The sequence below is a fragment of the Aeromonas sp. Prich7-2 genome, from assembly GCF_017939255.1.
Lineage (GTDB): Bacteria > Pseudomonadota > Gammaproteobacteria > Enterobacterales > Aeromonadaceae > Aeromonas > Aeromonas caviae.
The window spans coordinates 1-50,924 of the sequence record NZ_JAGKRI010000014.1; the positions used below are offsets into that span (position 1 = coordinate 1).

Here is a 50,924-nt window from a genome sequence, read left to right on the forward strand (position 1 = left end):
GAAAACCGCATTATCGGTATCGAGAAATGGAAACCAAGCTGCTGGTTGGCAGCGATTGTCAGCTGACAACGAGGTGATCTGCGCCTCAGTAGCCGCTGAAAACCGCATTATCGGTATCGAGAAATGGAAACCAAGCTGCTGGTTGGCACCGATTGTCAGCTGACAATGGGGTGATCTGCGCATCAGTAGCCGCTGGAAACCGCATTATCGGTATCGAGAAATGGAAACTAGGCTACTGGCTGGCAGCGATTGTCAGCTGACAACGGGGTGATCTGCACCTCAGTAGTCGCTGGCGACCCCATTATCGGTATCGTGAAATGAAATCCTGGCTGCTTGCTGGCCGATCTTCGGCTCGGTGCTTTCTGGCAGATGGATTATCGGTAGTATGAGATGGAACTCGTCCTGTCCAGCGATGGCGATTGTCAGCTGACAACGGAGTGATCAGTACATCAATGCCCGCAGGCATTTGCATTATAAGTATCGTGAAATGCTTACAGTACATCAATCTCGGTATCAGCGATTTTTTCAGAATATCTCCCAGGCACAGGGTTGTTGTTTTCAACGGTTTTGTTGTAGTCACAACGAGAGGATTGAGATACCTGCTGGCTTCTGCTTCCTAATCGGCTGTCTGGGCGATGCGTTTGTGAGTTGTGACACCGACGATTTCCTAAACAAGATCTCCTTTCCCGACTGGCCTCATGAGAGGACTGCCTAGTATCATCGCTACTCTGTGAGGGTCGACGGAGCAACGGATGTAGCGTTTGTGGGCAAACTTCTGGCCGAATGTGACGCATCTCCCTGATGCGTCCGATGACAACGAGTGTGGTTTCGCCTGGCACTGGCTGGAGCTGAAACTGTACCAAACCAGCTCAGGGCGGTTTGTATGCAGTGATAAGGTGAGGTGTTTGGCGTGTTCGAGTTTATTGCAAATCCAGGGCGGGCCATTGGGTAAGAGCAACAGCCATGCTATGGCTATGGCAGCAATGATGCAGGCGAGACCCCAAGGGCCTTTGCGATCAAATAAACTTTTTCAAGGGTTACCCTAGTCTCCCCACGTTCGATTTTTCCCATATGACCACGGTCTATACCAGCAATTAGCGCTAGTTTTTCCTGTTGCATACCTCGTGCAGACCGCAGTTCTCGTACATTTTTACCGAATGCAGTTGCGAGCATCGTCAGCTCAAACTCGTCAGAATCCATGTTATCTCCTCACAAGAGGAGCTATGGTCTACATTATACGGCGCACTGTACACGCCTATTAGTACACTTGTATAATGACACGGCATATAAGCATCATTTGAGGGTGGATAATGTCCAATCAACAGATCATCCTGAGCCAGGATCAAAAAAGTGGCACAGTGACATTAATTTTTCACAATGCGGATTTCCTAGCCGCAGTAGGAGATTCGCTGAGAGTGGATTCACTCTTACATGTCACTATCAATCAATCCATATATGATGAATTTGTTAAGAGTGTGATGGGTTCGTTTGTTGCTGAGTTTATGGATTTTAAGAAAAATTGGCCGATACCTCAGGAGCTAAGGAAGTGAACAAGTCTCTGATATGAGATGTTTACACTCATATGGAGCTGTATCTTAGAGGGCCATCATTAGTCATGCCTGGTATTCCAGCCAGTCTACAGCCCTTGGGTGAATCACATAGAGCGGCAGTGGCACAAGTTAGAGAGACCATGCTCATCCCCAAAATATGTACTTTAACGAGGTAAACAACACGATTGCGCCCTCCAAAAAGAGGCTGTGTTTGAGACAAGTTGCGTCAGCCCTGATGTCTGCCAACGGAAGATCACCGCTCTTCGCTCATCGTGGTTTGCCACAGCGGCGGGCGCATTTGTCGCTGGACCTAGTAAAGTAATGCCAACACTGCCTCAGCTTGTTTTGGATTATAACTGGCGTCAATCAGCGTTTTAATCCCCCTATGAGTCTCCATGGGGGCGGGCTTCATTAAGCACCTCTTCAATGTCGGTCAACCCAACATAACATCCTAGCCTAGGCGTTAAGCCAGGATTCCATGCTCGATGCGGCTGATGCGGTCGAGCAGAGCTTGAGCGTGTTCGGGCGTATCCTGATGGTTGATCGGACGAACACCTCCTAGGTAACGGGAGACATGACCCTGTGTGAAGCGACATATCAGTACTACAACTTTCAGCACCAGCACAGTGATGGGATACCGCCAGCACAAGCCTGACTGACTGTATTAGCTATGGATTGGTCTTGTGCTCTTAGGACAACCCAAGGAGACGAATCCTACTTTGGGGGCCTGTTTTGTGTTGGACATCGCTCAATCACTCTTAGGTGGCTCTTATTCAAGGGCGCGGATTTTACCGGAATGGCTAACCAAAAACTATACAGCCGACACGTCGGAAGCGAACAATCTCTTTGCCCGGGGACGCGGGGTGGGGCGGGCGTGACATGACCACGGGCAGGGAGGGGGCCGTCGCCAGTGCGGGCGGGATCACGATCCCTGTGCGCCGTCACCATTTGGCAGGAGGGGCAAAACGGGTGTCACTATACTCCCAACAGGCCTATCAGAAGGATGTGCGGGATGGAGAGTTCATTTGGTGAGAAAGTGCAGAACGTGCACGCCACCCTCAGGCAGCGCTTTGACAAGTTGAGCCGGGTGGCGATCGCCATCTACGACCCGCAGACGGACCAGCTCAAGACCTTTGCCCACAGCACGGACGGGGGCTCGCCGCTGTTGCAGTACGAGGTCAGGCTGAGCGAGGTGCCTTCCCTGCGCTACCTGGCCGAACATCAGCAGCCCAGGGTGCTCGACACCCTGGATTCCCTGCTTGGCTCCCCCTCCGAGCACAGCCGCAAAGTGCTGGCGGCCGGGTACGCGTCGAGCTATACCGAGCCGCTGCTGCTCAACAGTCGCTTGTTCGGCTTTCTGTTTTGCGATGCCAAAGAGCCCGGTTACTTCGATGGCGCCATTTGCGGTGAGCTGGCGGCCTATGCCCAGATCCTGGCGGCCATCATCGCGGTGGAGTTCTTTTCCATCCAGACCCTGAACGGGGCCCTGACCACGGTGCGGGAGTTCAGCCGCTACCGGGACGAGGAGACCGCCAATCACCTGCACCGGATGTCGGCCTATTCGCGGCTCATCGCCCGGGAGGTGGCGGCCCATTACCCCTTGAGTGACGAGGAGGTGGAGTTCATTCACCTCTTCTCCGAGCTGCACGATATCGGCAAGATTGCGGTGCCCGACGCCATCCTGCTCAAGCCGGGCAAGCTCACGGCCGAGGAGTACGGGGTGATGAAGACCCACCCCTTCAAGGGGCGGGAGATGATCGCCCTGATGATCCGCAAGTTCGGCCTGGACGGCATCCATCACACCGACATGCTGAAGAACATCATCGCCTACCACCACGAGCGTTTCGACGGTCAGGGGTATCCGGAAGGATTGGCGGGGGAGGCGATCCCCCTGGAAGCCCGCATCGTTGCGGTGGCAGATGTGTTTGACGCCCTTACCAGCGAGCGACCCTACAAGCAGGCCTGGCCCCTCGAAACGGCTTTTGAATACCTCAAGACCCATGCCGGCAGCCAGTTCGACCCTGTCTGCGTCGCGGCGGCGCTGCAAAGCCGGGAGGCGTTTTGTGCCATCCACCGGCAATATCGGGATCCCGTGATCACCTGATTGCGCCCCTCTCTCCTCCCTGGTTTCTCCCGGATTCCCCAGGCCCCGTCATCTGATGGCGGGGCCTGGGGCCATTTCTCGTTTCATCGCCTTTTGGTGCATCCGGCGCCGGGGGTTGTTCTGCGGCATTGCGGCTTTGCGGCGGGGCAGGGCGCCGCGGTGAGCGGGGCGGCCAACGGGAGGATTGTCCGGGGTAAGGTCATAAGAGTGCCTTATAAAGAGAGGTCAGACATTAGCCATATGACTGACATGAGGCCGCTGGCGGGCACGACATGGCCGGGGCGGCGCTTCTGGCGGCCCGTCCCGTCGCGATGTCGGCTCGGTGGTGACACTTTGATCATTTCAATAATTCTTGTATAGTTGAAATGAAGCATCCAAGGGGGGAGACCCATGAACAAAGAGACGGCCACCAAGGTCTTTGAATCACTGGCTTCCGGGATCCGGCTCGAGGTGTGGCGGCTGCTGGTCAAGGCCGGGCTGGAGGGGCGGGTCGCGGGGGAGCTGGCCGGCGAGCTCGACATCGCCCCCAATACCCTCTCGTTTCACCTCAAGGGGATGCTCAACGCCGGGTTGCTGTCGGTGGAGCAGGAGGGGCGCTTTCTGCGCTATCGCGCCAACATCCCCCTGATGCTGGGGGTGATCGCCTACCTCACCGAGGAGTGCTGCGCCGGTCATCCCGAGGCGTGCGGCCTGCTGCCCGCCGGGCCCGGCAGCGCTTCCCGCGCCGAGGGGTCGTCGCCCTGCTGCGGCGAGTCGTAACGGGCCAGGGCTGTCGATGCCCATGTGCCGTGTCATTCATCTATTCAACCTGGGGTGCGAGCGTGGATCGCACCGGGAGTCATCATGTCTGCAAGCTGTGAGGCCAAGGCAGCCCCTGCCATCGGCTTTTTTGAACGTTATCTGACCGCCTGGGTCGCCCTCTGCATCCTGGTGGGCATTGGTCTGGGGCAGGGGTTGCCGAGCCTCTTCAAGGCCATCGGCGCCATGGAGGTGGCCAGGGTCAACCTGCCGGTGGGGCTGCTTATCTGGGTGATGATCATCCCCATGCTGCTCAAGATAGATTTTGGCGCCCTGCACCAGGTGAAGGGGCACCTCAAGGGAATCGGGGTCACCCTCTTCATCAACTGGCTGGTCAAGCCCTTCTCCATGGCCTTCCTCGGCTGGCTCTTCATCCGCGTGCTGTTTGCCGACTGGCTGCCGGCGGATCAGCTGGACAGCTACGTGGCGGGTCTCATCCTGCTGGCGGCGGCCCCCTGCACCGCCATGGTGTTTGTCTGGAGTCGCCTCACCAACGGCGATCCCTACTTCACCCTGTCGCAGGTGGCGGTGAACGACCTCATCATGGTGTTTGCCTTTGCCCCGCTGGTGGCGCTGCTGCTCGGGGTCTCCAGCATAGTCGTGCCCTGGGATACCCTGCTCACCTCGGTGGTGCTCTACATCGTCATCCCTGTCATCCTCGCCCAGCTGCTGCGCAAGGCCTTGCTGAGAAAGGGGCAGGCCCATTTTGACGGCGTCATGACCCGCATCCAGCCCTGGTCGGTGGCGGCCCTGCTGCTCACCCTGGTGCTGCTGTTCGCCTTCCAGGGCAACGCCATCATGGAGCAGCCGCTGGTCATCGCCCTCCTGGCGGTGCCCATCCTGATCCAGGTGCTGTTCAACTCCGGGCTCGCCTACTGGCTCAACCGCAAGGTGGGGGAGAAGCACTCGGTGGCCTGCCCTTCCGCTCTGATCGGGGCCTCCAACTTCTTCGAGCTGGCGGTGGCCGCCGCCATCAGCCTGTTCGGCTTTCATTCCGGCGCGGCGCTCGCCACCGTGGTCGGGGTGCTCATCGAGGTGCCGGTCATGCTGCTGGTGGTGCGCGTGGTCAACGCCAGCAAACCCTGGTACGAGGCGGGGCTGAGCCGCTAACCCATTTCTATTCACTTGAGTCATGAGAGACAGGCAAATGAGTGCAATCACTATCTATCACAACCCGGAGTGCGGCACCTCCCGCAACACCCTCGCGCTGATTCGCAACAGCGGTGTGGAGCCCACCATCATTCACTATCTGGAGACGCCCCCCTCCCGCGACGAGCTGGTGGCCCTGATCGCCGCCATGGGCATGCCGGTGCGCGATCTGCTGCGCAAGAACGTGCCCCCCTACGAGGCGCTGGGGCTGGCAGAAGATCGCTTCAGCGATGACGAACTGATCGATGCCATGCTGGCCCACCCCATCCTCATCAACCGGCCCATCGTGGTCACCCCCCTCGGCACCCGGCTGTGCCGCCCGTCGGAGGTGGTGCTCGATATCCTGCCCGACCCGCAGCAAGGGGCCTTTGCCAAGGAGGATGGCGAGCAGGTGGTGGACGGCCAGGGCAAACGGCTTCGTTGAGCCCCTGCGCGTCAGCGTCTGACCCGCGCCGGGGGGATGCCCTTAACGGGCAGGCGCCAGATCTGCTACTGTGACCTTCGACTCATCACAGAGGGTGGAAACAATGAAGATTCGATTCCTGGTGATAGCCACGGCACTGGCGCTGGCCTCGACCCCCGGTCTGGCCGACTGGGCAAAGCTGAAGGAGGCCGCCTCCGAACTCGGTACCGCGGTGAGCGATACCAGCAAGGAGGCGTGGAAGGGGATCACCGATTTTTCCAAGGAGACCTGGGAGTCGGTGTCCAGCTGGGGGGCCGAAGCCTACAACAAGGCGGGGGCCTGGACGGCAGAGAGCGCGGCCACCGGCAAGGAGTGGCTGACCGCCGCCGAGAAGAAGCTCGACACCATGCTCGAGCCCAAGACCCCGGAGGAGGCGAGAACCGCCCTCGATACCATGGCCGATACCGCCCTGGTGCGGCTGTTCAACGAACAGCCCTCGGCCAAGTTGCTGTTTGACAAGGCTTATGGCTATGCGGTGTTCGACTCGCGCAAGTTCTCCCTGATGATCCACACCAATCAGGGGGCCGGGGTGGCCGTCAATCGCACCAGTGGCAAGCACACCTACATGAAGATGTTCGGTGCCGGTCTTGCGGCCGGGATCGGCGGCAAGTTCTACCAGCAGGTGATCCTGTTCGAAGACAAGGCGAGGTTCGATGCCTTCGTCAGCAAGGGGTGGGAAGCCACCTCCGAGGTGGGCGCCGTGGCGGGCAAGGAGAGCGCCGAGCTCACCGCCAAATACAATGGCGGCATGGCCATCTACCAGATTGGCGAGAAGGGGCTGTTGCTTGACGCCAACATCTCGGGCTCCAAGTATTGGCTGGATGATGACCTGAACAAGTGATCCCTGCCGATCTGACTCGTTTTTTCTTGGAGGAGATCGAGGTGCACTCTGTTTAATTGTCGGGACTTGCAGTAAAAAGAGGGCCTTGGGCCCTCTTTTTCATGGGGGCCGCACAGAGTCCGGCGACCAGGAGAGCAAGATGACCCATGAGGCCGAACAGGATCGGATGGCTGCCCACCGCCGGGAGTGGGACAAGCAGAGCATCTATCTGCGACTGCAGGAGGGGAGCCCGGCCGCGTTCTGGGTCTGGGGGGATCTGGTGGCACCGCTCGAACCCTGCCTGACACAGGGTGATCAGGAGGCATCCTTCGGTTGGGGGGAGGCCGGCGAGGCCAGCCTGGCGCTTTCCCATGCCATCATCGCCAGGCTGGTGAGCGTGGGGCTGGTGGCCCCCGAGCAGGCGGGGGAGAAGGCCCGCTACCTGCGCGACGAGGTGCTGGCCAAGCTGCCTGCAGGCGAGCACTACGATCTGCACCTGAGTTACCTGCGGCTGCTGCTGGGCGATCCCCCCGGCTCTGCGGCCTGATCCCCGGATGGCCGGTGCCCGCCGGCCTGATCGCGCCCCGCTTTTATCCCTGATCTCGAGATCTCGCTCTGGTTGGCACCTTTATTGCTTCAAGCCAGTCAGTGTCAATGATTTGTCTGGGAAGGGAAGATGGAAATTAGCGCAAGCAGCCTGATGCAAGAGATGCAGGCCCTCAAGGTGGAAGCCGGTGCCACGCCGTTGACCCAGCCCGGTCGTCCGGTCAGCTCGGATTTCGGCCAGATGCTGCAACAGGCCCTGGACAACGTCAACGAGTTGCAGGGCACCGCCAACGATCTGCGTACCCGCTTCGATCTCGGCGACAAGTCGGTGGATCTCTCCCAGGTGATGATCGCCGGCCAGAAATCCTCCATCGCCTTCGAGGCGACGGTGCAGGTGCGCAACAAGATGGTCGATGCCTACAAGACCATTATGAACATGCCGGTGTAACTCGGGCCCATGGCGACCGAGCATCATGAAGATGTCAGCAACAAGGACATAAACCGTGGCAACTGATCAAAACGGCGATCTGCTGATCAACAACGAGGGGGCGGCCGCCCTCGACGAGCACGAGCAGAAGAGCTCGGCGCTGGGCTTCCTGTCCAACACCGATGTGTTGCGCCAGATCACCCTGATCCTGGGGCTGACCATCTGTCTGGCCATCGCCGTCTTCATCCTCTTGTGGGGCAAGGAGCCGGAGATGCGTCCCCTCGGCACCTTCACCACCCAGGAGCTGGTCTCCACCCTGGATTACCTGGATCAGCAGAAGATCCCCTATCAGGTGGACGGCAAGAGCGTGCTGGTCAGTGCTGAAAACTATGCGGACATCCGGTTGCGCCTGACCCGCGCCGGTCTGGCCAACAACAGCGACGCCAGCAACGACGGCGAAGCCATCCTGCTCAAGGACTCCAGCTTCGGCGTCAGCCAGCGCATGGAGAGCGAGCGCCTGAAACTGAGCCGTGAGCGCCAGTTGGCGAGCGCCATCGAGCAGTTCCAGAACGTCGCCAAGGCCCAGGTGCTGCTGGCTATCCCGAAAGACAACGTGTTTGCCCGCAACGAACGCAAGCCCAGCGCGACTGTGGTCCTGAGCCTCAAGGGCAACGCCCTGGGCCAGGGTGAGGTGGACTCTATCGTCGACATGGTCGCCTCCGCCGTTCACGGTCTGGAGCCGACCCGCGTCACCGTGACCGACCAGAACGGTCGCCTGCTCAACTCCGGCTCCCAGGATCCCCTCTCTGCCCAGACCCGCAAGGAGTTTGCGATGCAGCAGAAGCAGGAGCTCGAATACAAACAAAAAATTGACGCCATCCTGATCCCGGTGCTGGGGGCCGACAACTATACGGCAGAGGTGGATCTCTCCCTCGACTTCTCCCAGCAGGAACAGACCCGCAAGACCTACAACCCGGACCTGCCGGCGGTGCGCTCCGAAATGACCATGGAAGAGAACAGCGCCAGCGGCAGCAACGGCGGGGTGCCCGGTGCCCTCTCCAACCAGCCGCCCGCTGCGTCCAACATTCCCGAGCAGGCAGCCGGCGCAGAAGGAACCGCCTCTTCCGGCCGTTCCCGCAAGGAAGCGACCCGCAACTTCGAACTGGACACCACCGTCAGCCACATCCGGCGCCAGCAGGGCGGCATTCGCCGCATGACGGTGTCGGTGGCGGTAGATTACAAGGCCATCCCCGGCGCCGACGGTGCCGTGACCCGGGAAGCCCGCAGCCAGGCCGAACTCGATACCCTGCGCCGTCTGCTGAGCGGCGGTCTGGGCTTTGACGTGACCCGGGGGGATACCCTGGAGGTGGTCGCCATTCCGTTCAACCGCCCGGAACTCGAGACCGTGGCCGACATCCCTCTCTACGAGCAGCCCTGGTTCTGGCGCGCGGTGCGCATCGCCGCCTCCGTGCTGGTTATCATAGTGCTCATCGTCACCGTGGTGCGGCCCATGCTCAAGCGCCTGCTCTACCCGGACGCCAAGCCGGAAGGGGAGCTGGACTTCGACAACCACACCGTGCTGGGTGGCGACGACGAACTGAGCCTGCTGGCCGCCCAGGCCGAGGCCGAACCGGTATTCGGTCTGCGGGATGGTCAGCTCAAGCTGCCTGACCTGCACCGTGACGAGGATCTGCTCAAGGCCGTGCGCGCCCTGGTAGCGAACGAACCTGACCTGGCCGCCCAGGTCATCAAAGAATGGGTAACCAAAGATGCCTGAAGAGAATAAAAGCCAGGTCACCGGCAACGACATCACCGAAAGCCAGCGCCTGATCCTGGATCAGATGGGGGGCATGGAGATGGCGGCGGTGCTGATGCTGAGCCTCAACGAGGAGGACGCGGCCCAGATCTTCCGCCACCTCGAGCCCAAGCAGGTGCAGCGGCTCGGCATGTCCATGGCCTCCATGTCGGATTTCAGCCACGATCGGGTGGCGGCGGTGCATCGTCAATTTATCGACGACATCCAGAAGTACACCAACATCGGCATCGGCAGTGAAGACTTCGTGCGCAAAGCCCTGGTGGCGGCGCTCGGGGAGGACAAGGCCAGCAACCTGGTGGATCAGATCATCCTGGGGTCAGGCGCCCGCGGCCTCGACTCCCTCAAGTGGATGGATGCCCGCCAGGTGGCCAGCATCATCCAGAATGAGCACCCGCAGATCCAGACCATCGTCCTCTCCTATCTGGAGCCGGAGCAGTCCGCCGAGATCCTGAGCCAGTTCCCGGAGCAGGTGCGCCTGGATCTGGTGATGCGCATCGCCAACCTCGAAGAGGTGCAACCGGCGGCGCTGCAGGAGCTCAACGACATCATGGAGAAACAGTTCGCCGGTGCGGCCGGTGCCCAGGCGGCCAAGATGGGCGGCCTGAAGGCGGCGGCCAACATCATGAACTACCTGGACACCAACATCGAAGGGCAGCTGATGGACTCCATCCGCGAGTCGGACGAGGAGATGAGCCAGCAGATCCAGGATCTGATGTTCGTGTTCGAAAACCTCATCGACGTGGACGATCGGGGCATCCAGACCCTGCTGCGGGAAGTGCCCGGGGATCTGCTGCAACGGGCCCTCAAGGGGTCGGACGACCAGATGCGGGAAAAAGTATTCAAGAACATGTCCAAGCGGGCCGCCGAGATGCTGGCGGACGACCTCGAGGCTATGGGGCCGATCCGGGTCTCCGAGGTGGAAGCCGCCCAGAAGGAGATCCTCTCCACCGCGCGCCGCCTGGCGGATGCGGGCGAGATCATGCTGGGGGCGGGTGGTGGCGAAGAGTTCCTCTAAGCCATGGGCCATGGAATGTGCGATGATGTCGGCCCCTGTACCCGGCCCTCGATAGGAGTCTCTTCGGCACATGAATGACAAGAACAGCAAACTGCGCGGCTATCTGAGGCCCGAGTCCGACACGGCGCAGATTGAGACCTGGGGCTGGCCAGAGATGGAGACCGAAGCCGAGGTCGAGACCAATGCCCTGGGGCTGGCTCCTGACTGGTATCGTCAGGAGCAGGCCGATGCGGCCCTGCCGGAAGAACAACCCGAAGAGCCCGCCCCCAGCATCACCGCCGAAGAGGTGGAGGCGATTCGTCAGGCCGCCTGGGAAGAGGGGATGCGCGATGGGCGCGAGGCCGGTTTTGCCAAGGGGCTGGAAGAGGGCAAGCTCGAAGGCTTGCAGCAGGGCCACCAGGCCGGGCTGGAGCAGGGCAGGGAAGAGGGACTCGCCATGGGGCGGGAGCAGGTGGAGCTGGAGATAGCCCGCTGGCAAGCCCTGGTCTCACGTCTGGCCACTCCCCTTGGCGAGATGGACGAGGCGGTGGAGCAGCAGCTCATCGCCCTGGTGCAACAGCTCGCCCGCGCCCTCATCCGCCATGAGGCGCAAACCTCCCCCACGCTGCTGCTGGAGGCCCTCAAGCAGGGGTTGGCCCTGCTCCCTGCCGCCGAGCAGGGGGTCACCCTGATGCTGCACCCGGAGGATGTGACCCGGGTAGAGGCCGCCTTTGGCGCCGAGGAGTGCGCCAGGCGCCACTGGCGGCTGCAAAGCGAGCCCACCTTCTCCCCCGGCGATCTGCAACTGGCCACCGAGCTTTCCAGCATCGATCTCACCCTCTCCGGGCGCATCGATCAACTGCTGCGCAACTTCCTGCGTGACAACGCGAGCTGAGCCATGGCCCGGTTCGAACCCGTCGTGCAGCGCCCTGCTGACGGCATCATCAGGCACTCATCGTCGGAGGCGACATGACGGCACCCCTTCTTGATCGGCTTAAAGGCTACCGGGTTCGCGAGCAGGCCCCCATACCACCGGTGGCAGGCAAGCTCACCCGGGTGGTGGGGTTGACCCTGGAAGCTATTGGCTGCCGCGCCGCCATCGGCTCCCTGTGCCGCATCGATACCCAGGATGGGGCCCTGGAGGCCGAGGTGGTGGGGTTTGCCGGGGATCGCCTGTTCTTGATGCCGAGCGAGCAGCTCAAGGGGGTTATTCCCGGCGCCCGGGTGGTGCCCGTCACCGAAGATCACGGCATTCCGGTGGGCATGAGTCTGCTTGGCCGGGTCATCGATGGCATCGGCCAGCCCCTGGACGGGCTCGGCCCCATCCTCTCGTCCCAGACGGTGCAGTTCGCCCAGCACCGTATCAATCCCCTGGCCCGACGCCCCATCCATCAACCCATGGACGTGGGGGTACGGGCCATCAATGCCGTGCTCACCGTGGGCCGGGGTCAGCGCATGGGGTTGTTCGCCGGCTCCGGTGTCGGCAAATCCGTGCTGCTTGGCATGATGACCCGGGGCTCGGTGGCGGATGTCGTCGTGGTGGGCCTCATCGGCGAGCGGGGCCGGGAGGTGAAGGAGTTCATCGAGGAGATCCTCGGCGCCGAGGGGCGCGAGCGCGCCGTGGTGGTGGCCGCCCCTGCCGATGCCTCGCCGCTGATGCGCCTCAAGGGGTGCGAGACGGCGCTCGCCATTGCCGAGTATTTCCGCGAGCAGGGGCTCAACGTGCTGCTGCTGATGGACTCCCTCACCCGCTACGCCCAGGCACAGCGGGAAATTGCACTGGCGGTGGGGGAGCCGCCGGCCACCAAGGGCTATCCCCCCTCGGTGTTTGCCAAATTGCCGGCGCTGGTGGAGCGGGCCGGCAACGGCAGCGACGGCCAGGGCTCCATCACCGCCTTTTTCACCGTGCTGACGGAGGGGGACGATCTGCAGGATCCCATCGCCGACGCGGCCCGGGCCATCCTCGATGGCCACATCGTGCTGGCGCGGGAGCTGGCGGATGCGGGCCACTACCCGGCCATCGACATCGAAAAATCCATCAGCCGGGTCATGCCCATGGTGACCTCACCGGAGCACATGGAGCTGGCGCGCACCTTCAAGCAGTTCTACTCCCTCTACCAGCAGAACCGGGATCTCATCACCATCGGCGCCTACAGCCAGGGATCGGATCCGCGCATCGACCGGGCCATCATCCAGAAACCCTATCTGGATCAGTTCTTGCAGCAGAAAATGCGCGAGGTCATTCACTACGATGAAGGCCTGCAATCCCTGCAACTGGTGGCCATGCCCCTGATGCGTTGACCGGTGGAGAGCCCTTATGAGTAAAGGATTGACGTTGCTGGCGAGCCGGCTGGAGGAGGCCGAACAGCAGGCCGCCATGGCGCTGGCCAAGGCCCAGCAGGATCTCAAGCTGTTCATGGATCAGCAAAACGCCCTCAACCAGTACCGCCAGATCTACCACCAGCAGTGGACGGAGCGCGGTCTGCAGGGGATCAGCCCCCAGCAGAACAGCCAGTATCACGCCTTCATCAACAAGCTCGAAAACGCGGCGACCCAGCAGTACCAAGGGGTGTTGCAGGTGCGCGAGGCACTGGCCGAGTGCCGCACCCAGTGGCTCGAAGCCCAGCAGCGGCGCAAGGCGGTCGAGCTGCTGCTGGAGAAGAAGGCGGACAAGGTGCGCCAGAAGGCCCAGCGCCAGGAGCAGAAGATGCTGGATGACTACGCCATCCTGCGTCGTTATCACCAATCTGGCCTGTAATTTGCTTTCTTCCGGTCATGCGAGGCCGATGAGCCAAGCCATGACCGCACGTGCGGCCGTCACCGAATCGTCGTCAGGGATCCCAGCATGATACAGACCCCCTTGATTAGCACTCTCCCCCAGGCGCCTTCTGCCGATGGCAGCGCCACCCTGCTGGCTCCCACCGTCGGGGGCGAAGGGGGCGTGCAGCCGTCAGGCGAGGGCAAGGCCGCCTTCTCGCAAGCCATGGCCATGGCCCAGCTGATGGGCAAGGCGCCAGCCAGTCAGGGCAATCCAGCGCTCCAGGGCTCCGCCGAGGGCGCCGGAGAAGGGTTTGCCCCGGCTGCCAAATCTTTGGCGTCTGACGAGCCCGCCACCGAGTCCGCGTCTTCCTCGAAGGGGGCGGACGACGAGGGCGAGCTGCCTCCCGACGACTTCCTGCAACAGTTGCAAGCCTCCCTGCGCCAGGATGTGAGCCTGGTGGTGCCCCCGACATCGCCCGCCATGGCCGGTGAGGCGGCGGCGCCTGTGGACGGCAACCCCTTGCCGCCTGGCGCCGCTGCGCCTGGGATGGCAGAGGACGTGGGGTTGGCAGAGAGCGTGGAGGCGGCAGAGGGGAGCGCCTCCCTGCCGCAGATGACGCCAGAGCGTCAGCAGGAAGGGAACAAAACGAAAGCCATCCCCAGTGCGGCCCAAGGCGCCAGCGCCGTGCCGAGCGGTCAGGGTGCTCTGCCGCTGGGGGCGGAAGAGCACCCCTTGGCCGATGACACTGCCGTGGCCGACCAGGGAGGAACGACCCGCCAGCCCATGGCAGGCAAGGGAGCGGAGCCGGATGCCAAGGGGGCCGAGCCCCCTCTCTCGGGTCAGGAGCGTGCCGCCCTGCTCGCCAAGGCGGTGGCAGGAGAAAGCGCCCAGGCTCCCACTGTCACCCAAGCTGACTCATCGCAAGAGGCACAGGTGAGCGATCCCCTGGCGTCGGCCGGACAGGGGGCAACCGCTTCCCGTGCCGCCAGCGCCTATGGCGATGGCGTGATCCGGACGGTGGCGCAGGGGCCGGCCCCTGCGGCCACACCGGAGTCCGCCCCGCCTGCGACGGCGGCAGGGGCAGAGAAGGAGGCCCCTGTCGCCGGTGAGGCCAGACAGGCCGAGGCGGCGAGCAGGCAGGGAGCCCGTGCAGGGGCCGAGCCTGCGGTGAATGCAGGGAGCAGCCAGCCCGTGACGACGGAGGACCCGGCCCCAGTCCAGGCGGCGCCGCAGATCCTGGCCCGTCATGAATCCCAGGGGGCACAGGCCCCCCTGACGGCCCTCTCGGCGGGCCTGGACCAGATGGAGAGCGCCCCCGTGGTGGCCGCCGGCGCTGCCGTGTCGGTGAAGCCCGCGGTGGACAAGTCCCGGCTCGATGAGCTGGGCAAACAGTCGGGGATGGAGGTCAAGGGCAGTGAACCCGCCGAGGGGAGCCAGCCTTTGCATCAGGCCCAGAGCCAGGTCGGCGAGAACCGACCGCTGGCCGAGGCGACCGTCAGACGAGAGCCTCAGAGCCTGCCCCACCTCAAGCTGGCGACCCCTGAGGCCCCCGAGCAGCTTCACCACAAGGTGAACCTGATGCTGGCGGACAAGCTGCAACAGGCGGAGATCCAGCTAGACCCCCTGGGGCTTGGCAAGATGAAGATCCAAATCCAGATGGATGCCTCCAGCCAGGCCAGCGTGCACTTCGTGGTGCAGCATGGCCAGACCCGTGAGATGCTGGAGCAGGCCATGCCGCGCCTGCGCGACATGCTGGCAGGGCAGGGGATCCAGCTCGGCCAGACCGTGGTGCAGCAACAGGCGCAGCAGCAAGCCTTCCAGCAGCAGGGGCAGTCATCCTTCCAGGGTCAGTCCGGTTTCGGTGACCAGGGGCGACAGGGGGGAAATGGCGGCGGCAGCGATGGCAGAGAGGCCGAGGGGAGCGCTCGCAACCTCACGCTGCTGGTGGAATCGGCAAACGATGCCGGAATCGATTTCTATGCTTGATGCATTCTTAAGTAAGTTTATGATACCGAACAAGTTTGAGACTAGGGTGGACAAGGGATGGCAGACGATAACGAACTGACGCTGAAGGATCCGGCGGCAGGCAAGAAAAAGAAGCTGATCATGATAGTCGCCCTGGCCGTCGTGCTCCTTGGTGGGGGGGGCGCCGGCGCCTGGTTCATGCTCGCCGGTGGGGATGAGCCCGCTGCCGAAAAAAGCGAGGCCAAGCCGGAGGCGAACACGCCCCAGCCCTCGCTCTATGTGGGCATGCCCCGTCCCTTCGTGTTCAACGTGGCGGGAGGCCAGCGGGATCGGCTGGTGCAGATCAAGATCCAGCTGATGGTGCGTGGCACCGCCGACGAAACCCTGGCCAAACAGAACATTCCCCTGATCGAAGGCACCTTGCTGCGGGTCTTCAGCTCGGCGACCGCCGAACAGCTGATGACCTTCGAGGGCAAGGAGAAGCTGCGTCAGGATTCGCTGGAAGAGTGCCGCCGGGTGCTGAACGACCTAGTCTCTTCTCCCGTAATCGAACAAGTGCTGTTTACCGGCTTTGTCATGCAATGAAAGGTGAAGCGTGAGCGATCTGTTAAGTCAGGACGAGATTGATGCCCTGCTGCACGGCGTCGACGATGTCGAGGAGGAGGAGCTGGGATCAGCCGGGGATCCCGGCATCGCCCAGTTCGACTTCTCCTCCCAGGACCGCATCGTCCGCGGCCGCATGCCGACCCTGGAGCTGGTGAACGAACGGTTTGCCCGCCACATGCGCATCAGCCTGTTCAACATGATGCGACGCACCGCCGAGGTCTCCATCAACGGCGTGCAGATGCTCAAGTTTGGCGAATATGTCCACACCCTGTTCGTACCCACCAGCCTGAACATGGTGCGTTTCCGCCCCCTCAAGGGGACGGCGCTCATCACCATGGAGGCGCGGCTCGTCTTCATCCTGGTGGAGAACTTCTTTGGCGGTGATGGCCGCTACCACGCCAAGATCGAGGGGCGGGAATTCACCCCCACCGAGCGGCGCATCATCCAGATGCTGCTCAAGCTGGTGTTCGAGGACTACAAGGATGCCTGGGCGCCGGTGATGGACGTGGGCTTTGAATACCTCGACTCCGAAGTGAACCCGGCCATGGCGAACATCGTCAGCCCCACCGAGGTGATCGTGGTGAGCTCCTTCCACATCGAGCTGGACGGCGGCGGCGGTGACTTCCACGTGGCCATGCCCTACTCCATGCTGGAACCCATCCGCGAACTGCTGGATGCGGGGGTGCAGAGCGACAAGGGGGATACCGACGTGCGCTGGAGCAAGGCCCTGCGCGACGAGATCATGGACGTCAAGGTGGAGCTCAAGGCCAAGCTGCTGGAGACCGAGCTCTCCTTGCGTGAGCTGATGGAGCTCAGACCCGGGGACATCATCCCGGTGGAGATGCCGGAGAACCTGCTGGTCTTTGTGGAGGACTTGCCCACTTTCCACGCCAAGATGGGGCGCACCAAGGAGAACGTGGCGCTCAAGATCACCGACAAAATCAAGCGCCCTGACGGGGTCAAGACAGAGATGCATCTGGTGACCCGCGGGGGCGTGCGCATTGATGGCGAAGCCGAGCTGGAAGAGCTCGAGCGAAGCATCTCTGACAAACACCCTGACTGATCCTCCCCCCGGGGGAGGTGTTGCAACACTGAGGAATTGAAGATGAGCGGAACCGATGACGAGCAGGATTTGATGGCTGACGCCTGGGCGGCCGCACTGGAGGAGCAGGTCACGGCCGAAGCCAAGCCTGCCCCCTTGGAGGAGTTGAAGGACGAAGCCCCCATCAGCGCTGAAGAGCGGCGCAAGCTGGACACCATTCTGGACATCCCGGTGACCATCGCCATGGAAGTGGGCCGCAGCCAGATCAGCATTCGCAACCTGCTGCAACTGAACCAGGGCTCGGTGGTGGAGCTGGATCGGGTGGCGGGTGAGCCCCTGGATGTGCTGGTCAACGGCACCCTGATCGCCCACGGCGAGGTGGTGGTGGTGAACGACAAGTTCGGTATCCGCCTCACCGACGTCATCAGCCAGATTGAAAGGATCAAGAAGCTCAAATGATCCGTGTGCTCCCGTTGTGGCTGTTTTCCCTGCCAGCCCTGGCCAACCCGGGGGTAGGGGCCAATCCCCCCAGCCTCACCTCCTGGCTGCTCTCCAGCCTGATGGTGATCGGCCTCATTCTGGTGCTGGGCTTCCTGCTCAAGAAGAGCAAGCTCTCCCAGGTGATGGGAGGGGGCCAGATGAAGGTCATCGCCACCCTGCCCCTTGGCTACAAGGAGAAGCTGATGGTGGTCAAGGTGGGCGGCCAGCAACTGCTGGTCGGGGTGACGCCGCAGCAGGTCAACTTCCTCTATCGCCTGGAGGAGCCGCTGGACGAGAGCCAGCCCCAGGCGTTCTCCGAGCAACTGGGCAAACTGATGGGCAAGCATGAAAAACGTTAACTGGACCCGGTGGCTGGCACTGCTCTCCCTGGTGCTCTCGCCCCTGGCGATGGCCCAGGACGGCATGTCGGCACTCACCGTCAAGACCATGGCGGATGGCAGTCAGGAGTACAGCCTGACCCTGCAGGTGCTGGCGCTGATGACCGCGCTCTCCTTCCTGCCGGCCATGGTGATCATGATGACCTCCTTCACCCGGATCATCGTGGTGCTCGGCATCCTGCGCCAGGCCATCGGTCTGCAGCAGAGCCCCTCCAACCAGGTGCTGATCGGCATCGCCCTCTTCATGTCATTTTTCATCATGTCGCCGGTGCTGGATCGCATCAACAACGAGGCGTTGCAGCCCTATCTGGCCGAGACCATCGGGGCCAAGGAGGCCCTGGAGAAGGCGGAGCTGCCCATTCACCAGTTCATGCTGGCCCAGACCCGGGTCAAGGATCTCAATACTTTCATGGAGATAGCGAACGTGCAGGTGGCCGAGCCTGCGGACGTGCCGCTACGGGTGCTGATCCCGGCCTTTGTCACCAGCGAGCTCAAGACCGCTTTCCAGATAGGCTTCATGTTGTTTCTGCCTTTCCTGGTCATCGATCTGGTGGTCGCCAGTATCCTGATGGCCATGGGGATGATGATGCTCTCTCCCATGCTGGTCTCCCTGCCGTTCAAGCTGATGCTGTTCGTCATGGTGGATGGCTGGAACCTCATTCTGGGCTCCCTGGCCACCAGCTTCGGGCTGGGCTCGGGTGGTTAGGGGAGGGCAGATCCTCCCCCCGGCTCTCCCCTTCACTCGGGGAGGGCGCGAGGCCTCTCTTTCTCTCGAAGGAGGAGGCCAGGAGGATGTGGCCCTGGGCAAACCCATCAAAAGGAGCGAGCAATGAGTCCTGAAACCTTCGTCGACGTCTTTCGCGAGGCGCTTTGGCTGGTGACCATCATGGTGTGCGCCGTGATCCTGCCGAGCCTGATGGTGGGGTTGGTGGTCGCCATCTTCCAGGCCGCCACCTCCATCAACGAACAGACCTTGAGCTTCCTGCCCCGTCTGGTGGTCACCCTGCTGGCCCTGGGAGCGGGTGCTCACTGGGGATTGCAGAGTCTGATGGACTTCTTCCAGCTGATGGTGAGCCAGATCCCCGAGGTGGTGGGCTGATGCCAGCCAAGGGCAACCCTTTCGCTCTGGCCGAGGCAGACCGGGGCCTGCGTCCTCCCGTTGGCTTGCCCCTGCCGGGAGTGCCGCTGTCATGACCTACACCACGGCGCTCATCATGGAGTGGCTCTCCTCCATCCTCTGGCCCCTGGCCCGGGTGAGCAGTCTCCTGATGGTGATGGCGGTCTTCGGCAGCCGGCTCGCCCCCGCCCATATCCGTATCGGCCTGGCGCTGGCGATCACCCTCATCATCGCCCCCCTGCTGCCCCCGATGCCGAAGATCGAGCTCTTCTCTCTCGGCAGCTTCCTGGTGCTGGGGCAGCAACTGCTCATCGGCATTGCGCTCGGCCTCATGACCCAGTTCCTGCTGGAGACCTTCGTGATGGCGGGTCAGGTCATCGCCATGCAGACCAGCCTGGGCTTTGCCACCCTGGTGGATCCCATGAACGGCCAGTCGGCTCCCGTGGTGGGTCAGTTCTACCTGATGCTGGCGACCCTGGTGTTTCTCGCGGTGGACGGCCACCTGCTGATGCTGCGCATGGTGGTGCTGAGTTTCGAAACCCTGCCGGTATCTGACAGCGGGCTCACCCTGCCTGCCATCCGCAGCCTGGTGAGCTTTCTCGGGGTCATGTATCAGGCTTCTCTGGTGATGGCGCTCTCGGCCATCATCGCCCTGCTGCTGATCAACTTCGCGTTCGGGGTGATGACCCGTGCGGCCCCCCAGCTCAACATCTTCAGCATCGGCTTTGCGGTGAGCATGATGTCGGGCCTGTTCATCCTCTGGCTCACCATCGGTGGCTTCATGGGGCACTTCGACGCGCTCTGGGAGCGGGTGCAGGAGACCAGCTGCGAGCTCATCAACGTCCAGTGCTTCGGGGGCCAGCATGACTGAGGCCCTCCGGGTTGCGGCCCTTTTGCTGCCAGTCTGGCGGGCCGCCAGTCGGCTGATGCCGGCAGGAGGCCAGCATGGCTGATACCGATCAGGAACGCACAGAACAACCCACGGGCAAACGACTGCAACAAGCCCGGGAAAAAGGGCAGATTGCACGTTCCAAGGAGCTGGGTACCGCCAGCGTCCTGCTGGCGACCGTGTTCGGCCTCCTGATGATCAAGGAGAGTCTGGCAGGGGCCATGATCAAGGTACTCACCATGGGCTTTACCCTGGACCGGGATCAGGCGTTCGACCCCAATGCCATGGGGGCCATGGTGCCTGCCCTGCTGGGGGAGCTGATCCAGCCTCTGGGGCTGCTGTTCATGCTGGTGATCATCGCCGCCTTCGTCGGCAACACCCTGCTCGGCGGGATGAACTTCTCCTCCGAGGCCATGCTGCCCAAGTGGAGCAAGCTGAGCCCCCTGAGCGGCATCAAAAGGATGTTCGGGGTGCAATCCCTGGTGGAACTTGTCAAATCCATCGCGAAAGTGGTGTTTATCAGTCTGTTCGCCTGGTGGATGCTATCAAGCCAGTTCAACCATCTGCTGAATCTCTCTCTCGAGGGCTTTCCCGGCGGTATCGTCGATGCCCTGGACCTGCTGCTCTGGATGCTGATCATCCTCTGCTGCGCCCTGATCCCCATTGTCGCCATCGATGTGCCGTTCCAGAGCTGGAGCCACAATCGCCAACTCAAGATGACCAAGCAGGAGATCAAGGACGAGTTCAAGGACAGCGAAGGCAAGCCCGAGGTCAAGGGGCGGATACGCCAGTTGCAGATGCAGATGGCCATGCGCCGCATGATGGGGGATGTCCCCAAGGCCGATGTGATCATCACCAACCCGACCCACTACTCGGTGGCGATCAAATACGATGCGGGCAAGCCGGGGGCGGCGCCCAAGGTACTGGCCAAGGGGGTCGACGAGGTGGCGATGAAGATCCGGGAGATCGGGCGCGAATACGACATCCCCGTCATGTCCTCCCCGCCGCTCACCCGGGCCCTTTACCACGCCACCGAGATTGGCCAGGAGATCCCGGAGGGGCTCTTCGCCGCCGTCGCCCAGGTGCTGGCCTATGTCTATCAGCTCAAGAAGTTCCGCCGTGGCCGCGGCCGGCGCCCGACCCCCATCGCCAAGGATCTACCCATTCCCCCCGAGTTTCGCAAATAACGCAGTGGTGGCAGCCTGATCCCGGGTGCTCTCCCTTGTGCCCCCCGCGTTTCGCAAATAAAGCGGCCACCATCCGATCTCTCCCTTGTGTCGCAAACAAGGCCGCAATCTCCCTGTCGAGGCGCGGCGCCTCGCCCCATGGCCTGGGCTGGCCTTTGGCCTGCTTGGTGAAGGCAGCTTCCCCCCTGTCACCATTCCCCGTGACGCCAACGACGGACTTCTGACAGCGTTAAAATAAAAACCATATAGATCAATGCATTGAATCCTTGGCTTGATATTTGCTTTAATCCGCTATTGGCAGTTTATCATTGAGATGCACGATGGGATTCAAAGCGGGACTGGGCCGTTTCAAAGAGTACAAATGGCTGCTCAGCAGAGGGGTAGGGACGCCACTGCTGGTATTGGCCTCTCTGGGGATGGTGGTACTCCCCATTCCGCCCCTGATGCTGGATATCCTCTTCTCCTTCAACATCGCCCTCTCCATCGTGGTGCTGCTGGTGGCGGTCTATACCCGCCGCCCCCTGGAATTTGCCGCCTTCCCCACCGTCTTGCTGATCGCTACCCTGCTGCGGCTCGCCCTCAACGTTGCCTCCACCCGGGTGGTGTTGCTGGAAGGCCACAACGGCAGCGCGGCGGCAGGCCATGTGATCGAGGCGTTCGGCAACGTGGTGATCGGCGGCAACTATGCCGTGGGCATCATCGTCTTCATGATCCTGGTGATCATCAACTTCGTGGTGGTCACCAAGGGTGCGGGCCGGATCTCCGAGGTGAGCGCCCGCTTCACCCTTGACGCCATGCCCGGCAAGCAGATGGCCATCGATGCGGACCTGAACGCCGGTCTCATCAACCAGGAAGAGGCCAAGAAGCGCCGTCAGGACGTGACTCAGGAAGCGGACTTCTACGGCTCCATGGACGGTGCCTCCAAATTCGTGAAAGGGGATGCCATCGCCGGCATCATGATCCTCTTCATCAACATCATCGGCGGCTTCATCATCGGCATGATGCAGCACCAGCTCACCTTCGGCGAAGCGGCCCAGGTCTATACCCTGCTCGCCATCGGTGACGGTCTGGTCGCCCAGATCCCCTCGCTCCTGCTCTCCATTGCCGCGGCCATCATCGTCACCCGTCAGAATACCGACCAGGACATGGGGACAGCGGTACTCGGCCAACTGTTCGAAAATCCCAAGGCGCTGGTGATCTCCGCCGGCATCCTGCTGATGATGGGCAGCGTACCCGGCATGCCGCACCTGGCTTTCCTGAGCCTGGGGGCGGTGGCGGCGGCGGGCGCCTGGTGGCTGCTGCGCCGCGAGAAGCAGAACAAGGCGAAGGCGGCGAGCGGTGAACTCATGCCGGCCCAGGGGGATGCCCCGGTGGAGCAGAAGGATCTCAGCTGGGACGACGTCATGCCGGTGGACATCATCGGCCTGGAGGTGGGTTATCAGCTGATACCTCTGGTGGACAAGAATCAGGGGGGCGAGCTGCTCAACCGGATCAAGGGGGTGCGCAAGAAGCTCTCCCAGGAGCTGGGCTTTCTGGTGCCTGCCGTCCACATTCGCGACAATCTGGATCTTGCCCCCAACCAGTACCGCATCACCCTGATGGGCGTGAGCACGGGGGAAGCCACCGTCTATCACGACAAGGAGATGGCCATCAACCCGGGGCAGGTGTTCGGCCAGATCCACGGTATCGCTACCCAGGACCCGGCGTTCGGGCTGGAGGCGGTCTGGGTCGCCAAGGAGCAGGTCTCCCAGGCCCAGACCCTTGGCTATACCGTGGTCGATGCGGCCACCGTGGTGGCTACCCACCTGAGCCAGATCCTCTCCAACCATGCGGCGCTGCTGCTGGGTCATGACGAGGTGCAACAACTGCTCGACATGATAGGGAAGCATCAGAGCAAGCTGGTGGAAGGACTGGTTCCCGAGGTGATCAGCATGGGCAACCTGGTGAAGGTATTGCAGAATTTGCTCAATGAAGGCGTGCCAATTCGCGATATGCGCACTATCCTGCAGACCCTCGTGGAATATGCGCCCCGCAGCCCGGACCCGGAAGTGCTGACCGCAGCCTGCCGGATCGCCCTGCGCAGATTGATTGTGCAGGAGATTGCCGGCCCCGAGCCCGAGCTGCCGGTGATCACCTTGTCACCAGAACTGGAACGTATATTGCATCAATCCCTGCAAGCAGGTGGGGGAGATGGCGCCGGTATCGAACCGGGACTGGCGGAGCGGATGCAACGCTCCCTGGTGGAAGCCACTCAACGACAAGAACTGGAAGGCCAGCCGGCCGTGCTTCTGACATCGGGGATATTGCGCAATACCCTGGCGAAATTTGTCAAGAATGCCATTCCTGGATTACGCGTGCTGTCCTATCAGGAAGTGCCTGACGACAAGCAGATCCGCATCGTCAGTGCGGTGGGACAGGGCTAGTTAGCGGAGATGACGGGTGAAGATTAAGCGGTTTTTTGCCAAAGACATGCGCACGGCGCTGGCCGAGGTCAAGGAGACTCTCGGACCCGATGCCGTCATCATGTCCAACAAAAAGGTCACCGGTGGGGTGGAGATAGTCGCGGCCGTCGATTATCAATCCCAGGTACCGGGGCCCAAAGACGCGCCGGTTCGCCGTCAGTTGAATGAAGAGAGCGTCAATATCTCGTCTGCGGGCAAGCAGATGACGAGGTCGGCGCCACCCAAGGAACAGAACGAATACTACGCCGATACCCTGGCGGCCCTGCTGGCACGCCAGCAGAAGCTCAATCCGGCCAACCCGGCGGGTGGCAATGCCGCACCGGGATCATGGTCTGGCAACGGAGGCAACGGTCAGCCAGCTTCGGCCTCCTGGCCCGCCAATGGCGCTGCCGGCACCCAGTCCGCCGGACTGGCGGGCGCGGCCAGAGCTCCCAGAACCCTGGCCGAACAGGGCCAGTGGGGAGCAGCTCCCGAGCCCGCCAAGCCCAAGGCCCGTCCTGCCGCCGCCCCGCGCCAGGCCCAGTCCGCCCAGCGGGATCAGGAGATGGAGGGGATGCGCAAGGAGATGGCCAGCATCCGCAAGCTGCTGGAGCACCAGATCTCCGGCCTGATGTGGCAGGAGGTGGAACGCCGCGAACCCATGCGCGCCCTGCTCATCAAGGAGCTCAAGAAGATGGGGTTCGACGACGCCTTCGCCGATCAGCTGGCGGGCCTCATCCCCGAAGACATGCCGATCCATCAGGCCATGGCCCAGCTGGCCGAGGTGCTGACGGCCCAGCTCAAGATCAGCGAGGACGAGATCCTGCGTCAGGGAGGGGCGGTGGCCCTGCTCGGACCGACCGGGGTGGGCAAGACCACCACCATCGCCAAGCTGGCGGCCCGCTTTGCCATGAAGTATGGCGCCGAGCAGGTGGCGCTCATTACCACGGACAACTACCGGATCGGGGCCCACGAACAGCTGCAGACCTATGGTCGCATCATGGGTTGCCCGGTGCGGCAGGTGCGGGACGCCGAAGAGCTGGCCAGTGCCCTCTATCAGTTCCGCCATCGCCGGCTGGTGCTCATCGACACCGCCGGGATGGGTCAGCGGGATATCCGCCTGACCGAACAGCTCGACACCCTGGTGAAGAATGCCAAGGTGCGTATCCGCAGTTATCTGGTCATGTCGGCCACCTCCCAGCGACGTGTGATGCAGGAGGCGGTGGATCACTTCCGGCGCATTCCGCTCTCCGGCTGCATTCTGACCAAGCTCGACGAGAGCCTGAATCTGGGTGAAGTGATCAACGTGTGCATTCAAAACGCCCTGCCCATCAGTTACATCACCGACGGGCAACGGGTGCCGGAAGATATTCAAGTTGCCAACGCGGCGCTGCTGGTCGGTGCCGCCATGGGGTCGCTGGAACGGGAAGCAGAAGATCCCTATTTCTGGGGATCGGGTTTTGGCGAATCGGAAGATTCGGAGTTTTATGAGTAACATGTATATGGATCAGGCGAGTGGTCTGCGCAAAATGCGTCAAAACAATCGAGTGAAAGTGATCGCCGTGTCCGGAGGCAAGGGGGGCGTCGGCAAGACCAACGTGACCCTGAACGTGGCGGGAGCCATGGCCGCCCAGGGCAAGCGGGTGTTGGTGCTGGACGCTGACCTTGGCCTGGCCAACGTCGACGTCATGCTGGGGCTGAGGGTGCATCGCAACCTCTCCCATGTGCTGGCGGGGGAATGCACCCTGGATGACATCATCGTCGAGGGGCCCTACGGCATGATGATAGTGCCAGCCACCTCGGGTACCCAGTCCATGGTCGAGCTCTCCCCGGTACAACATGCCGAGCTCATCCGCGCCTTCAGCGAGATGAAGACCCAGGTGGACGTGTTGCTGGTGGACACGGCGGCGGGGATTTCCGACATGGTGCTGAGCTTCACCCGCGCCGCCCAGGACATCATGGTGGTGGTGTGCGATGAACCCACCTCCATCACGGATGCCTACGCGCTCATCAAGATCCTCTCCAAGGATCACGGTGTGTTCCGCTTCCAAGGTGGTGGCCAACATGGTCCGCTCCCTGCGCGAGGGGCAGGAGCTGTTCGCCAAGCTGACCCGGGTCACCGACCGCTTCCTGGATACCTCCCTGGAGCTGGTGGCCTGCGTGCCTTACGACACCAACCTGCGGGCCGCGGTGCGCAAGCAGAAACTGATAGTTGAGGCGTTTCCAAAATCCCCTGCCGCCCTGGCATTTCGTGCCCTGGCGAACAAGGCGGCGAGCTGGCCCATCCCGAATCAGCCGGGGGGCCACCTCGAATTTTTCCTGGAAAACTTGTTGCAAAAGCCGGTCATAACACAGGAAGACTCCCGTGAATAAAGCCCAAGCATACTTGCGTCATCAGGATTCCTACGTGCTGGTCGAGCGACACGCTCCGCTGGTCAAGCGGATTGCCCAGCATTTATTGGCTCGCCTGCCAAGCAGTGTCTTGCTGGATGACCTGATCCAGGCAGGTATGATTGGGCTGCTCGAAGCTTCCCGCAACTTTGACGGTAGCAAGGGCGCCAGCTTTGAAACCTATGCCGGCATCCGCATCCGTGGTGCCATGCTCGACGAGATCCGCCGTGGGGACTGGGTGCCCCGCTCGGTGCACCGCAACAGCCGTGCCATCGCAGAAGCGATCGAGAACGTGGAGCAGGCCCATGGCCGGGATGCCAGAGACACCGAGGTGGCCGCCAATATGGGGGTGTCCCTCGGGGAGTACCATGCCATGCTGCAGGATGTCTCCTGCGGCAAGATCATCGGCATCGAGGATCTGGGCGTCAGCGAAGATGTCATCGGTCATCCCGATGAAGGCAACGGTCAGGGAGGATTCGACGATCTGGCGGCTGAACGCTTCCAGGGGGCCCTGGCGGAGCACATCGCCCGCCTGCCGGAGCGGGAGGCGCTGGTGCTCTCCCTTTATTACGATGAAGAGCTGAATCTGCGCGAGATCGGTGAAGTATTGAGTGTAAGTGAGTCTCGGGTGAGCCAGATTCATAGTCAGGCCATGCACAGGCTGCGCGCCCGTTTGCGAGATTGGAATTTATAAGTGGTTGTACTGGCTACACTGGAGCACAACTCTAAGGCATAATCCGCACCATAAAACCTGCGATCTGCATCATGTAAGTGAGCCGTCTTGGCGGCTATTTAGGAGGAACTTTGGACAAGAACATGAAAATCCTCATCGTCGATGACTTTTCAACGATGCGCCGGATTATCAAGAACTTGCTGCGTGACCTGGGATACAACAATACCCATGAAGCAGACGATGGCAACACGGCGTTGCCGATGCTGAAAAATGGCGACTTCCAGTTCGTGGTCACCGACTGGAACATGCCCGGCATGCAGGGCATCGACCTGCTCAAGGCGATTCGCCTCGACGACAAGCTCAAGCACCTGCCGGTTCTGATGGTCACTGCCGAAGCCAAACGCGAGCAGATCATCGAAGCCGCCCAGGCCGGGGTCAATGGCTATATCGTCAAGCCGTTCACCGCTGCCACCCTCAAAGAGAAGCTCGACAAAATCTTTGAACGTATCGGCTAAGGAGCGGCAGGGATGAAGGCCAAAACGAGTGCCATGATCTCGCTTGACCAGGCAAGGATGCTGGTTGCCCACCTGGAGCGGGAAGAGTTTGAACAGGCCGATACCATCCTCGCCGATGTGTGCGCCCCCAATGCGGCGGCCCTGTTTGACAAGGTGGGGCAGCTGACCCGCCAATTGCACAACTCATTGCAGGATTTTCGCCTGGATCCCAGGATCCCCGACCTGGCCACCCATGAGATCCCGGATGCCCGGGAGCGTCTGAGCTATGTCATCGACATGACGGACAAGGCGGCCAATCGCACCATGGATGCGGTCGAGGCAAGCCTTCCCATCGCCGATCGACTCAACGACAACATTCAGCTGGTCATGCCCAACTGGAATGCCCTGATGAGCCGGGATCTCGAGCTGGGTCAATTCAAGGCGCTGTGCCATCAACTGAATGATTTTATTAAGGCTTCTGAGACGGATGCCGATAAGTTACGACAACTGCTGACGGAAATTCTGATGGCTCAGGATTTCCAGGACCTGACCGGTCAGATGATCCGCAAGGTGATCAAGCTGGTGCAGGAAGTTGAAACGAAGTTGATAGAGATGCTGACCATGTTCGGTGAGGGCGTTAGCGACAATTCGGCACGTAGCCTGCCTGTGAGCGGCATCGAGGCGGAAGGCCCCATCATGAACCCGCAGACCCGCTCAGATGTGGTCAATGGTCAAGATGATGTGGACGATCTGCTGTCTAGCCTGGGATTCTAATGGAGTGACGCATGGCCTTCGAAGTTGATGAAGACATACTGCAAGACTTTTTGGTCGAAGCATCAGAAATATTGGAACAGTTGTCTGAACAACTGGTCGACTTGGAAAAGCGGCCCGATGACAAGAACCTGTTGAACGCCATCTTCCGCGGCTTCCACACCGTCAAGGGGGGAGCGGGCTTCCTCTCCCTCACCGAACTGGTGGATGTCTGTCACGGTGCCGAGAACCTGTTCGACATGCTGCGCAACGGCAAGCGGACCCTCAGTGCCGAGCTGATGGATGTCATCTTGCAGGCGCTGGATGCCATCAACGTCATGTTTGCCCAGGTCCAGAACCGCGAAGAGATAAGCCCCGCTTCTCCCGATCTGCTGCACGATCTGCACGAGCTGTGCAAGCCGGAAGGGCAGGAGCAGCTGCGTACCGCCAGCGTGGCGGCCCAGCCAGCACCCGAGCCTGAGCCCGAACCCGCACCAGAACCCGAGGTCATCGCCGAGGTGGCGCCTGTCGCCGTCAATGGCGGTGGCTCCATCGACGAGATCTCCGCCGACGAATTTGAACGCCTGCTCGATGAGCTGCACGGTGTCGGCAAAGCGCCGACGGTCTCTGCCGCCCCCGTGCTGAGCGGGTCAGGTGACATCACAGACGACGAATTCGAAGCCCTGCTCGACCAGCTCCATGGTCAGGGCCAGCACGGTGGTGCCCCCGATCTGGCCCCCCTGCAGTCGGTCCAGAAAGAGGTGGACGAGCTCATCGACGACGATGAGTTCGAGCGCCTGCTGGATGAACTGCACGGCCGTGGCCAGGCGCCCCAGCACAGTCTGGCACCTGCTCCTGCGCCCGAACCCGAACCCAAGGCCCCGGCACCCGCTGCCCCCGCAGCCCCGGTGACGCCGCCCAAGGCGCCAGTGGCCGCCAAACCTGCGCCGGCAGAGCCCACAGCGCCAGCCAGGGCCGCCCCTGCCAAGCAGGCCGCTCCCGCCGAGAGCAGCGCGGTACAGAGCGATACCACTGTGCGGGTGGATACCAAGACCCTGGACGTCATCATGAACATGGTGGGCGAACTGGTGCTGGTGAGAAACCGCCTGGTGAGCCTCGGCATCGCCAGCAATGACGAAGAGATGTCCAAGGCTGTCGCGAACCTCGACGTCGTGACCGCCGATCTGCAGGGCGCGGTCATGAAGACCCGCATGCAGCCTATCAAGAAAGTATTCGGCCGCTTCCCGCGCGTGGTGCGCGATCTGGCTCGTACCCTCAAGAAGGAGATCGAGCTGGTGATGGTGGGTGAGGACACGGATCTGGACAAGAACCTGGTGGAGGCCCTGGCCGACCCCCTGGTTCACCTGGTGCGCAACTCCTGCGACCATGGCGTCGAGATGCCGGACGTGCGCGAGAAAGCGGGCAAGCCCCGTCAGGGCACCATCACCCTGAGCGCTTCCCAGCAAGGGGACCACATTCTGCTCTGCATCGAGGATGACGGCGCAGGGATGGACCCGGAGAAGCTCAAGTCCATCGCCATCAGCCGTGGCGTGCTCGATGCTGACAGCGCGGCGCGCATGAGCGACAACGATGCCTACAACCTGATCTTCGCCCCCGGCTTCTCCACCAAGTCGGAGATCTCCGACATCTCCGGCCGTGGAGTGGGCATGGACGTGGTGAAGACCAGCATTGTCAGCCTCAATGGCTCGGTACACATCGATTCCACCTGGGGCAAGGGCACCCGTCTCGAGATCAAGGTTCCCCTGACCCTGGCCATTCTGCCGACCCTGATGGTGGAGGTGGGTCAGCAGACCTTCGCCCTGCCCCTCGGTTGCGTGAATGAAATTTTCCACCTGGATCTGAAAAAGGCCAACGTGGTGGATGGCCAGCTCACCATCATCGTCCGTGACAAGGCGATTCCGCTGTTCTACCTGCACAAGTGGCTGGTACGCGGTGTCGGCAAGACGGCCCGCCAGGACCAGGGGCACGTGGTCATCGTCCAGATAGGGACCCAGCAGGTGGGCTTCGTGGTAGACAACCTCATCGGTCAGGAAGAGGTGGTGATAAAGCCCCTGGACAACCTGCTGCAAGGTACCCCCGGCATGGCCGGCGCCACGATTACCAGCGACGGCGGCATCGCCCTCATTCTGGATGTGCCCAGCCTGCTCAAGGCCTATGCCCGTCGCCACTGAGCGCCAGGCTCAAGGAGTTAAAAGAATAACAATGGCAGTCAAGGTATTAGTGGTCGACGATTCGAGTTTCTTCCGCCGTCGGGTCAGCGAAATCATCAATCAGGATCCCCTGATGACGGTGATCGACACGGCCCAGAACGGGCGGGAGGCGGTAGACAAGGCGCAGCAGTTGCGGCCCGACGTCATTACCATGGACATTGAAATGCCGGTGCTCGACGGCATCAGCGCCGTGCGCGAGATCATGGCCAAGTGTCCGACCCCCATCCTGATGTTCTCCTCCCTGACCCACGAGGGAGCCAAGGCAACACTGGATGCGCTGGATGCGGGCGCCCTCGATTTTCTGCCCAAGAAGTTTGAAGACATCGCCCGCGACAAGGACGAAGCCGTCAACCTGCTGCAGCAGCGGGTCAAGGAGATCGCTCGCAAACGCTTCCTGATGGCGACCCGGCCCCGTGCCCCCGAGCCTGCCGCCCGGCCCGCCGTCACGGGGACCCTGAATCGTCCCTTGGCCGAACGCCAGTCCGAGCCTGCGCGGGCAGCGGCGGCTCCCGCCGCGTTCAAGCGCAGTGGCAAGAGTTACCAGCTGGTTGCCATCGGTACCTCCACCGGCGGGCCGGTGGCACTGCAGAACGTGCTGACCAAGCTGCCAGGGGATTTCCCTCATCCCATTCTGCTGATCCAGCACATGCCGGCCACCTTCACCGCTGCCTTTGCCGCCCGCCTCAACGGGCTGTGCCAGATAGGGGTCAAGGAGGCGCAGGATGGCGACGTGCTCAAGCCGGGTCAGGCCTATCTTGCCCCCGGTGGCAAGCAGATGCTGCTGGAAGGGCGCGGGCCCGGTGCCCGTCTTCGCATCATCGATGGCAATGACAAGGTCAACTACAAACCCTGTGTGGACATCACCTTCGCCTCCGCCGCCAAGACCTATGGCGACAAGGTGCTGGCCATCGTCCTGACCGGCATGGGCGCGGATGGCCGCGACGGTGCCCGTCTGCTCAAGGAGCAGGGGGCGACCATCTGGGCGCAGGATGAAGCCTCCTGTGTGGTCTATGGCATGCCCCAGGCCGTTGCCAAGGCGGGCATAGCAAGCGAATCCCTGCCGCTGGATCGGGTGGCCCAGCGCATTCTGGTCGAGTTGGGCCGCTGACCATGGGCATGCTCGGCCTGGTGCTGGCGCTGGGGGCCGTCGCCATCGCCCAGTGGTGGCATGGCGGGAGCCTGCTGACCCTGCTGGATGGCCCGGCCTTTGTCATCGTCGTCGGGGGAACCTGGGGGGCGGTGATCTTGCAGACTCCCCGCAGGTACCTGCTCAGTGCCCTGAGGCAGGCTACCTGGATGCTGTTTCCGCCGCAGCTGGATCTTGCGGAGCAGGCCGAGCGCCTGAAGGCGTGGGCTCAGTTCGCCCGCCAGCAAGGCTTGCTGGCGCTGGAAAACCAGGCCGAGGCCGAGCCCGATCCCTTCACCCGCCAGGGGCTTTCCATGATTGTGGATGGCGTCTCCATCGAGGATATTCGCAGCCTGTTGGAGGCGGATATCGACATCGAGCAGGAGCGCAACGAGCACTCGGCCAGGGTGTTCGAGTCCATGGGGGGGTACAGCCCCACCATCGGCATCATCGGGGCCGTGATTGGCCTCATCCAGGCCATGTTTCATCTGGAGGAGCCAGGCACCCTGGGGGCGGGCATTGCCGTGGCCTTCGTCGCCACCATCTACGGGGTGGGCTTTGCCAACTTGCTCTATCTGCCAATTGCGAATCGGTTGCGCGCCTTCCACTACCATTACGGCCTCTATCAGGAGATGACCCTGGAGGGGCTTCTGGCCATCGCCCACGGGGAGAACGGCCCGCAGGTTGAAAGGCGGTTACGGGCTTATCTGAAAGGGGAGTAGCCATGCGCAAGCGCTATCGTTTGCACCTGCAAGGGCGAGAGCATCTCGATCGCTGGCTGGTCTCCTATGCCGATTACATGACGCTCATCTTCGCCCTTTTCGTGGTGCTCTACTCCGTTGCCATCGTCAACAAGGAGAAGTACCGCGCCGTCATCGAGGGCATGACTCAGGCCTTCAACCAGGCGCCGCGCAGCGATGGTCTGCTGGAAGGGCGGGGCAATTCCTTGTTGGACAACCCGGTCTCGGCCGCCCCCAGCCTGCTGGAGAGCCAGGCCTCTGCGTCCCCCTCGCGGGCACCCATCACGGGCACGCCCGTCTCGCAAGATGGCACGGCTCTTGCGCAGATCGACATGCAGATCCAGGAGTCCATGGGCGCCCTGGTCGATGCAGGGGTGGTGAAGCTTGCGCAGGATGACAACTGGCTGACGGTGGAGCTGAGTTCAGGTCTCCTGTTCAACAGTGGCAGCGCTTTTCTGGGGAGCAATGCCGCACCCGTGCTCGATACGCTTTCAGGTATTCTCAAACCGGTCGATAACTATGTCAGGGTGCGGGGCTACACGGATAACCAACCGATAAACAACGAAATTTTCCGCTCCAACTGGACATTGTCAGCGGCCCGTGCCGAGGCAGTGCTCAATGCCCTGGTGGGCAAGGGGGTGGCTCCCGGTCGGCTCGCCTACGAGGCGTACGGAGAGTTTTCCCCCTTCGTCGACAATGGCACCGAGCAGGGACGATTACAGAATCGCAAGGTGGTGGTCGCCATATCCAGGTTCGCCTGGGTGCCGCCAGCCCCCGTCAAACCGCTGACGGTGGCACCGGTGCAGGACGCACCGCAGAGTGTCGACAGTGAAAAGATCAGGGTGATCGCGCTGCCCGGTGGGGGCATACGCATAACAACAAGGCAGGATTGATACAGTGATTGTTTGGACGGTTGCCAATCAGAAAGGTGGAGTCGGTAAAACCACCACGGTCGTCTCCCTGGCGGGCATTCTGGCCCAGCGTGGCCAGCGGGTACTGCTGATCGACACCGACCCCCACGCCTCCCTGACCTCCTATCTCGATTTCGACTCGGACAGGCTGGAAGGCACCCTGTACGAGTTGTTCCAGGCGGCCAAACCCAGCGCCGAGCTGGTCAACCGGATGACCCTCAAGACCCGATTCGAGAACATCAGCCTGCTGCCCGCCTCGATTACCCTGGCCACGCTGGATCGGGTGATGGGCAACCGGGAAGGAATGGGGCTGGTGCTCAAGCGCGCTCTGCTGCGGGTGCAGGATCAGTTCGACTACGTGCTCATCGACTGCCCGCCGGTGCTGGGGGTCATGATGGTGAACGCGCTGGCGGCCTGCGATCGCATCCTGGTGCCGGTACAGACCGAATTCCTGGCCCTCAAGGGGCTGGAGCGGATGATGAAGACCTTCGAGATCATGCAGCGCTCCAAGCGGGAGAAGTTCCGCTACACCATCATTCCGACCATGTTTGACAAGCGTACCCGCGCCTCCCTGATGACATTGCAGTCCATCAAGGAGCAGTATGGGGAGGCGGTGTGGAATGCGGTCATTCCCATCGACACCAAATTCAGGGATGCCAGTCTGGTGCACATTCCTCCCTCCATCTATGCACCGGGCAGCCGGGGCACCTATGCCTATGAGACCCTGCTCAACCATCTCGACGCGCTGGAGCGTCAACGGACCCAGGAGGTGATGCCGTGAGAGAGACCACCCAGGTTCGGGCCATGGACGACTATTTCCACTCCCTGCTGCTGGACGATGCCCTGCTGCGGGAAGATCCCGAAGACGAAGCACCGACCCCTGCGTTGCAACGTCAGACCGTCGCCGTGCCGGAGGTGGCTGGCACCCCCTATCTTGAAGCCGATACCCGACTGGCCCAGCTGAGCGAGCTGCTTGCCCAGGTGGGACAGGTCCAGTTCGAGATGGATGCCCTGAGCCACGAAGAGGTGCATGTCGAGCCATTCCAGCTCGAGGCGGAGGTGGTTGACAGTGAGCCTCTGGTCGCTCTGGCAGAGCCGGTGGTGGAAGCCGTGGTGGAGGAGGTCGAGCCCGTCGCCCTCGTGGTGGCAGAACCCGCGCCCGTCCTCGAGGCGGCGCCCGCACCGTCGACCTGGGAGAACCTGGATACCGGCAACGAGTTTCAGGCGCTCTTCTTCGACGTGGCCGGGGTGACGTTTGCGGTGCCTCTGACCGAGTTGGGGGGCATCCATCAACTGGGGGAGGTGACCTCTCTCTTCGGCCAGCCGGGCTGGTACAAGGGGATCATGACCTCCCGCGAGCAGAAGATGAACGTGGTGGACACGGCCCAGTGGGTCATGCCGGGCCAGCATCTGGAGATGGACGATTACAAATATCTGATTATGCTGGGAGAATCACCCTGGGGATTGGCCTGTCACCAGTTGAAGGGCACAGAACTGCTGCACCGGGACCAGGTGAAGTGGCGCCATCAGGAGGGCAAGCGCCCCTGGTTGGCCGGCATGGTCAAGGAGAAGATGTGTGCCCTGCTGCACGTCAGGGAGCTCTTGCTGCTGCTTGGCCGGGGCGTGAACATCGAAGGCCGCTGACAACATCGGCATCGCCATGGTTTTATTGCTAATTTTACCCGTTGACGGGTTCATACAAGGATCAAGAAGATGACAGAGAAGCGCAATATTGCACAGAATCTGGCCGAAGACGAAGTGCTGCAGTGGGTGACCTTCCAGTTGGAAAACGAGACCTATGGCATCAACGTGATGCAGGTTCAGGAAGTGTTGCGCTACACCGAGATCGCTCCGGTCCCGGGTGCACCTGACTACGTGCTGGGTATCATCAACCTGCGTGGCAACGTGGTGACCGTCATCGATACCCGCTCCCGTTTCGGCCTGCCGGCCGGGGACGTGAGCGAGAACTCCCGCATCGTCATCATCGAGGCGGAGAAGCAGGTGATCGGCATCATGGTGGACAGCGTGGCCGAGGTGGTCTATCTGCGCTCCTCCGAGATCGATGCCGCCCCGGCGGTGGGCACCGAGGAGAGCGCCAAGTTCATCCAGGGCGTCAGCAACCGTGACGGCCAACTGCTGATCCTGGTGGATCTCAACAAGCTGCTCTCCGACGAAGAGTGGGAAGACATTGGTTCCCTGTAACAGGGACGGGAACGTGCGGACGGGGGCGATGGCACCTGTCCGCCTCCCTGTGACGGTAAGGTGATGGTTTGATGATTGAATTTGCAGCCTTGGGGTTGTCCTTGCTCGCACTGGTGCTGGCCCTTTACGGGATCCTGGGGCACCGTCGTCGCCAGCGAGAGTCCGAGGCCAGGGTGGAAGCGCTGCAGGGGCAGCTCGAGAGTCTGCGCAAGCAGATGATGGAGCTGCACACGGGCGCCATCGGCATGGGTCAGCGTCTGCAAGCCGCAGAAGGGGCCATGCAGAAGATCCACGACAGCCAGCAGGAGCTGACGTTGCAGGATCCGGAGCGCCGCCTCTACAGCCGCGCCGCCAAGATGGTGGAGCTTGGTGCCGATCTGGACGAGGTGATGAGCGAGTGCGAGTTGCCCCAGGCGGAAGCGGAGCTGCTTATTTCCTTGCGAAAGGGACGCAGCTGACGGATGTGTCGCGGGGAGGCCGGTGCCTCCCCGCTTTCTGTTCGACCCGTGGCCACCTCTTTCTCGATGCCGGGACAGTGGATAATCCTTTGGCATCAATCTCTTTGGTGGGGGCGCGATCTTCCCCACAAATCCTGTTGATTATTGGCATCTTTGAAAAGACGCCTCCGGATCCTGTGTTAAGATGCAGGCCGCCTCATTTTCAACGATTACATCCCCATGCTGCTTCAAGCGAACAATCTGAGCTGCGTGCGTGAAGATCGCACCCTGTTTGAACATCTCTCCTTCGCGGTGCGTGCCGGGGATTTGATGCAGATTGAGGGTCCCAACGGGGTGGGCAAGACCAGCCTGTTGCGCCTGCTCACCGGCCTCTCCCAGCCCTTTGCTGGCGAGGTGTGCTGGAATGGGGAGAATATCCGCCATTGCCGGGATGAATACCACGCCAGCCTGCTTTACCTGGGCCATCAGCCCGGCGTCAAGGCGACCCTGACCCCCCTTGAGAATCTCTCCTTCTACCAGAAGCTTCATGGCCCTGCCGGGGACGGCGTGGATCTCTGGCGGGTGCTGGCCCAGGTCGGCCTCGCCGGTTTCGAAGACTATCCCGCGGGACAGCTCTCCGCCGGGCAGCAGCGACGGGTGGCGTTGGCCAGGCTGTGGCTGAGCGAGCGACCGGCGCTCTGGATCCTGGACGAGCCCTTCACCGCCATCGACAAGCAGGGGGTCAGGGTGCTGGAGCAGTTGTTCCTCGCCCACGCGGACAGGGGGGGCATGGTGGTCCTTACGACCCACCAGGATCTGACCCTGATGCAGGGGCGGCTCAAGACCCTCTCCCTGACCTCGCTGTTGCAGGAGTAGCCCATGCTGCGCGCCGTCATACACCTTATTCACCGCGAGTTGCTGATGGCCCTGCGCCAGCGCGCCGACATCTTCAACCCGCTCTGGTTCTTCCTCATCGTCATCACCCTGTTTCCATTGGGGATCGGGCCCGAGCCCCAGTTGCTGGCCCGCATCGCTCCCGGCATCATCTGGGTGGCGGCCCTGCTGGCGGCCATGCTCTCCCTGGAGCGGCTGTTTCGTGACGACTTCAGTGACGGCGCCCTGGAGCAGATGATGCTGATGCCTCATCCCCTGGGGTTGCTGGCCCTGGCCAAAGTAATCGCTCACTGGTTGCTGACCGGTCTGCCGCTGTTGCTGGTCTCCCCCTTGCTCGCCATCCTGCTCTCCCTGGAGCTGAAGACCTATCTGGCCGTGGTGGCCACCCTGGCGCTCGGTACGCCGGTGCTGAGCCTGCTCGGGGCGGTCGGAGTGGCGCTGACCGCAGGGCTGCGCAAGGGGGGCGTGCTGCTCAGCCTGTTGCTGCTGCCGCTCTATATTCCGGTGCTTATCTTCGCCACGTCCGCCATCGACGCGGCGAGCATGGGACTGCCCTATGCCGGTCAGCTCGCCATCCTGGGGGCCATGCTGGTGGGGGCATTGACCCTGACGCCCCTGGCCATCTCGGCGGCGTTGCGGGTGAGTGTCAACTGATTGATTTGGTGAAAAGATTTTCGTTTGAAGCCTTGTTAGGGGCGAGATAGTTGAGATAGATCAAGGGGATGGCTGCTTATTGCTTTCGGGGGATATGATGTTTTTCCCCCATGGGTATGGTAGCCCTCGCCACTTAAAAATTAATAACTGAAAGGTTTCGTGAGCTATGTGGAAATGGTTGCACCCTTATGCCAAACCCGAGCGCGCCTATGGGCTGGCCGGCACCCTGCTGCCCTGGTTTGCCGTGACAAGCCTGCTCGCCTTCATCATCGGCACCGTCTGGGGGCTGGCTTTCGCACCCGCCGATTACCAGCAGGGCGACTCTTTCAGGATCATCTATATCCATGTGCCTTCCGCCATCCTCTCCATGGGCGCCTACTCCACCATGGCGGTGGCCGCCTTCATTGGCCTGGTGTGGCAACTGCGCATGGCAGACATGACGGTGGCGGCCATCGCCCCGGTGGGGGCCGTCTTCACCTTCATTGCCCTCTTTACCGGCGCCGCCTGGGGCAAACCCATGTGGGGCACCTGGTGGGTGTGGGATGCCCGGCTCACCTCCGAGCTCATCCTGCTGTTCCTCTATCTGGGTGTCATCGCCCTCTACAACGCCTTCAGCGACAAGGTGGTGGCGGGCCGCGCCGCCGGCATCCTGGCGCTGGTCGGGGTGATCAACCTGCCCATCATCCACTACTCGGTGGAGTGGTGGAACACCCTGCACCAGGGGGCCACCATCACCAAGTTTGACAAACCCTCCATCTCCCCCGAGATGCTGTGGCCGCTGCTCATCATGATCCTGGCGTTCGCCGCGTTTCTCGGTGCCCTGACCCTGATGCGTTTTCGCAATGAGCTGCTGATGCGGGAGTGGCACCGCCCCTGGGTCGCCGACATCGCCAGGCAGGAGAAGTAAGCATGCACTTTGCCTCGTTCAGTGATTTCATGGCCATGGGAGGCTATGCCTTCTACGTCTGGCTCTCCTTCGGTCTGACCCTGCTCTGCCTGGTCGGCATCGTCATTTCCACCCGATTGAAGACCCGCAGCCTGCTCGGCGAACTGCGCAACAAGCAGGCTCGGGAGGCACGCCGCAAGGCGGCCCAGCAGATGGAGAACACCCTATGAACCCGCGCCGCAAGAAACGCCTCACCATCATCCTGGCCATCAGCCTGGGCCTTGTCAGCGTGACTGGCCTGGTGCTCTATGCCCTGAGCCAGAACATCGACCTCTTCTACACCCCGAGCGAGCTGGTGGAAGGGAAGGGGCCGGAGAAGATCAAGCCCGAGGAGGGGCAGCGCCTGCGCATCGGTGGCCTGGTGGTGCCGGGGTCTGTGGTGCGGGATCCCCAGAGCCTCAAGGTAGCCTTCAAGCTGGTGGACAACGGCGGCCATCTGGTGACGGTGGAGTTTGACGGCATCCTGCCGGATCTCTTCCGGGAAGGGCAGGGGATCGTCGCCCAGGGCACCCTCAAGGATGCCACCACGGTCGCCGCCTTCGAGGTGCTGGCCAAGCACGACGAGAACTACATGCCGCCGGAAGTGGCCGACGCCACCAACGGCATGCACTTCAAGCCCGAATACACAGAGGCGCAGTTGCAGGGAGCCAAGCAATGATGCCGGTATGCGCCAAGAATTCACTTCTTTATACCGCCAAATCGGCAGGTTTCTCCGTGCAATCGAGAGGGAATAGTCAATGATCCCGGAATTAGGGCAGTTCTCACTGATCCTGGCCTTCGCCACCGCCCTGCTGCTGGGCAGTTACCCGCTGATCGGGGCCCATCTCGGTCGTCTTGGCATGATGTCGGCGGCCCGCCCGCTCGCCTACAGCCAGTTCCTGCTGCTGCTGCTGTCGTTTCTCTGCCTCACCTGGGCCTTTATCGACAACGACTTCACCGTGCAGTACGTGGCCACCAACTCCAACAGCCTGCTGCCCCTGCAATACCGCATCTCGGCGGTGTGGGGAGCCCATGAAGGCTCGCTGCTGCTCTGGGTGCTGACCCTGGGAGGCTGGACGGCGGCGGTAGCCCTCTTCAGCCGCCGCCTGCCGCTCGATGCAGTGGCGCGGGTACTCGGGGTGCTCGGCCTTATCTCGGTGGGCTTCACCGCCTTCGTGCTGTTCACCTCGGATCCTTTCACCCGCACCCTGCCGTATTTCCCGGTGGACGGGCGGGATCTCAATCCGCTGCTGCAGGATCCCGGTCTCATCTTCCACCCCCCCATGCTCTACATGGGCTACGTGGGCTTCTCGGTGGCCTTCGCCTTCGCCATCGCCTCCCTGATGACGGGGCGTCTGGACGCCACCTGGGCGCGCTGGTCCCGTCCCTGGACCATGGCGGCCTGGGTCTTCCTGACGCTGGGCATCGTGCTCGGTTCCTGGTGGGCCTATTATGAACTCGGCTGGGGCGGCTGGTGGTTCTGGGACCCGGTGGAAAACGCCTCCTTCATGCCCTGGCTGGCGGGCACGGCCCTGCTCCACTCCCTCGCGGTGAGCGAGAAGCGCGCCACCTTCAAGGCCTGGACCGTGCTGCTGGCGCTCTCGGCCTTCTCCCTGAGTCTGCTCGGCACCTTCCTGGTGCGTTCCGGCGTGCTGGTGTCGGTCCATGCGTTTGCCTCGGACCCGACCCGGGGTCTGTTCATCCTGGGCTTCCTGCTGGCGGTGATAGGCAGCTCCCTGCTGCTGTTCGCCTTCAAGGGCTCCCAGGTGAAGAGCCACGGCAAGCATGAGCTGTGGAGCCGCGAGACCCTGCTCCTTGGCAACAACATCCTGCTGGTGGCGGGCCTGCTCACCGTGCTGCTCGGCACCCTGTTGCCCCTGGTGCACAAGGAGCTGGGGCTTGGCAGCATCTCCATCGGCACCCCCTTCTTCAACCACATCTACAGCTGGCTCATCATCCCCTTCGCCCTGCTGCTGGGGGTGGGCCCCCTGTTCCGCTGGCGCCGCCAGGATCTCGGTGAGCTCAAGGGCAAGGTGATGCTCGCCCTGGTGCTGAGCCTGGCCGCGGCTCTGCTGTTGCCCAAACTCTTTGCCGAGGCGTTCAAACCCTGGGCTGCGCTCGGTATCGGGCTTGGCGTCTGGGTCATCGTCACCAGCGTGCAGGAGACCTGGGCGCGGGCCACCCACAAACACGGTTTTGCCACCGGCGTGCGCAAGCTTGGCAACAGCCACTGGGCCATGATCCTGGGGCACGTGGGGCTCGCGGTCAGCATCATCGGCATCGCCTGCACCCAGAACTACAGCATCGAGAAGGACCTGCGGATGCAGGCCGGCGATCGCGTCCAGTTCGCCGATTACGAGTTCGTCTTCACCGGCATCAAGGAGAAGAACGGCCCCAACTACGACGGTTTCAAGGGCGTGCTGGAAGTGCACCGGGATGGCAAGCAGGTAGCCCTGCTCAAACCCGAGAAGCGGATGTACACCGTGAGCCGCATGCCGATGACCGAGGCGGCCATCGATGCGGGTGTTACCCGGGATCTCTATGCGGCGCTCGGCGAGCAGCTCGACAACGGCGCCTGGGCGGTACGGATCTACTACAAGCCCTTCGTGCGCTGGATCTGGTTCGGCGGCGTCTTCATGGCCCTCGGCGGCGTGCTGGCCATGCTGGACAAGCGCTACCGCTTCGGACGTCGTGACGAGGAGGCCAAGGCATGAACAAGAAGACCTGGCTCTATCTGCTGCCCTTCATCATCTTCCTGATGGGGGCCGTGTTTCTGTTCAAGGGGCTCTACTCCGATCCCACCAAGCTCGAATCCGTGATGGTGGACAAGGAGGTGCCCGTGTTTACCCTGCAGGACATCTATGACCTGGGCAAGCAGCACGACAGGAGTATCCTCAAGGGGCGCCCCATGCTGCTCAACGTCTGGGCCACCTGGTGCCCGACCTGTTACGGGGAACACACCTACCTCAAGGAGCTGGCGGGGCAGGGGATCTACATCGTTGGCATGAACTACAAGGATGAGCGTGACAAGGCCATCAAGTGGCTGGCGGAGCTTGGCAATCCCTACCAGGTCAACCTCTACGATCCGGACGGCATGCTGGGGCTGGATCTCGGTGTCTATGGCGCGCCCGAGACCTTCTTCATCGACAGCCAGGGCATCATCCGCTATCGCCACGTGGGGGACATCAACCCAGACGTCTGGGCCAGTACCCTCAAACCCATCTTTGATGCCATGAAGTGAGGCCTCCCCGATGAAAACACTGATTGCATCCCTGTTGCTGCTGGCCGGTCTCGTCTGTGCCGGACAGGCCCGCGCCGCCATCGATGTCTACACCTTCGAGAGCGACGCCCAGGAGCAGACCTTTCGCGAGCTGACTAAGGAGCTGCGCTGCCCCAAGTGCCAGAACCAGGACATCGCGGACTCCAACGCCGGGCTCGCCAAGGATCTGCGGGACAAGACCTACCAGATGGTGCGCGAGGGCAAGGAGAAGCAGGAAGTGGTGGACTACATGGTGGCCCGCTACGGCAACTTCATTCTCTATGATCCCCCCCTGATGGCCTCGACCCTGATCCTCTGGCTTGGCCCCTTGCTGGTCATCGTGATTGGCGTCGTCACCGTGGTGGTGCGAAGCCGCCGCCATGCCCCTGCTCCCTTGCAACAGCCTGAAGGCACCCTGAGTGCAGAAGAGCAGGCCAGGCTGTCCGCCCTGCTCAAAGAGGAAGATAAACCATGACCCCATTCTGGATACTGGGTGCGGCCCTGCTGGTGCTGGCGAGCCTGGCGCTGATCGTGCCGCTCTGGCGCGGCGAGGGCAGGCAGAGCATCAGTCGCTCGGCCCTCAACAAGCAGCTCTATCGCCAGCGCCTGCTGGAGATAGGGGAGGAGCGGGAGCAGGGGATACTGGCGGAGGAGCCGGAATCCCTGGTGGAGCTGCAGCGCAGCCTCCTGGACGACATTCCCGACGTGGAGCAGACCGCCCGTGGCGGCAAGAGCCTGATCTGGATCCCCGGTGTGCTGGTGCTGGCGGTGGTGAGCATCGGCCTCTACGCCAAGCTCGGCGCCTGGCAGGAGGTGAGCCGCTGGCAGGATGCCAGCAGCCGGTTGGGGGAGCTCAGCAATCGCATCCTGGTGGAGCGTGATGCCCGGGTGACCGAGCAGGATCTGCTGGACTTCACCCTGGCCCTGCGAACCCGGCTGAAAGAAGAACCGAACGACTACCGTGGCTGGCTGCTGCTGGGGCGCCTGACCCTGGATGGCAATGATCCCGAGATGGCCCGCGAGGCGCTGGAGCGTGCCTACGCCCTCGCGCCCCAGAAGGCCATGGTGGCGGTGCCCTATGCCCAGGCCCTGATGATGACGGGGGAGGAAGCCCGTGCGGATCAACTGTTGCAGGCGGTCATTGCCGAGGACCCGGCCAACATCGAGGCCCGCTCCGTCCACGCCTTCATGGCCCTGCAAAAAGAGGATTTCCAGACCGCCCTCGACCGCTGGCAGGGGATGTTGCCGCTGCTGGAGCCGGGCTCGGCCCGCTACACCATGGTGGAGCGCTCCATGGAGTACGCCAGGCAGCAGCTTGGCCAGCGTGGCATCGCCGTGACCACCCCGTCTGCCGAAGGCCAGGCACAAGCCGGGGTGCTGGCGGTGAAAGAGGGGGAGTTCCCCCTGCACATCACCCTGGCGCCGGGTATAAAGATGCCGGAAGATGCCCATCTGTTCGTCTTTGCGGTGATCCCCAACGGTCCGCCCATGCCCATCGCGGTCAAGCGCATTGCAGGCCCGCATCTCCCGCTCACCCTCTCCCTGGGGGACGGGGATGCCATGATGGAGGGGAGCAAGCTGGCGGCCCATGCCGAGCTGCAGTTCAAGGCGCGCCTCTCCCGGGGCGGCAACGTCATGAACAAGGAAGGCGCCTTTGAAGGGGTTTCGGTCACCGTGCCGACCAGCACCATCCCCACAGCGCCGATTGACATCCGCATCGATCACGCCCTCTAATACGCTTTTGGCCCACCCCTTGGGGTGGGTCCCCTGTATAATTCATATCAATACCCAAAAAAATCTTAGGACTTTCATATGTATCTGCGTTCAGGAGCATTGGCGGTGGCATTGCTGCTCGCGGGCTGTGCGGGCGGGCCTCCCAAGCCGGGCCCGGAGAGCCTGGATCTCGGCGAGACCCCGAGCCGCCCCGGGGCATCCAGCACGGCCAGCGATCCTCGCGACCCCTTCCAGGGGCCCAACCGTGCCATGTGGGCCGTCAACTATGACGTGCTGGAGCCCTATGTGGCGCGCCCCGTGGTACACGGCTATGCCCGCTATGTCCCGCAAGGGGTGAGGGACAGCATCGAGAATTTCGTGGACAACTTCGACGAGCCGAGCAGCATGGTAAACCACCTGCTGGTGGGTGATCTGAAAGGGGCCGGTACCAACCTGGGCCGCTTCACCCTCAACACCACTGTGGGCCTGCTCGGTCTGTTCGATGTGGCCAAGCATGCGGGCCTGGCTCGCAACACGCTGGAGATGGACACCGTGCTCGGCAAGGCCGACATCGGGGATGGCGCCTATCTGATGGTGCCGGTCTACGGTCCCACCACCACCCGGCAACTGGTAGGGGATACCATTGATACCATCTACTTCCCCTATGCCCTGCTGACCTTCCCGCTGAAGGTAGTGCACTGGGCGCTGGATGGCCTCGGTACACGCTCCAAGCTGATCGATCAGGAGCGCATCATCGACAACGCGCTGGATCCTTACGCCCTGACCAAGGACTTCTACTTGCAGTACAACGATGGCAAGGTGACGGGCCGCAAACCCGAGCTCCAGGAGCAGAAACCAGAGGCGGCGGATGATGGCAACCTCGACGATTACATGGACGAGATAGACCAGTAAGCACGGTCATCTTCCACAAGGCGCCTGCGGGCGCCTTTGTTGTCGATGGCAGGTATTCGACCATAAAAAAACGCCCCGCAAGTGCGGGGCGTTTTGGCAAGAAAGGCTTATCAGGCAGCCAGGTTCTTGGCCACGAATTCCCAGTTGACCAGGGCCCAGAAGGTTTCCATGTACTTCGGACGCAGGTTGCGGAAATCGATGTAGTAGGCGTGTTCCCACAGGTCGACGGTCAGCAGCGGGGTGGTACCGGCTTCGGTCAGCGGGCAACCGGCGTTGGAGGTGTTGACGATGGCCAGGGAGCCGTCAGCCTTTTTCACCAGCCAGGTCCAGCTGGAGCCGAAGTTGCCGATGGCAGACTTGGTGAACGCATCCTTGAACTCGGCGAAGGAGCCGAAGGCCTTGGTGATGGCATCGGCCAGGGCGCCAGTGGGTTCGCCACCGCCGTTCGGGGAGAGGCAGTGCCAGTAGAAGGTGTGGTTCCAGATCTGGGCAGCGTTGTTGAAGACGCCACCAGTGGAGGTCTTGATGATCTCTTCCAGAGACTTGCCTTCAAACTCGGTACCCGGCACCAGGTTGTTCAGGTTGACCACGTAGGTGTTGTGGTGCTTGCCATGGTGGTATTCCAGGGTTTCCTGGGAGATGTGCGGTTCCAGAGCATTGATTGCATAGGGCAGAGCGGGAAGTTCGAAAGCCATTTTCTACTCTCCATTGGCTGGTCCGTGCGAAGGCGACGGTTGCAAGACATTGCGTACTCTTTTCTATCTTGAAAAGAATTGTTCTTGAAATGAGGGGGCCAGACGGCCCAAAGCCCGTCGATTGTAGCAGTATCAAAGATGGGCGAACAACCCTTGATTCTTGCCATGATCCGGATCAAGCTGCGGCGTATTGATGCATGACTTCTTTCATTCGCAACGGTTTGCCAGTTTGTGGTCTGCCCGGATTGCAGTAGAATGGCCGCCGAAATCGCTCCAGTGAGGCATTTATGGAAACTATTGAAAAGATCAAACAGCAGTTGGCTGAGAATCCCATCATCCTCTACATGAAGGGATCCCCCAAGCTGCCCAGCTGCGGTTTCTCTGCCCAGGCCTCCCAGGCCCTGATGTCCTGCGGCGAGCCTTTCGCCTATGTCGACATCCTGCAGAACCCGGACATCCGCGCCGAGCTGCCGAAATTCGCCAACTGGCCCACCTTCCCGCAACTGTGGGTCGAGGGCGAGCTGGTCGGTGGTTGCGACATCATGATCGAGATGTTCCAGGCCGGCGAGCTGCAGACCCTGATCAAGGAAACTGCCGCCAAGCACAAGCAGGATGACGCTGCCGCCGAATAAGGCCGCATTCATACCATGCAAAAAGGGGAGCCACTGGCTCCCCTTTTCTTTGTGCCCACGACAGACATCAGGCGATGCGCTCGAGGCGCGCCATGTAGAAGCCGTCGAAGCCGGTCTCGGCCGGGCTGACGTTGTGATCGCCGATCAGGCGGAAGTGCTCGTTGGCGGCGAGGAACTTGTCCACCTGCTGGCGGTTCTCCTCGGGCAGGATGGAGCAGGTGGCGTAGACCAGCAGGCCGCCCACCTTCACCATCTGGCTGTAGCGCTGCAGGATCTCCTCTTGCAGGGCGACCAGCACCGGCAGGCGCTCGGCGGTGTCGCGCCACTTGGCATCCGGGTTGCGCTTGAGCACGCCAAGGCCGGAGCAGGGGACGTCCAGCAGCACGCGATCGGCGCTTTCTTTAAGGCGCTTGACGGTCTTGCTGCTGGTGATGACCCGGGTCTCCACGTTGTGGGCACCGGCGCGGCGGGCGCGCTGCTTGAGGTTCTCCAGTTTCCACTCTTCCACGTCCATGGCCAGCAGACGGCCCTTGCCCTGCATCATGGCGGCCAGGTGCAGGGTCTTGCCGCCGGCACCGGCACAGGCGTCGATGACTCGCATGCCGGGCTTGACGTCGAGGGCCGCGGCCACCAGCTGGGAGCCGGCATCCTGCTGCTCGAAGCAGCCGTCGGCAAAGGCCTGGGTACGGAACAGGGCGGCGTCCGAGGTCACTTGCAGGGCGGTCTCCACTCCGTCGACGGGCACTGTGGTGACATGCTCTTTGGCCAGCATGGCTTGCAGCTCGTCCCGGGTGCACTTGAGGGTGTTGACCCGCAGGTAACGCTTGGGCATCCAGGCCAGGGCGGCACGCTCGGCCGGCCAGGCGTCGCCCAGTTGCTCGCTGCCGAGTTTTTCCAGCCAGGCAGGGCAGCCGTCCATCAGCACGGGGTTCTTCTTGGCCTCGGTCAGGCGGCGGCGGAACGCCTCCTCGTTGAAGCGATCCATGGTCGGGTGGTTGGGCTGATCTATCTTGTGGAAGGCGTGCCAGCTGTGCAGCAGCGGCCAGACATTCTTCTCCGCCTGACGGACCTGGATGCCGGTGAGGAAGCAGTAGAGGCTGAGGCGGCGCAGCAGATCGCCGGTGACCAGGGCAATCCTTGCCTGTTCTTGCGGTTTGAGTTCGATGCCGGAGAAGTGACGTGCATAGGCGCGGTCGAGGGTAAGACCCTGACCCAGCACATCGTCAACGATGGCAACGACCAGATCCCCGAAACGGGGCAACAGTGGGGACTTGAGCATGAGATTAACCTTGGCCAAAGAAAGAGTGAACCGGCCCCGTCGAAGAGGGGTTCTGGAACGGACAAATCCGCGCCATGATAGGGGCTAGTCTGCATTGGTGCAACCTTCCCCATTCGGGGAATGTACAGAGGATGTTGCTGGACTAATCGGACCAGCGGGCAAATGATGCCGTGGCAGTTCAGGTGAATCCGTTTAAAAAGGAATTAAAAAGATGCAGTTGATGAAATATTCTCCGCTGGCGGTGCTGGTGGCGGGTCTGATGACGTCCGGCAATCTGATGGCCGGCGAGTGGCATACGGTCACGGCGCGGGCCACCGCCGCCGATGGGTACGAGGTGAGGGCCAGCCAGTATCGTATCGTCACCGTCTCCACCGATTACCTGGCTGCCCTGAAGGGGGGCGAGCGCCGCCTGACTCTGCCCCTGCCGGATGGCAAGGAGGTGACCTTCAGCCTGCAACCCTATGATCTGCTGCCGGCGGATCTGGCCGCCAAATATCCCGATATCCTGGCCTTCAAGGGGTACAACGAAGCGGCGCCGGGCGAGACCGGGCGCTTCGATCTCGGTCCCCAGGGATTCCACGCCATGTTCAGCCATGAAGGGAAGATGGTGTTCGTCGATCCCCTTCGCAACGGGGAAGGCTATGCCGTCTATTACCAGCAGGATGCCCACAGCCGGCTGGAAGAAGAGGCGGACAAGGTGATTGGGGGCGAGGCCAAAAAGCTGGCCCGCCAGGTGCTGGTGGATGGCAACGAGCGCAAGCGTTATGTCATCGCCATCTCGGCGGCGGGGGAGTATACCCAGTATCACGGCGGTACCGTGGAGGCGGGTCTTGGCGCCATCACCACCCTGCTCAACCGGGTCAACGAGGTCTACCAGCGTGACGTGGCGGCCGAATTCCAGCTGGCCAGCGGCAACGACACCATCATCTTCACCGACGTGGCGAACGATCCCTTCAACAATGATGACGGCGATGTCGATGCCAACATGCAGGTGCAGGCCGATGCCCTGACCAAGGGTCTGGGGGCCTTCGACATCGGCCATGTGGTCAACACCGGTGGCGGCGGCCTGGCGGGACTGGGCGTACTCTGCACCCCTGACAAATCGGCGGGGATGACGGGCTCCTCCGAGCCGGTGGGGGATGCCTTCTTCATCGACTACGTGGCCCACGAGATTGGTCACCAGTTCGGGGCAGACCACACCTTCAACGGCACCACAGGCAGTTGTGGCGGCGGCAACCGGGAGGCAAGCCAAGCCTGGGAGCCGGGCAGCGGCAGCTCCATCATGGCCTATGCGGGGATCTGCGGAGACGAAGATCTGCAGCCCCACAGCGAGCCCTATTTCCACAGCAAGTCCATCGAGCAGATGCGGGCCCACATGGCCACGGAGCCAAATTGCGGCACCCCGTTGGCGCTGGTCAACAATGCGCCCCAGGTGGCGGCAGGCAATGACTACGTCATCCCTGCCAACACCCCCTTCGTGCTCAAGGGGGCGGGGGCCGATCTTGACAGCGATCCGCTGAATTACACCTGGGAGCAGATCGATCTGGGGACGGAGTCGAGCAGCCCGGCCACCATGGTGGACGACGGCAGCCGCCCGCTGTTCCGTTTCGTGGCGCCGACCAGCGTGCCGGAGCGCACCCTGCCGAGTCTCACCTCCCTGCTCACCAACACCCTGGCGATAGGGGAGGCCTGGCCTGCCACCAACCGGGACCTGAACTTCCGCCTCACGGCGCGGGACGGCAAGGGCGGTGTCGCCAGCGATGACATGAAGATCCAGGTGGTCAACACCGGCAAGGCCTTCGCCCTGACCAGCCCGGTGGTGACCCCCCTGGGGGCGGGCAAGACGCAGACCATCAGTTGGGAAGTGGCCGGCACCAATGCCGCCCCCATCAACTGCAGCAAGGTGGATCTCTTCATGACCCGGGACGAGGGGGCAAACTGGACTCCCCTTGCCAGCGGCAAACCCAACTCGGGCTCGGCGAGCGTCACCATCCCGGCGGGCCAGGATGGCACTGCCCGCTTGAAGGTGGCGTGCAGCGACAACATCTTCTTCGCCATCAGTCCCCTCAAGCTCTCGGTCACCCAGCGCGGTGAAGAGGGGGGAAGCGGTGGCGGCGGTGCCCTCGGCTTCTGGACCCTGGCCCTGGCGTTGCTGGGCTGGCAGCGGAGGCGGGCATGAGACTGGCCGGGGTGCTGCTGCTCACCCTGCTCGGCGGTTGTCAGGTCGATGCAGACACCCTGGAGCAGGCGGTCAGCGCCAGCCTCGCCAGGCAGGATTACCGGCTGATCGTGCGGGCAGGGCGCGGCGAGGTGGCGCCCGGGATCGCGGCGGATCAGCAGGCGGCGGCCAAGGCGCGCTGCGGCGTGCGCTATCTCGATGGATTCGGGGATGTCATCAAGCCGGATCAGAAGGAGGCCCACGCCAGGCTGAGCGCCTATGCGGCGGACTACAACCGGCGCATGCTGGCCCATTGCCCGCCGGTTGACGGCAAGCAGTAGGCTGACGGTCATCGGCATAAAGAGGGAGGCATGAGCCTCCCTCTTTTTTTGCTCCGCCATTTGGCCGCCCCGAGGCTTGTACCCATGGCGCGCTCGTCGCACAATGCCTGCACCGATCGCCGCACGGGCGGCAGAGAAAGAGAGAAGGAAAATCAAGATGATGGATGTGGCTGATCTGCGTCGCGAATACACCAGGGGTGGACTGCACCGGGCCGATCTGCCGGCCGAGCCCCTCGCCCTGTTCGAGAAGTGGCTGGCCCAGGCGTGCGAGGCCAAACTGACCGATCCCACCGCCATGGTGGTGGGCACCGTGGATGCCGATGGCCAGCCCTGGCAGCGCACCGTGCTGCTCAAGCACTACGATGCCGAAGGCATGGTGTTCTACACCAACATGGGCAGCCGCAAGGCGCATCAGCTGGAGGGCAACCCCCGCATCAGCCTGCTCTTCCCCTGGCACACCCTGGACAGACAGGTACACGTGACCGGTCGGGTGGAGAAGATGAGCACCTTCGAGGTGATGAAGTATTTCCACAGCCGTCCCAAGGATAGCCAGATCGCCGCCTGGGTCTCCAAACAGTCGACCCGCATCTCGGCCCGTGGCGTGCTGGAGGCCAAGTTCCTCGAACTCAAGCAGAAGTTTGCCAATGGCGAGGTGCCGCTGCCGAGCTTCTGGGGTGGTTTCCGGGTACGCATCGACACCGTCGAGTTCTGGCAGGGCGGGGAGCATCGTCTGCACGATCGCTTCTATTACACCCGCGAGGGGGACGGCTGGCACATCGAGCGCCTGGCGCCCTGATGAACATCGCCCGGCTCAAGAACTTCACCGAGATAGTGAAGAACAACTTCAACATCTCGGCGACGGCGGAGAAGCTCTATACCTCCCAGCCGACCCTCAGCAAGCAGATGAAGATGCTGGAAGAGGAGCTGGGGCTGGCGCTGTTTACCCGCAAGGGCAAGAACCTGGCGGGCCTGACCCCCATGGGGGAGCAGGTGATGGAGCTGGCCAGGGGAGTGGTGGCCCAGGTGGAGCAGATTGGTCAGCTTTCCCTCGGGGATCAGCTGGCCACCAGCGGGGTGCTGCGCATCGCCACCACCCACACCATGACCCGCTACAAGCTGCCGGCGGTCATTACCGAATTCTCCCGCCGCTACCCCGAGGTGAGCATCCAGCTGCATCAGGGAGCCCCTGCCCAACTGGCGCAGATGGCGCAAAACGGGGATGTGGAGATGGCCATCGCCACCGAGTCCATGCACCTGTTCGACGAGCTGGCGACCGTGCCCTGCTATCGCTGGGGGCGCAGAGTGGTGGTGCCCCACGGCCATCCGCTGCTGGACTGCCAGCCGCTGGCCATGGCGGATCTGGCCCGGTATCCCCTCATCACCTATGTGTTCGGTTTCACCGGCCGCTCCAAGATGGACAAGGCGTTCGGACGCCATGGCCTCAGCCCCCGCATCGTGCTGACGGCCACCGACAGCGACATCATCAAGCACTATGTGCGCCTGGGGATGGGAGTCGGGGTGATCGCCACCTCGGCGTTCGACGAAGGGGACAGGGAGAGCCTGGTCTGCCTCAACATCGATCATATGATCGCCTCGAGCGTGGCCCATGTGTGCCTGCGCAGGCACGCCCACCTGCGGGACTACATGTACGACTTCATCCACCTCTATGCCCCCCATGTGAGCCGGGAGACGGTGCAGCTGGCGCTGCTCAACCAGGGAACGCCCGCCCCGTCTGCGACCCTGCCCTGGCTCTGAAGGCCGTCAGGGGGAGTCAGATGTGCTGCATAGAGGCAAAAAAGAGAGGCCAATGGCCTAATGCCAGTCAGTTAAGCCTGACTGGCATTGTTTTTACTAGGTTTTCTCGTCGCATACTTCTGTGGTTTGGCTTTGATGCACCTTGGGTAACTTCGTTCTCGGCGGGCGGGTAACTTGAACTGCTCTGCCTGTTTGTCCA

At 62.2% G+C, this 50,924-nt stretch carries 53 protein-coding genes and 1 pseudogene; 51 read left to right on the forward strand and 3 right to left on the reverse strand.

Translation table 11 applies throughout. The features are described 5' to 3' along the window. Positions 1–972 precede the first annotated feature (972 nt). Entirely contained in the window at positions 973–1,200 is a 228-nt protein-coding gene (locus J9892_RS03755; protein WP_080697938.1) for a helix-turn-helix transcriptional regulator, read from the reverse strand. Between the two features lie 110 nt (positions 1,201–1,310). Between J9892_RS03755 and J9892_RS03760 the strand changes: the two genes are divergently transcribed. From J9892_RS03760 to J9892_RS03985, 46 genes and pseudogenes are all read left to right on the forward strand, one after another. Further along, entirely contained in the window at positions 1,311–1,550 is a 240-nt protein-coding gene (locus J9892_RS03760) for a hypothetical protein (RefSeq protein WP_042878959.1), read from the forward strand. Positions 1,551–2,562: 1,012 nt separating this feature from the next. Continuing rightward, complete coding sequence (locus J9892_RS03765; RefSeq protein ID WP_113977752.1) at positions 2,563–3,654, forward strand: HD domain-containing phosphohydrolase; 1,092 nt, start codon at positions 2,563–2,565, stop codon at positions 3,652–3,654. Between the two features lie 390 nt (positions 3,655–4,044). Next, on the forward strand, positions 4,045–4,413 hold the full coding sequence (locus J9892_RS03770) for a helix-turn-helix domain-containing protein (RefSeq protein WP_039039917.1): 369 nt from the start codon (positions 4,045–4,047) through the stop codon (positions 4,411–4,413). 84 nt (positions 4,414–4,497) lie between these two features. After that, the gene (arsB, locus tag J9892_RS03775; RefSeq protein ID WP_042878966.1) at positions 4,498–5,562 is read left to right on the forward strand and encodes an ACR3 family arsenite efflux transporter; all 1,065 of its coding nucleotides are present in this window, start codon (positions 4,498–4,500) and stop codon (positions 5,560–5,562) included. A 37-nt stretch (positions 5,563–5,599) separates the two neighbouring features. Next, positions 5,600–6,025, forward strand: a complete 426-nt coding sequence (arsC, locus tag J9892_RS03780; RefSeq protein ID WP_113977750.1) for a glutaredoxin-dependent arsenate reductase — start codon at positions 5,600–5,602, stop codon at positions 6,023–6,025. A gap of 103 nt (positions 6,026–6,128) precedes the next feature. Beyond that, positions 6,129–6,905, forward strand: a complete 777-nt coding sequence (locus J9892_RS03785; RefSeq protein ID WP_210537994.1) for a hypothetical protein — start codon at positions 6,129–6,131, stop codon at positions 6,903–6,905. Between the two features lie 139 nt (positions 6,906–7,044). After that, positions 7,045–7,431 carry a hypothetical protein gene (locus J9892_RS03790; RefSeq protein WP_113977749.1) on the forward strand — a complete coding sequence of 129 codons (387 nt, stop codon included), beginning with the start codon at positions 7,045–7,047 and terminating at the stop codon, positions 7,429–7,431. Positions 7,432–7,560: 129 nt separating this feature from the next. Then, positions 7,561–7,878: a flagellar hook-basal body complex protein FliE gene (fliE, locus tag J9892_RS03795; RefSeq protein WP_029314161.1), complete on the forward strand. Its 318-nt coding sequence runs from the start codon at positions 7,561–7,563 to the stop codon at positions 7,876–7,878. A gap of 55 nt (positions 7,879–7,933) precedes the next feature. After that, on the forward strand, positions 7,934–9,634 hold the full coding sequence (gene fliF / locus J9892_RS03800; protein WP_010673916.1) for a flagellar basal-body MS-ring/collar protein FliF: 1,701 nt from the start codon (positions 7,934–7,936) through the stop codon (positions 9,632–9,634). Continuing rightward, the gene (fliG, locus tag J9892_RS03805) at positions 9,627–10,688 is read left to right on the forward strand and encodes a flagellar motor switch protein FliG (protein ID WP_010673917.1); all 1,062 of its coding nucleotides are present in this window, start codon (positions 9,627–9,629) and stop codon (positions 10,686–10,688) included. The genes fliF and fliG overlap by 8 nt, the downstream gene beginning before the upstream one ends. 70 nt (positions 10,689–10,758) lie before the next feature. Continuing rightward, positions 10,759–11,562: a flagellar assembly protein FliH gene (gene fliH, locus J9892_RS03810; RefSeq protein ID WP_042878970.1), complete on the forward strand. Its 804-nt coding sequence runs from the start codon at positions 10,759–10,761 to the stop codon at positions 11,560–11,562. Between the two features lie 74 nt (positions 11,563–11,636). Next, the gene (gene fliI, locus J9892_RS03815; RefSeq protein ID WP_029314163.1) at positions 11,637–12,968 is read left to right on the forward strand and encodes a flagellar protein export ATPase FliI; all 1,332 of its coding nucleotides are present in this window, start codon (positions 11,637–11,639) and stop codon (positions 12,966–12,968) included. A gap of 16 nt (positions 12,969–12,984) precedes the next feature. Then, a complete protein-coding gene (gene fliJ, locus J9892_RS03820) occupies positions 12,985–13,425 on the forward strand; it encodes a flagellar export protein FliJ (protein WP_039039911.1) in 441 nt (146 codons plus the stop codon). An 87-nt stretch (positions 13,426–13,512) separates the two neighbouring features. Continuing rightward, the gene (locus tag J9892_RS03825) at positions 13,513–15,414 is read left to right on the forward strand and encodes a flagellar hook-length control protein FliK (protein ID WP_210537995.1); all 1,902 of its coding nucleotides are present in this window, start codon (positions 13,513–13,515) and stop codon (positions 15,412–15,414) included. A gap of 57 nt (positions 15,415–15,471) precedes the next feature. Further along, positions 15,472–15,978, forward strand: a complete 507-nt coding sequence (fliL, locus tag J9892_RS03830; protein ID WP_010673922.1) for a flagellar basal body-associated protein FliL — start codon at positions 15,472–15,474, stop codon at positions 15,976–15,978. A 10-nt stretch (positions 15,979–15,988) separates the two neighbouring features. Then, positions 15,989–17,062 (forward strand): flagellar motor switch protein FliM, encoded by a 1,074-nt coding sequence (fliM, locus tag J9892_RS03835; protein ID WP_041212627.1) that lies wholly within the window; start codon positions 15,989–15,991, stop codon positions 17,060–17,062. A gap of 42 nt (positions 17,063–17,104) precedes the next feature. Further along, positions 17,105–17,500 carry a flagellar motor switch protein FliN gene (gene fliN / locus J9892_RS03840; protein ID WP_010673924.1) on the forward strand — a complete coding sequence of 132 codons (396 nt, stop codon included), beginning with the start codon at positions 17,105–17,107 and terminating at the stop codon, positions 17,498–17,500. Next, positions 17,497–17,880 (forward strand): flagellar biosynthetic protein FliO, encoded by a 384-nt coding sequence (gene fliO, locus J9892_RS03845; RefSeq protein ID WP_010673925.1) that lies wholly within the window; start codon positions 17,497–17,499, stop codon positions 17,878–17,880. The genes fliN and fliO overlap by 4 nt, the downstream gene beginning before the upstream one ends. Continuing rightward, on the forward strand, positions 17,867–18,625 hold the full coding sequence (gene fliP / locus J9892_RS03850; protein ID WP_010673926.1) for a flagellar type III secretion system pore protein FliP: 759 nt from the start codon (positions 17,867–17,869) through the stop codon (positions 18,623–18,625). Before fliO ends, fliP begins: the two co-directional genes overlap by 14 nt. A gap of 123 nt (positions 18,626–18,748) precedes the next feature. Next, positions 18,749–19,018, forward strand: a complete 270-nt coding sequence (gene fliQ / locus J9892_RS03855; protein ID WP_010673927.1) for a flagellar biosynthesis protein FliQ — start codon at positions 18,749–18,751, stop codon at positions 19,016–19,018. A gap of 91 nt (positions 19,019–19,109) precedes the next feature. Continuing rightward, positions 19,110–19,907 (forward strand): flagellar biosynthetic protein FliR, encoded by a 798-nt coding sequence (gene fliR / locus J9892_RS03860; protein WP_010673928.1) that lies wholly within the window; start codon positions 19,110–19,112, stop codon positions 19,905–19,907. Positions 19,908–19,981: 74 nt separating this feature from the next. Next, entirely contained in the window at positions 19,982–21,112 is a 1,131-nt protein-coding gene (flhB, locus tag J9892_RS03865) for a flagellar biosynthesis protein FlhB (protein WP_210537996.1), read from the forward strand. A gap of 320 nt (positions 21,113–21,432) precedes the next feature. Beyond that, positions 21,433–23,535, forward strand: a complete 2,103-nt coding sequence (flhA, locus tag J9892_RS03870; protein ID WP_010673930.1) for a flagellar biosynthesis protein FlhA — start codon at positions 21,433–21,435, stop codon at positions 23,533–23,535. Between the two features lie 16 nt (positions 23,536–23,551). Then, the gene (flhF, locus tag J9892_RS03875) at positions 23,552–25,048 is read left to right on the forward strand and encodes a flagellar biosynthesis protein FlhF (protein WP_210537997.1); all 1,497 of its coding nucleotides are present in this window, start codon (positions 23,552–23,554) and stop codon (positions 25,046–25,048) included. Position 25,049: 1 nt separating this feature from the next. Then, positions 25,050–25,926 (forward strand): annotated as a pseudogene (locus J9892_RS03880) (MinD/ParA family protein). Beyond that, positions 25,919–26,638: an RNA polymerase sigma factor FliA gene (locus J9892_RS03885; RefSeq protein ID WP_029314170.1), complete on the forward strand. Its 720-nt coding sequence runs from the start codon at positions 25,919–25,921 to the stop codon at positions 26,636–26,638. Before J9892_RS03880 ends, J9892_RS03885 begins: the two are co-directional and overlap by 8 nt. A gap of 110 nt (positions 26,639–26,748) precedes the next feature. Next, positions 26,749–27,132 (forward strand): chemotaxis response regulator CheY, encoded by a 384-nt coding sequence (cheY, locus tag J9892_RS03890; RefSeq protein ID WP_010673934.1) that lies wholly within the window; start codon positions 26,749–26,751, stop codon positions 27,130–27,132. A 12-nt stretch (positions 27,133–27,144) separates the two neighbouring features. Then, complete coding sequence (locus J9892_RS03895) at positions 27,145–27,885, forward strand: protein phosphatase CheZ (protein ID WP_041212633.1); 741 nt, start codon at positions 27,145–27,147, stop codon at positions 27,883–27,885. 11 nt (positions 27,886–27,896) lie between these two features. Continuing rightward, positions 27,897–30,053, forward strand: coding sequence for a chemotaxis protein CheA (locus tag J9892_RS03900; protein ID WP_161653603.1), 2,157 nt, complete (start codon positions 27,897–27,899; stop codon positions 30,051–30,053). A 31-nt stretch (positions 30,054–30,084) separates the two neighbouring features. Next, positions 30,085–31,200, forward strand: coding sequence for a chemotaxis response regulator protein-glutamate methylesterase (locus J9892_RS03905; protein ID WP_113979055.1), 1,116 nt, complete (start codon positions 30,085–30,087; stop codon positions 31,198–31,200). A gap of 2 nt (positions 31,201–31,202) precedes the next feature. After that, complete coding sequence (locus tag J9892_RS03910; protein WP_042016381.1) at positions 31,203–31,940, forward strand: flagellar motor protein; 738 nt, start codon at positions 31,203–31,205, stop codon at positions 31,938–31,940. 2 nt (positions 31,941–31,942) lie between these two features. After that, a complete protein-coding gene (locus J9892_RS03915; RefSeq protein ID WP_210537998.1) occupies positions 31,943–32,851 on the forward strand; it encodes an OmpA family protein in 909 nt (302 codons plus the stop codon). A 4-nt stretch (positions 32,852–32,855) separates the two neighbouring features. Beyond that, a complete protein-coding gene (locus tag J9892_RS03920) occupies positions 32,856–33,650 on the forward strand; it encodes a ParA family protein (RefSeq protein ID WP_010673940.1) in 795 nt (264 codons plus the stop codon). After that, a complete protein-coding gene (locus tag J9892_RS03925) occupies positions 33,647–34,513 on the forward strand; it encodes a chemotaxis protein CheW (RefSeq protein ID WP_113979056.1) in 867 nt (288 codons plus the stop codon). Before J9892_RS03920 ends, J9892_RS03925 begins: the two co-directional genes overlap by 4 nt. Before the next feature lie 69 nt (positions 34,514–34,582). Continuing rightward, positions 34,583–35,071: a chemotaxis protein CheW gene (locus tag J9892_RS03930; RefSeq protein ID WP_010673942.1), complete on the forward strand. Its 489-nt coding sequence runs from the start codon at positions 34,583–34,585 to the stop codon at positions 35,069–35,071. Positions 35,072–35,142: 71 nt separating this feature from the next. Further along, on the forward strand, positions 35,143–35,529 hold the full coding sequence (locus tag J9892_RS03935) for a DUF2802 domain-containing protein (RefSeq protein WP_010673943.1): 387 nt from the start codon (positions 35,143–35,145) through the stop codon (positions 35,527–35,529). A gap of 219 nt (positions 35,530–35,748) precedes the next feature. Continuing rightward, entirely contained in the window at positions 35,749–36,384 is a 636-nt protein-coding gene (ccmA, locus tag J9892_RS03940; protein WP_039039903.1) for a cytochrome c biogenesis heme-transporting ATPase CcmA, read from the forward strand. A gap of 3 nt (positions 36,385–36,387) precedes the next feature. After that, entirely contained in the window at positions 36,388–37,056 is a 669-nt protein-coding gene (gene ccmB / locus J9892_RS03945; protein WP_010673945.1) for a heme exporter protein CcmB, read from the forward strand. Between the two features lie 166 nt (positions 37,057–37,222). Further along, a complete protein-coding gene (locus J9892_RS03950; RefSeq protein WP_010673946.1) occupies positions 37,223–37,963 on the forward strand; it encodes a heme ABC transporter permease in 741 nt (246 codons plus the stop codon). Between the two features lie 2 nt (positions 37,964–37,965). Then, positions 37,966–38,172, forward strand: a complete 207-nt coding sequence (ccmD, locus tag J9892_RS03955; RefSeq protein ID WP_039039901.1) for a heme exporter protein CcmD — start codon at positions 37,966–37,968, stop codon at positions 38,170–38,172. Continuing rightward, the gene (ccmE, locus tag J9892_RS03960) at positions 38,169–38,660 is read left to right on the forward strand and encodes a cytochrome c maturation protein CcmE (RefSeq protein ID WP_052815847.1); all 492 of its coding nucleotides are present in this window, start codon (positions 38,169–38,171) and stop codon (positions 38,658–38,660) included. Before ccmD ends, ccmE begins: the two co-directional genes overlap by 4 nt. A gap of 79 nt (positions 38,661–38,739) precedes the next feature. Further along, positions 38,740–40,695, forward strand: coding sequence for a heme lyase CcmF/NrfE family subunit (locus J9892_RS03965; RefSeq protein WP_113979058.1), 1,956 nt, complete (start codon positions 38,740–38,742; stop codon positions 40,693–40,695). Further along, positions 40,692–41,222 (forward strand): DsbE family thiol:disulfide interchange protein, encoded by a 531-nt coding sequence (locus J9892_RS03970; protein ID WP_103243522.1) that lies wholly within the window; start codon positions 40,692–40,694, stop codon positions 41,220–41,222. The genes J9892_RS03965 and J9892_RS03970 overlap by 4 nt, the downstream gene beginning before the upstream one ends. A gap of 10 nt (positions 41,223–41,232) precedes the next feature. After that, positions 41,233–41,715 (forward strand): cytochrome c-type biogenesis protein, encoded by a 483-nt coding sequence (locus J9892_RS03975; RefSeq protein WP_010673951.1) that lies wholly within the window; start codon positions 41,233–41,235, stop codon positions 41,713–41,715. Further along, a complete protein-coding gene (gene ccmI, locus J9892_RS03980; protein ID WP_104455540.1) occupies positions 41,712–42,974 on the forward strand; it encodes a c-type cytochrome biogenesis protein CcmI in 1,263 nt (420 codons plus the stop codon). Before J9892_RS03975 ends, ccmI begins: the two co-directional genes overlap by 4 nt. Positions 42,975–43,052: 78 nt before the next feature. Next, a complete protein-coding gene (locus J9892_RS03985) occupies positions 43,053–43,865 on the forward strand; it encodes a VacJ family lipoprotein (protein ID WP_029314176.1) in 813 nt (270 codons plus the stop codon). Between the two features lie 110 nt (positions 43,866–43,975). Here J9892_RS03985 and sodB read toward each other — a convergent pair whose 3' ends face one another. Then, positions 43,976–44,560 carry a superoxide dismutase [Fe] gene (sodB, locus tag J9892_RS03990; protein WP_010673954.1) on the reverse strand — a complete coding sequence of 195 codons (585 nt, stop codon included), beginning with the start codon at positions 44,558–44,560 and terminating at the stop codon, positions 43,976–43,978. Positions 44,561–44,847: 287 nt separating this feature from the next. Here sodB and J9892_RS03995 point away from each other — a divergent pair, with 287 nt between their 5' ends. After that, entirely contained in the window at positions 44,848–45,192 is a 345-nt protein-coding gene (locus tag J9892_RS03995) for a Grx4 family monothiol glutaredoxin (protein WP_010673955.1), read from the forward strand. Positions 45,193–45,259: 67 nt separating this feature from the next. On the opposite strand, the gene J9892_RS04000 is transcribed toward J9892_RS03995, so the two are convergent. Beyond that, positions 45,260–46,471, reverse strand: a complete 1,212-nt coding sequence (locus J9892_RS04000; protein ID WP_210537999.1) for an RsmB/NOP family class I SAM-dependent RNA methyltransferase — start codon at positions 46,469–46,471, stop codon at positions 45,260–45,262. 211 nt (positions 46,472–46,682) lie between these two features. On the opposite strand from J9892_RS04000, the gene J9892_RS04005 reads away from it, so the two are divergent. From J9892_RS04005 to J9892_RS04020, 4 genes are all read left to right on the forward strand, one after another. Further along, the gene (locus J9892_RS04005) at positions 46,683–48,650 is read left to right on the forward strand and encodes a reprolysin-like metallopeptidase (RefSeq protein WP_113979101.1); all 1,968 of its coding nucleotides are present in this window, start codon (positions 46,683–46,685) and stop codon (positions 48,648–48,650) included. Beyond that, the gene (locus tag J9892_RS04010; protein WP_113979099.1) at positions 48,647–48,970 is read left to right on the forward strand and encodes a hypothetical protein; all 324 of its coding nucleotides are present in this window, start codon (positions 48,647–48,649) and stop codon (positions 48,968–48,970) included. The genes J9892_RS04005 and J9892_RS04010 overlap by 4 nt, the downstream gene beginning before the upstream one ends. A gap of 157 nt (positions 48,971–49,127) precedes the next feature. After that, positions 49,128–49,766: a pyridoxamine 5'-phosphate oxidase gene (gene pdxH / locus J9892_RS04015; protein WP_010673959.1), complete on the forward strand. Its 639-nt coding sequence runs from the start codon at positions 49,128–49,130 to the stop codon at positions 49,764–49,766. Further along, complete coding sequence (locus tag J9892_RS04020) at positions 49,766–50,725, forward strand: LysR substrate-binding domain-containing protein (protein ID WP_113979098.1); 960 nt, start codon at positions 49,766–49,768, stop codon at positions 50,723–50,725. Before pdxH ends, J9892_RS04020 begins: the two co-directional genes overlap by 1 nt. Positions 50,726–50,924: the final 199 nt, after the last annotated feature.

Coding starts and splice junctions, on each gene's coding strand:
- J9892_RS03910 (WP_042016381.1), top strand. CDS start 31,203: ATGGGCATGCTCGGCCTGGTGCTGGCGCTGGGGGCCGTCGCCATCGCC.
- J9892_RS04000 (WP_210537999.1), bottom strand. CDS start 46,471: ATGCTCAAGTCCCCACTGTTGCCCCGTTTCGGGGATCTGGTCGTTGCC.
- J9892_RS04010 (WP_113979099.1), top strand. CDS start 48,647: ATGAGACTGGCCGGGGTGCTGCTGCTCACCCTGCTCGGCGGTTGTCAG.
- J9892_RS03915 (WP_210537998.1), top strand. CDS start 31,943: ATGCGCAAGCGCTATCGTTTGCACCTGCAAGGGCGAGAGCATCTCGAT.
- J9892_RS03975 (WP_010673951.1), top strand. CDS start 41,233: ATGAAAACACTGATTGCATCCCTGTTGCTGCTGGCCGGTCTCGTCTGT.
- fliL (WP_010673922.1), top strand. CDS start 15,472: ATGGCAGACGATAACGAACTGACGCTGAAGGATCCGGCGGCAGGCAAG.
- ccmA (WP_039039903.1), top strand. CDS start 35,749: ATGCTGCTTCAAGCGAACAATCTGAGCTGCGTGCGTGAAGATCGCACC.
- fliE (WP_029314161.1), top strand. CDS start 7,561: ATGGAAATTAGCGCAAGCAGCCTGATGCAAGAGATGCAGGCCCTCAAG.
- fliH (WP_042878970.1), top strand. CDS start 10,759: ATGAATGACAAGAACAGCAAACTGCGCGGCTATCTGAGGCCCGAGTCC.
- flhB (WP_210537996.1), top strand. CDS start 19,982: ATGGCTGATACCGATCAGGAACGCACAGAACAACCCACGGGCAAACGA.
- J9892_RS04020 (WP_113979098.1), top strand. CDS start 49,766: ATGAACATCGCCCGGCTCAAGAACTTCACCGAGATAGTGAAGAACAAC.
- fliN (WP_010673924.1), top strand. CDS start 17,105: ATGAGCGGAACCGATGACGAGCAGGATTTGATGGCTGACGCCTGGGCG.
- fliQ (WP_010673927.1), top strand. CDS start 18,749: ATGAGTCCTGAAACCTTCGTCGACGTCTTTCGCGAGGCGCTTTGGCTG.
- fliI (WP_029314163.1), top strand. CDS start 11,637: ATGACGGCACCCCTTCTTGATCGGCTTAAAGGCTACCGGGTTCGCGAG.
- J9892_RS03770 (WP_039039917.1), top strand. CDS start 4,045: ATGAACAAAGAGACGGCCACCAAGGTCTTTGAATCACTGGCTTCCGGG.
- J9892_RS03765 (WP_113977752.1), top strand. CDS start 2,563: ATGGAGAGTTCATTTGGTGAGAAAGTGCAGAACGTGCACGCCACCCTC.
- fliR (WP_010673928.1), top strand. CDS start 19,110: ATGACCTACACCACGGCGCTCATCATGGAGTGGCTCTCCTCCATCCTC.
- J9892_RS03985 (WP_029314176.1), top strand. CDS start 43,053: ATGTATCTGCGTTCAGGAGCATTGGCGGTGGCATTGCTGCTCGCGGGC.
- ccmB (WP_010673945.1), top strand. CDS start 36,388: ATGCTGCGCGCCGTCATACACCTTATTCACCGCGAGTTGCTGATGGCC.
- J9892_RS03760 (WP_042878959.1), top strand. CDS start 1,311: ATGTCCAATCAACAGATCATCCTGAGCCAGGATCAAAAAAGTGGCACA.
- fliP (WP_010673926.1), top strand. CDS start 17,867: ATGAAAAACGTTAACTGGACCCGGTGGCTGGCACTGCTCTCCCTGGTG.
- fliG (WP_010673917.1), top strand. CDS start 9,627: ATGCCTGAAGAGAATAAAAGCCAGGTCACCGGCAACGACATCACCGAA.
- arsC (WP_113977750.1), top strand. CDS start 5,600: ATGAGTGCAATCACTATCTATCACAACCCGGAGTGCGGCACCTCCCGC.
- ccmD (WP_039039901.1), top strand. CDS start 37,966: ATGCACTTTGCCTCGTTCAGTGATTTCATGGCCATGGGAGGCTATGCC.
- J9892_RS03755 (WP_080697938.1), bottom strand. CDS start 1,200: ATGGATTCTGACGAGTTTGAGCTGACGATGCTCGCAACTGCATTCGGT.
- J9892_RS03790 (WP_113977749.1), top strand. CDS start 7,045: ATGACCCATGAGGCCGAACAGGATCGGATGGCTGCCCACCGCCGGGAG.
- J9892_RS03965 (WP_113979058.1), top strand. CDS start 38,740: ATGATCCCGGAATTAGGGCAGTTCTCACTGATCCTGGCCTTCGCCACC.
- J9892_RS03895 (WP_041212633.1), top strand. CDS start 27,145: ATGAAGGCCAAAACGAGTGCCATGATCTCGCTTGACCAGGCAAGGATG.
- ccmI (WP_104455540.1), top strand. CDS start 41,712: ATGACCCCATTCTGGATACTGGGTGCGGCCCTGCTGGTGCTGGCGAGC.
- J9892_RS03995 (WP_010673955.1), top strand. CDS start 44,848: ATGGAAACTATTGAAAAGATCAAACAGCAGTTGGCTGAGAATCCCATC.
- J9892_RS03825 (WP_210537995.1), top strand. CDS start 13,513: ATGATACAGACCCCCTTGATTAGCACTCTCCCCCAGGCGCCTTCTGCC.
- ccmE (WP_052815847.1), top strand. CDS start 38,169: ATGAACCCGCGCCGCAAGAAACGCCTCACCATCATCCTGGCCATCAGC.
- J9892_RS03935 (WP_010673943.1), top strand. CDS start 35,143: ATGATTGAATTTGCAGCCTTGGGGTTGTCCTTGCTCGCACTGGTGCTG.
- fliJ (WP_039039911.1), top strand. CDS start 12,985: ATGAGTAAAGGATTGACGTTGCTGGCGAGCCGGCTGGAGGAGGCCGAA.
- fliO (WP_010673925.1), top strand. CDS start 17,497: ATGATCCGTGTGCTCCCGTTGTGGCTGTTTTCCCTGCCAGCCCTGGCC.
- J9892_RS03950 (WP_010673946.1), top strand. CDS start 37,223: ATGTGGAAATGGTTGCACCCTTATGCCAAACCCGAGCGCGCCTATGGG.
- flhA (WP_010673930.1), top strand. CDS start 21,433: ATGGGATTCAAAGCGGGACTGGGCCGTTTCAAAGAGTACAAATGGCTG.
- arsB (WP_042878966.1), top strand. CDS start 4,498: ATGTCTGCAAGCTGTGAGGCCAAGGCAGCCCCTGCCATCGGCTTTTTT.
- J9892_RS03900 (WP_161653603.1), top strand. CDS start 27,897: ATGGCCTTCGAAGTTGATGAAGACATACTGCAAGACTTTTTGGTCGAA.
- J9892_RS03905 (WP_113979055.1), top strand. CDS start 30,085: ATGGCAGTCAAGGTATTAGTGGTCGACGATTCGAGTTTCTTCCGCCGT.
- sodB (WP_010673954.1), bottom strand. CDS start 44,560: ATGGCTTTCGAACTTCCCGCTCTGCCCTATGCAATCAATGCTCTGGAA.
- J9892_RS03785 (WP_210537994.1), top strand. CDS start 6,129: ATGAAGATTCGATTCCTGGTGATAGCCACGGCACTGGCGCTGGCCTCG.
- J9892_RS03930 (WP_010673942.1), top strand. CDS start 34,583: ATGACAGAGAAGCGCAATATTGCACAGAATCTGGCCGAAGACGAAGTG.
- pdxH (WP_010673959.1), top strand. CDS start 49,128: ATGATGGATGTGGCTGATCTGCGTCGCGAATACACCAGGGGTGGACTG.
- J9892_RS04005 (WP_113979101.1), top strand. CDS start 46,683: ATGCAGTTGATGAAATATTCTCCGCTGGCGGTGCTGGTGGCGGGTCTG.
- J9892_RS03970 (WP_103243522.1), top strand. CDS start 40,692: ATGAACAAGAAGACCTGGCTCTATCTGCTGCCCTTCATCATCTTCCTG.